Genomic DNA, 57,671 nt, shown 5'->3' on the forward strand with positions numbered 1-57,671 from the left:
ACTTGGATGTGAATTTTCTTCGTGTCATAATACAGTAAAATTAAGGTTATTTTTGAACTTAACTTACTGTCCTAATTTTTGGGGGATGATCAAATTGAAAAACCACAACCTAATAAAATGGCTGCGATTCCTCCTGCAGAGGTTCCCGTATACCATGTAAATTTATAATGTTTGGAAAGAACTTCTAATGCACCTACATAAGCTAACCCCTTTATCCCACCGCCTTTCATTATAAGAACAAGTTCATTATAATCTATAGTATCTGGTATGGATTCGCCGGAAATTTTTTGGCAATGCTTGATTTCAGATAATAAAAGATTATACAATCGATTTGTTAAATGTGGATCATTATATATTTCATCCTTTTCCTCCACCCATTTATGCCCAAAAAAGGTATAATCTTTACTGCTTTTCCATTGAACTTTTGTATTTTGATGGAATTCAATAACGAGAGATTGAAAAACTTGTATTCTATCTTTCTTAGTCAATGGAGCCTGATAATTTCTTCTGAATCAAACAATAATACGGAACTATATTCACGTCCTTTATATCTTTCTTCTCTCCCCAAAGTGTAGAGACTTCATCTGGAATTTCTTTATAATCTTCAAAATCGGAACCTATCTTAACTCCATCGAAATCTAGAATCCTATAAATAATCTTTAAAATTTCGTACTCTTCCATAATCATAAAGGAAGTATTAATATCCTCAAATGAAAATTGATATCTATCAGAATAAAAATAATCCATAGTTATTGCTCTCTGATTCGGATGTTTAAAGAACCAGTCTAAAATAGCCTCAAAAATTTGAGAATATTCTGGAAACTCTCTAGCTAAATTCTGCAATTTTCTTTCGTACATAATTATACTCCTCTGGACTAATTTTCGAAGTAATTATTATTTCATTAATATCATTTTTTCCAAAAATAACATTTACATCTCTACTTAATGCATCACCGGATCCTTCTTTTAAAAACTGAATTGCTAAACTATTAGCTTTCCCATTTGAATTAAGATATGCATCAACAGCCTCTTTTCTTGAAGAATTAGAGAGAAGATCTAACTCATCTTCTCCATTTGTATTTATTGTAGCTTGTCCACTATGAGAATCAAGTAGTTTTACTCCAAGCAATTTATAAATATTCCGATTAGAATTCCAATTAACTAAAATTTTATGGATAGTTTGAGATAAGTCTTTTTTAGTAAAGTCACGCTGAATAAAAACAGCAGGTGCTATTAAATGTTCAAGCTTTCTTCTTGTATCTAAGACACTTGCTGTTGAATCAGAAGAAGTTCTACTTAATTTTAATTCTAAAAATTTAGAATCCCATTGCGCCATTAAAATTAACCTAAAAGGTTTTTCCTTATAGACAAGATGTGTGAAACCTGTAGATTCCTCTACCCATTCATCCTCTCTAACCCGTCTAATTTTTTTATCATATAACTTAACCAACCAAGAGTCCTCTTGCCCCCTATTTGGTGTTCGAAAATCAACCCATTCAACTCCACTACTCGGCATATCCATTATTTTAGGGAATTTAGAACGGATATTTTGGGATATGAGCTTATTTGCTATTGCCTCTCCGTCGCTATAATCGGCCTCATCAATACCTGAAATTGTACGATATATGTAAATATACTGATCTCCGAATTCCTCTGAATCCTTAACTAAGGATTGTACTTCTGTAATATCAATAATTTTTTCCTCAACACATCCTAAAAGGCTTTCAACAAGTTCAGGTTTATTTCCACTAAGTTTGATTTTATCTTTGTGGTCTTCCTTATATTTTTTCAAAAGTTCATGAATATCCTTAGATAAAACTAATTTAGATTCGAGAATATCAGCATAACTATCCTTTTGTTGTTGGTTCATATATTCTAAAGTTAATAAGAATCCTTAAATTTTAAGCTATTATTATCTATCAAATATATAAATAAGTTAAACATCAAAGAAACAATACAATTTAAAGCAGATTTTCAGTTATAAAATTAATTAACTTTATTAGTCGTACCCAAATAGAAAGAAAAAAAGTCTTACATCTCTGGAACGCTTGATTTTATTGGTGTTCCCACCTATATAATACCCTCTGTCATGGTTTGTGTTTCCTTCTATACATTTCCACAACATCCAAATGCTTATGATGTAATATTAAGTGATTCTCAAGAGAACATTCAATATAGCCAGTTTCTGATTCATCAAAATGCTCCGGTAATGGTTTGTATTTTTCCATCAATTCATCATAGAAATTGTCAAGCTTTATAAAATAATCCAGTACATATTCATAGCCTGAGAAATCAATGGTAAGCTTAATATTATTGATCTTATAAATCACGCAAAGATCTTTACGCCATTCTCTAGGAAACTGAAAATTAATAGTTCCGTTATGATCTTTTCTATTTTCCAAAAACCAAATTAATTTTTCACGTTCTGAAGTTGTTTGGTGATAAGTAATGAGTGCATCTGCAGCATATTCTGTTTTAGATTTTAAATTATATATATTATTGATCTGATTAGTCAGACCGAATGCTTTACTGTATAATTTATAATCAAAACATTCAAATGGTCCTAATTGATCAATGACACTTCTTAAATAATTGAATTTATCATACCATTCAATAAGATCATCTAAAAATATTTTAATTTTAAAGTCTGATAAGTCTGATAGCATTGTATTTAAATGCTGCTCTATTAAAGTATATTCAGTACTTGCCTTAAAAGTTACTTTTTCATCCTTGCAAAAGCTAAATCCTAAATCAATTTTTTTGTCAAGATCTGCGAAATTGTTCAGTTTATTGCAAATACAAATATCAGATACGGTTTTATCATCTTTACTTTCAATGAACAAATCTATATAATATCCTGATTTAGAGAGAAATGTTACTCCTTCACAACCTATATTACAAGAACCACATATTCCAAAGAAAACATCATCAAAAAAATGACAACCATCTTTTCTTGCATTTTTAAACTTCTTTTTTAATTTTTTAAGAAAAAGTGATTTTGTAACATCCATATAGGAAATATCATCATCGAGAATTTCATCAAGTGTCTTGATATCAAAGTTTTTAATAGCTTGTGTAATTTGATATATTGAATTATTATTCATTCTCTATTCTTCTTCTCACGGTTCCTGTAAAGGAACAATTCCTTTAGCAAAAGCCAGCTAGTCCCTAAAATTTATACCCCTCCCAAATTTAATAATCCGATTACCGAAAGCTTTAAAATGCCCCTAATAAATAGTTCTGCCGACTATTCAATCAAAATAATTCTTTTTTGCCAATGATTTTCTTTCAAAAAATGGTATAAGAAGCCAGAATGATTTCACATCTTTTTAAAGGGAGATTAATTTATCTTTTCTTGATTTGATTTGGATAGGTTGGAAATATTGAATCATTCGTGTAATTCAGATTTCTTGATTATTATCAATTATTTTATTCAAAAATTTTTAATGCCCTTTCTGCATTTTTCTTCAACTTTCCGCTTTTAGTTTCATATTCATCTATTTCTTTTAAGCAGGAAATAACCAAATCTTGCGTTATTAGATTTTCTTTAGTTTCTTTTGACTTTATAGTAGCCACAATTTTATTCAAAAATGTCTTTCCTCCAATGTTTTTTTTGAAATCTTGAAAGGTGAAACCATAATTGGCTTCCTGCTCCTTTGCTATATCTATCTCGTTATCTTTTGGTTCGGTAAATAACTCTAAAGGAAGACTTGCTGACTCTGCTTTATTATTCTCTTTTGACTCAACTATTGTTTTTTCGTCATATTTATCTTTTTCAACTGAAAGCTTGATGTCCATTGTCTCTTCCTTTTCTATTTTATTACTGCTTTGATTTGGAATTAAATTATCATCTTTTATCGTTTCATCACATTCAGTATTAGTTTTTTCTGTTTTAGGCTCCCCAAACACTTGATGGTCCATGACTTTTGGATTCCATTCTAAGTCTAAATTCTTATGAGTTTTTAGTAAGGCACTTTTTGAAAAAGATTGAATTGATTTTGAAATGGTTTGTATTGAAAAAGTATACCCTAACATAAATAGAACTTTTGACGCTGCATCGGAATCGTTTTGTTTCAATTCAAGAATATCCTTCTTTGGAGCTGATATATCATAATTGTTTTTTTCAATTTCTTTCTTTAGATAGTAAAAAAAACTAAAAAGTAAGAAAGCATTATCATATTTTCCATTTTCGGATAGAGTTCTTGTAAGATCATCAAATTTTGATTTAGCATCTTCACTAAACTCAATTTTATCTTTTATAAAATTGATGGCCTCAAATAATGTTTTACTATTAATTGCAGTTTTCTCATTATTCACAAAGCTATAAAAAGTGCTTCTTGTAATCTGATCAACCTCCTTATTTAGCTTCTTCAAGCCCACACACGCAGATTTTATTATTGCTTCAATATTTCCTTCAGGAATAAAGCTCGGAGTAACATTGAAATCAATTAGATGTGCTAGCGTAGAATCATTTTCACTCACTTCAATATTGTTTAATTGAAATAATGTGGCTGTTTTGAAATCATTTATAAATTCTTCATTAGGAAAAGAAAGATCATAGATTGAGCAAAGTTTTCGACTAGCTCGAATTCGTAATAAGTGATTTCGATTATCTTGAAAGGACCTGAAAAGTTTTGAATCTAAAGGGCCTAAAATATTAAAATTAGTATTCAACTTTGATGATAGTAATCTTGCCCCCATTTCCGTTAAGGGAATAATTGATAAGATTCCGTTGAACTCAATTACTGGAGCATTATCATATGAAACTAACATAGGGTCATATTCCATTAAGATTACTTCGTGATCTTGCTCAAAAATGGGAAGCGATTTCTGCAAAAGTGATATCTTCTGTTCTTCTCCTAAATTTTTAAAATCGTTATAAGAGAAATTGATTATTCTTTCTGGAGATATCCTTGTAGAATCATAATTAATCAAATAATTTAATTCTGAACGTTGTAAGACGATAGTTATATTTTTCATCTATATATTATTTAAAAAACGACCTCGTCGTTATCATTTTTTGATTCATTTATTTGTCTAGCAGGAGTGCTTTTAAGAAAACGACTATATCCTGAGTACATTTTACCTGTGAATGTTATTAGCAAGTCTCTTTTAGCCCTAGACAAAGCTACCAGGATCAACGCATCTTCATTATCAGAACTTCCCAAATCAGCTTGAATATTGGGTAGTGCAACGGCATCAAAGTCCAACCCTTTGGAAGAATGGTAGGTCATTATTACAATTTTGTTCTGACTATCTGCTTGCTCAAGTGAACCAATTTTGCTACCAACATACATCAAAGGAATGCCTTGATTACTTAAATGACTGTTCATAGCTGCAAAATCTTTACTATCTACATCATATTCGGGGTAAACTCCGTTTGACCATTTTTTCTTTCCTTCAAGTTCTAAAATAGTATCCACATAATTTATAATATCTTTTTTCATAAAAAACAAAACTGCATTAACTTCACCAGGTCTATCCTTATTAATTTGTTTAAGTTCGTGCCAAGAAAACTCTATCTCCTCGCGATAGTTCTCAGCTTTGAATAATCTAATTTCGGAATCCTCTCGACCTATGTGTACCATATCTGCAAAGAGATTCTTATAAACATTTCTCAGTACGCCAATAATCGTTCTAGTCAAACGATATATAGTTGTAGTTGTTTTTTGCTCCGGATCTAATTGTGCTACAATTTCTTCTTTTGTTGCAGGCCTCTCATTAAAATTAGGTACAGAAGAATAAATTGATTGTGCTGCATCCCCAGCAATTATTAATTGATTGCTTCCAGCTTTCATTCTTTCTAAAAGGATCGTTGGGATATCTTGTATCTCGTCACAGAAAATAGCATCAAATTTTTCACCTCTAAAAAGACGTCCATTAACGTCATATATAGTTACTACAGGAATTGTAGTATTTCTTAAAGCTGGAATCTGCCTTAAACCAGATGACAGTAAATCAATCAAAGCGTGAGTAAACACTACAACTACAACTTTTGCCTGCGGATTGCGAATTATATAATCGGTCAATGCGTGTAAGAGTACTATTGATTTACCCGACCCTGCGTGACCCTGTATCCAAACAGGTTGGCCATTTATATCTTGTAAGTCATCAATTATTTCTCTCTGCTCAGGACCAAGCCTGGCTTCTTCGATCATCCACTTCATATTGTTTTTTCTTTTTAATTAAGGGTTTTAGTCTAATAATTGAGGAATCAGTGACTAGATCACACACAACTCTTGATTCTTGATTTATTTTCAGAATAATTTTTATTGCATTATAATATTCCTTCCAGTTAAAGTAGATGCTTTCATTTGTGATTTCAGAATAAAGTTCTGTTGAATTTAGGTCATCATCAACGTTTAGCTCGTATTCTAAACTAGGAAGTACTTCCCCCTTTCTAAAGACCGGTTTTTGCTTTCCATCCTCAACAATATGAATATTTCCATTCAGCACAGATTCAATAATCTGTTTGCCAAAAGCATTAGATACAAATGATTGTATTGCATTTCCAACACCCACCTGCTCCTGACTATTATTTGGCATAATTATCTTTGAAACATCAAAATAGGTAGCGCATAAGGATCTTAAATAAGGATTCTTAGCTCCACCACCAGATATTATAATATAATCAAGATCACTGTTTTTTAACTCAGCACTTAAAAGTGTTTTCTCAATATTGTCCCTAAATCCTTTAAACTTTTCGCTCCCATTAAAGTAATCTTCCATTATCTCATTAAACTCGGAATAAGCCAATTGAAGATAACCACCGTTTTCATAAGCTGAAATTTGGCAATTCTTGTATTGTTCAGAATAAGCTAGTTTAGGTAAAGTATAATCTACTTTAGCATCTGCCAAAAACGATCTACAAAATTGAAGTTTTATTTCTTCGCAATCTTTTAAAACAAAATCGTCATTTATTGTAATTTGATTATCTTTTTCATAAAGTCTATTGGCAATCAGTTTATTAATTAAATTACCTCCTATGTTTTTATTTCTATAGATAGATAGTGTTTCTGCCAGAACGTTATCAGAATCCTTTGTTAACCTGATAGCACAACAATCAACAGTACCGGCTCCAACATCAATAACCAGAATATTTAGATCTTTTTCTAGGTCTAAAGCTAAATTTTCTTGGTAAATAGTTCCAAGCAATGATGATACTGGCTCCTCTACAAAGGAAAATGTTCCTTGCTCAAATCCAGCATTGATAATGTAACTTTCCAGTAATTCCTTCTCTTTTAATCCATAATTTCCGGGAGTGCTAAAGGAAAATCGCTTCTCTAAAGGCAATCCTTTTTTGATTACAAGCCTGTCAATCTCGCTTTTCAATCTTTTAAAGAAAACAATAAGGGCATCTGCACCGTTATTAATTTGTAAAGATGGATGGTTAAATAATCTAGATTCGGGAAATATTTGATCATTTAGATTCAGTATATTCTCTTTAAACCCATACCATCCATCTTGTCCGAAAGTAAATTGATGCCTTCTCTCTTGAGCATATTTGCCCAGTAAAAACTGTTTTCCGACGATACCCATTATTGATGGAACTATTGTACTACTAGATTTTGATCCCAAATGATCTTTTTGATCAATTTCCAGCAGTTCCACTTTAAGAGAACCATCTTGAACGAAAGCAATAGAACATACAGAGCTAGAGGTTCCAAAATCTACTCCAATAAATGAGCGGTCGGTTAGATTTTGTGCTATTCCGTTTATTTTTCTTAATGGATGGTAGATGGCATTAATGCCAATGCGTTCGATTTTTTCTTCTTCTTTTTGTAAGCAGTTCTTGCTTAATAACGAAAAATCGTATTTCAGATTTTTACGAGGTATCAGACCATCAGTGTAGTTTAGTAAATTATCTCTAACAATTTGAGAAGGTCTATGATTAATAGAAGTCATAGCAGAAGGGCTTCTATTTTCTGATGTTGTTGCTTTTTTTAAGTTTCGAAAATGGCTTTCTAATAACTGTTCTAAATGAGCGATTTTTGATCTTACACTTGTGGTTAAGTCTACCATCAACAGCGAAGAAAAGTCCGGTAACATTCTAAAAATATCAAGAACATTTTCTTCTAAAACTGCATAATCTGTTCTAGCTATCTCATTAATGCAATTTTGGATTACAACGATATCCGATTTCTTAAAAAGGTAAGCATTTGAATGTATGGAATTTCTATCTACTAGATCAAATTGGTGACTATTCCATTTTACAGATATATCTTTATAACGATTCAGCTCCGGGAGTAAAAACCCAATTAAGGCTGAATGGCTATAATCCCAAGTTCTGGAGTTTAAGTCTAAAATTTCAATGGATATGTTTTTTATATTAGGACAGTATTCAAGAATATATTTTATAGTTCCGTAAGCTTCAGATCCTGGTCCTCCACCAATAAACAAAGCAGTAAAATCTGTCTTAGATTTCATTATTTGTAATTCCTGCTCTAATAATATTTTAAATATGAGCTGGTAATAATGTGGTAAATAAGTTATTAAGTATGCACTTTGAATATTCTGTAGCGCATAATTCACATAAACAGGTGGCGGTTTTCGATAAGAAGCTCGTAATTGCTTTACATCAGTTTTAAGTGATTGCAAATAAGCTTTTATTTCTAAAGGCTCATCATTTAAATCATTTATGGCTTCAACAATTTGATCGTAAACACTCATTCGCTTACGATGGTTCTAAATGTTAGATTGATCCGAGGGTCTAATATCCTTTTCTGTACAGGAATTTGATGTAACCAATTATGCTGTAATGCACCTTTCATAATGACTAATGATCCCGGAACCAATTCCAGCTGTAGTTTTTCTTTAGGATCAGTTTTATGTTTTAAATCAAAACGCCTTGTTGCTCCTAAACTTACAGATGCGATTAAGGGGTTCGTTCCTAATCCTTTTTCATCATCTGCGTGCCAGCTAACTTTGTCACTTCCATTTCGATAGAGATTTAATAGAACACTATTAAAATCTGAGTCAGGCAAAAAGCTTTCAATAACTCTTTTGATACCCAGTAATTCTTTCGTCCAAGGTTCTGGATTACAAAAAATCCCTGAATATTTATAATTAAACCCTTCATACCCATACCAAGCAGTTTTTCGAGGTACTGGAAAAGTTTTTCCGTACATCTTAATTTCCTCTTGTCTCCAGTTAATATTCTCAACAAAATTTTTAAAATAACTATTAGCCTTGTCTGGGGGAATAAAATTCTCCATATACCAAACCTCGCCATCCTTTAGGTTTATCTTCTGAAACTCCCTTTTTTTTGGAACTTGATTGAATAAATCCATAAAAACACAATTAAATTTTATTCAGTGGAAAATTTAGAATTACAAAGTAGAAATTTTCAACCACATACTCCTCCAGAATTTGTCATTTTAAGAAAACATATCCTGTTATTATTGGTGAAGGTATAAGAATACATATAGAGAAGCTGACAAAATCTTATTTTGGCTGATTGCTGATAAGATAAATATGAAGCAAGAAAAGTTGAGAAAGATGGACCAATGGGACCGCTGAAAAAAATGTTGTACCTATGTTGTACCCAGTAAAAAAACAAAGCCATTCAATTTCTTGAATGGCTTGTTTTTACTAAGCTCCCCCTCTTGGGCTCGAACCAAGGACCCTCTGATTAACAGTCAGATGCTCTAACCAACTGAGCTAAGGAGGAGTGTTTCGCTCTTTTGCGGTTGCAAATATAAACCAAATTTTAAATCACAACAAAACAAAAATTGAATTTTTTTTAGTTTTTTTCTTTCAAAAATTCCCTCAGATTCTATCACTCGAATAACCAACGATATACATCATTCCCATTGGCATAGAGCACCAATGCGATCAAGATGAAAAAACCAACCATTTGTGCAACTTCCATAAATTTATCGTTCGGTTTTCTTCCGGTTACCATTTCATATAACAGGAACATCACATGACCGCCATCTAAAGCCGGAATAGGCAAGATATTCATAAACGCAAGAATTATTGAAATCAACGCTGTGGTATGCCAGAACCCTTTCCAGTTCCAGGTATCGGGAAACATATCACCAATAGCACCAAACCCACCGAGTTGTGTAGCTCCCTTCTGAGTAAAGACGTATTTAAACTGGGCCACATAATCGTGTAATGTCCAGTAACCATAATCGAAACCAGCCTTTATACTTTCAATGAATCCATATTCTTGTTGCTTTATTTGAAAATTTCGTTTTACCGAAAAACCAAGAATTCCGTCCTCATTTGGTTTAACCATGATGCTTTTAATTTCATCGCCCCGTTTAAAGACCAATTCCAATTCCTTATCTTTGTTTTCTTGTATAATAGCCCTTGCTTCATGCCAATAACCAACCTCCTGCTCATTCAGTGCGATTATGCTATCTCCCTTTTTTAGTCCGGCAATTCCGGCCGCCATATCTGGAACTACACTATCCAATACCGCATTTTGGATAGGAATGAAAGGCAACATAACTCCTTTTTCCCACATTTGTTCCCCGATATTTCCAGGAACCTCGATAACTTCCTCTTCTCCGTTTTGATGCAGAACGGTAATACTATTTACATCTCGCATAAATAAGTAACGATTCACATCATCACTGTTTTTAAGCTCTTCTCCGTTAATTTCTAAAACACGGTCACCATCTTCAAAACCATATTGCTTAAATTCTTCAGCAATTGCAAAACCTGCGGGCATTTCATCCGGGCCCACGTAATTTTTTCCCCAAACGAACATAATCATCATATAAATAAGAAAACCAAGAACCAGGTTAACAGTCACCCCTCCAAGCATAATTATAAGTCGCTGCCAGGCCGGTTTACTCCTGAATTCCCAAGGCTCAGGTGGTTTTGCCATTTGCTCCTTATCCATACTCTCGTCAATCATCCCCGAAATTTTCACATAACCGCCCAGTGGCAACCACCCAATTCCATAAACAGTTCCGCCAATTTTCTTCTTAAATAGCGCGAATTTAACATCAAAAAATAGAAAGAATTTTTCTACTCTGGTTTTAAATAATTTTGCAGGAATAAAATGCCCAAGTTCATGTAAAACTATAAGTAAGGACAAGCTTAACAGTAATTGTATGGCTTTAACTATAAATGGATCCATTGGTAATGCTTCAAATTTTAAATCGCACAAAAGTAATCTTTTAAAATCTCCTATAAAAGTTTAAAGGACTCCTGTTTGAGCAAACTGAAATTTTAAGTTTTATACTGTGACTATTTGATAGCTACCCCTTAATTTTGCATTTAGCTTTCTGGAGTTTTTTTAAAAAATTACCGCGTTAAAAAAATTGAAAATTTCTTTAAAAGCGCGGGTAAATTTAATAGTATGCGTAATCTTTTTGCCTGGCTCAAGAAATTTGCCATTGTATTGTTTATTCTTTCAGTAATAATTGTCTATTGTATTTATAGTCTTTTAAAACCTGAAGAACGTCTACCGGTGTTTCAGCCGGATATGGTGAACGCTGAACTTGTTGATTCTACGGTGCGTTACGTTAGAAAGTACCATACGGTTAAGGATTTTGAGCTTTTCAATCAAAATGGTGATACGATTTCCCAAGAAGATTATAAGGATAAAATTTATGTAGCAGATTTTTTCTTCACCACATGTCTTACTATTTGCCCTGTAATGACGGATCACATGCTGAAAATTCAAGAAAAAATTAAGGATGATCCTGAAGTATTATTACTCTCGCATACCGTTTTTCCAAAAACCGATTCAGTTCCAGTTCTAAAAAATTATGCTGAAAAAAAAGGTGTAATCGATGAAAAATGGAACCTTGTTACCGGTAGTAAGAAGGAAATCTACAACTTGGCCAGAAAATCTTATCTCGCTACCAAAAGTAATGGAGATGGCGGGCCTTATGATATGATTCATACCGAAAATTTTGTTCTAGTTGATAAAGAAAAACGTATTCGCGGTTTTTATGACGGAACAGATCCTGAAGCTATAGAAGATCTGATGCACGACATAAAAGTGTTAAAAGCAGAATACGAGTAAAAATTTTTCATATCCCTGAATTGTGCAAAGTATTTATTGAACAAATCTACTTTTTCCATTGAAATTTTTTCCTGCTAAAATTTTACCTTACTTTTGTCTTGTTTAAAATCAATCTAAATAAAAGTGAAACTAACCCTGGCCGATTTAAAACGTGGTGAACGTGGAATTATCAAGGATTTTTCGGAAGAAAATATTCCCTTAAAATTACTTGAAATGGGTTGCTTGCCGGGTAATGAAGTTCAAATGCTTCAAATGGCTCCCTTTAAAGATCCCATGTATCTAAACATAAACGGGAGCCATCTGGCCATTCGAAAAGAAATCGCTTTACTTATAGAAATTGACCTCATAAGCTAAAATGGCTAAACAAATAAATGTCGCTTTAATAGGAAATCCCAACACAGGTAAGACTTCTGTTTTCAATCAACTCACAGGCCTTAATCAAAAAGTGGGAAATTACCCCGGGATTACGGTTGAAAAAAAAGAAGGAGTTTGCAAACTTCCTCGCGGCTTAAAAGCGCATATTTTAGATCTCCCCGGCACTTACAGCTTAAACGCTTCTTCTTTAGATGAAAATGTTGTGATCGAATTATTGCTGAATAAAAGCGATAAAGATTATCCTGATGTTGCCGTGGTTATTAGTGACGTAGAGAATCTTAAACGGAACCTGTTACTTTTTACTCAAATTAAAGATCTTGGTATTCCAACAATCCTGGTCATAAATATGGCCGATAGGATGGAGCGCAAGGGTATTTTTCTGGATGTAGATTTGTTAGAAGACCGTTTAAAAACAAAAGTTACTTTAGTAAGTGCCAGAAAAAACACTGGAATTGATGAATTAAAGGAAGCAATTATCAATTATCGCCATATTTCAAATGAACCTTGTTTAAATGCCTCGATAATCGCCCCTGAATATTTTGATAGGCTTAGCAAAGCTTTCCCAAACCAATCACTTTATAAACTTTGGTTAGTAATTACACAAGATGTAAATTTTGGTAACATTAACCGCAATGAAATCGACAATTCTGGTCGATTCGATACTAAATCTCATCCAGAACTAAAGAAACTACAGCATAAGGAAACCATTTTAAGATATCAATTTATTAATGGAGTTTTAAAAGAAACAATGAAGGTTGATACAAGTTCTGCAAAAGACCTTCGTTCTCGTTTAGATCGCGTTCTAACTCATAAAGTTTGGGGCTATGTTATATTCTTCGGCATACTTTTATTAATTTTTCAAGCAATTTATAGTTGGTCCAGTTATCCAATGGATCTTATAGATGAAACTTTCGCATTTCTAAGCGAATGGACCAAAACAACTTTTCCTGCAGGAGCTTTTACAAATCTTATCGCTGAAGGAATTGTTCCTGGTCTTGGTGGAATCGTAATTTTTATTCCCCAAATCGCTTTCCTTTTTTTCTTTATTTCGATTTTAGAAGAAACCGGATATATGAGTCGTGTAGTGTTTTTAATGGATCGAGTTATGCGAAAATTTGGTCTTAGCGGAAAAAGCGTTGTTCCCCTAGTGTCAGGAACCGCCTGCGCCATTCCCGCCGTTATGGCTACCAGGAATATTGAAAGTTGGAAAGAACGTCTAATCACTATTTTAGTTGTTCCATTCACAACATGTTCCGCACGCTTACCTGTTTACTTAATAATAATTGCGCTGGTAATCCCTGATCGGGCAGTTTGGGGTTTTAACCTTCAGGGGCTTACTTTGATGCTGCTTTATCTTTTAGGTTTTGGGGTTGCCATTGGTTCTGCTTGGATTTTAAACGCCATTCTAAAAATTAAAAATCGAACCCATTTTGTAATTGAAATGCCTAACTACAAAATGCCAATGGGGAAAAACATTGCTATAAATGTTATAGAAAAAACTAAATCATTTGTTTTCGGTGCCGGAAAAATAATTCTAGCTATTTCAATTATTTTATGGGTTCTGGCAAGTTATGGCCCTGGAGAAAACTTTAGTAAGGCCGAAGAAATTGTTACATCAGAAGTTTCGGGAAATGAAGAGATTTCAGAAGATGAATTGGATGAAAAGATCGCTTCCTTTAAATTAAGAAACTCTTATATTGGCATTATGGGAAGAGGTATTGAACCAATTGTGGCGCCATTAGGTTACGATTGGAAAATTGGAATTGCAATCATCAGCTCTTTTGCTGCCCGTGAAGTTTTTGTAGGCACTTTAGCTACAATTTATAGTGTAGGAAGCGATGAAGAGGAAACTATTAAAAACCGAATGGCTGCAGAAATAAATCCAATTTTGGGTGGGCCCCTATTTACTTTTGCCAGTGGAGTCAGCCTATTGTTGTTTTATGCGTTTGCCATGCAATGCATGAGTACTTTGGCCATTGTCAAGAAAGAAACAAATACCTGGAAGTGGCCGATCTTACAATTAGTGGTTATGACCTTATTTGCCTACTTAGTAGCTTTGCTGGCCTTCCAATTATTAAAATAATTGTAAGTTTAACATTAAAAAACGACTTAAAATAATATGGTACTACTACAAGAAATCCTCGTTTTTATAACTTTTTCCATTGCGTTAGGGTATTTAACTACAAAATTTATCTGGAAACCCGCATTTCTAAAAAAGAAAAAAGAAAAAACCAAAGCCTGCGGAGTTTCAGGTTGTGGATGTAATTAATTTTTGACCTTTTGCGTTATTTTAAATCGAAGTTGGTAATCTGAAGGTTTAATCTTTTTGGAAGCTTTTGGATAAGGTAATAGCCAAAGAATGGTCAACGAAAAATCACCCTGAAATAATTTAGATATAGAGAAGAATTTTTGCGATCGTGTGCTAATTATTTCTTCCTTTATAAGGCCTTCGTTTTTATATATCTCTACCAAAATTTTAGCTTCTCCAGTCCAAATGCAGGTTACATTAGTAGGACATCTGGAATCCACGATTACTTCCTTAAATCGAATTTCGTTTCCACCGAAATTAAACATCTCGCCTAAAGAGGTTTCTCCGTAATATACCAGTTCCTCATATTCATTCTGTGCAGAGGCATAAGTTATAAAAAGAAAAAAGCTAGCGATTAAAAAAACAAATTTTAATAAAATACTAATTTGCCCTTTCTTAAAATTTTCTGCAAATTCTTGCATTGTGTTTTACTTGTAAAGACTGTCCGGACATCCTAAGTGTTACAAAAACTTCTATCCAAGACCAACATCTAGCGTCATCATGACCATAAAACCTATGATGAACCCAATAGTAGCAATATCTGTAAAATTTCCTTTTTGTGACTCGGGCACAACTTCTTCAACTACTACAAAAATCATAGCTCCTGCAGCAAAAGAAAGAGCATAAGGTAGAATTGGCTCAAATGTCATTACCGCCCAGGCACCCAAAACGGCTGCAAATGGCTCTACAATAGCGGAAAGCTGGCCATAATTAAAACTTTTCCAACGACTCATTCCCTGTCCCCGAAGTGGCATAGCAACTGCAAAGCCTTCGGGAAAATTTTGTAACCCAATTCCTATAGCCAGAGCTACAGCGCCTCCAATACTGGCACCTTCCAACCCTGCTCCTGCGGCACCAAATAGTACACCTACCGCCAAACCTTCGGGAATATTATGTAAAGTAATGGCAAGTGTAAGTAAAACTGATTTGTGCCAAGGCGTTTTAATTCCTTCTTTCTCACTCATTTTAAAATTCACGTGTAAATGTGGAAGTATTTTATCCAGACCGAAAAGAAAAAGCGCTCCCAGGCCAAAACCAACAAGCGGTGGGACGGTTTTTTCAAAGCCCTCTCCAGGACTCATTTCTATACCGGGTGCCAGTAAGCTCCAGAAACTTGCTGCGACCATCACCCCCCCTGTAAAACCCAGCATCCCATCAAATAATTTCCTATTCATTTGTTTGAATAAAAAAACCAAAGATGCACCTGCCGCGGTAAGTAACCAGGTAAAAATTGTGGCTAAAAAAGCAGCCAACACTGGGTCTAACTGTTCAAAATAGGCTATTAAATCTTCCATTTTATTGAGTTTTTATGAAGAGATTATTAGATATTAATTGTGAAATTCTTAATTCCCGTTCATTAATTTGAATAAGCATAGATCCATCAAAAGTTTCTTTTTCAAGAACTTTAATCTCTTTTCCAAGGGAAATATTATTCTTATCTAAGAATTGTAGAAATTCTTTGGAACTATCTTTTACTCCTACACAGATACCCTCTTCCCCTTTCTCAAATTCCGAAAGTAGCATTTTATTTGCTACACTAAAATTTCCATCTGCATCCGGTATCGGGTCACCATGGGGATCTCGTTTTGGGAAACCTAAAAACTTATCTAGTTCCCAAGTGAGTTTTTCAGATTTTATATGTTCTAATTGCTCGGCTATATCATGTACTTCATCCCAATTAAAATTGAGCTTTTCTACCAAAAAATATTCCCACAATCGGTGTTTTCTTATTATCTGAATAGCGGTTTCTTTTCCGATCTCGCTAAGTTTTACTCCCTGGTATTTTTTATAAATCACCAATTTTTTTTCTGATAATTTTTTAATCATATCAGTAACCGAGGAAGCTTTGGTATCCATTTCTTCCGCAAGCGCATTGGTGCTTACACCTCCATGATAAATTCTTTCTAAATGGAAAATTGCCTTAAGGTAATTTTCTTCTGAAAAACTAAACATACATTCAATTTATATTTCCCAAAAATACATTTTTATATTTAAAATCCTATTTTTAGACTAATCTAAATTTTATTTATATTTTTGACAAAAATGAAAAAATGAGAACTTCACTAATTATAATCTTAATCTTCACAGCGTCGCCAAACTTTGCACAATTAGGAGAGCTTTCTGGGAAAATCACATCTGAGGGAAAACCGGTTGCATTCGCTAATATTTATATCGAAGAAGAAAATTTGGGTACTACGGCTGACAAAAATGGATATTTTCTATTGAACAATATTCCTATGGGCAATCATATCATAGAGATAAGCGCCATGGGATACAAAGAACAAAGTCGGATGATTTCAGTTACTGAAGAGAAAAACGATGTTCTAAATTTTAACCTTATAAAATCTCCGTCAGAACTTGATGAAATAGTTATCCTGGATACTCAAACCGGACTAACCCGGAGAACGCCATACAATGTTACCAGCATAAGTATGCAGGGAATTGAAAACAAGGGACATCCTAGCGGACTGATGGGTAAGCTGCGCGAAGTTCCGGGGGTTTATGGCGCCGAGTTTGGCCAAGGAATTGTAAAACCATTTATACGAGGTCTTGGTTTCTCCCGCGTCGTCACAATTTATCAAGGTAATAAATTAGAAAATCATCAGTGGGGTGCAGATCATGGTCTTGGGATTAATGACCTGGGCATTAAAAAGGTAATAGTTATTAAAGGACCCGCATCGGTTTTATACGGTTCTGGTGCCTTGGGTGGGGTTTTACTTACCCAAGATGACGAATTTTATAAATATTCAAATAAACTCTCAGGTAATATTGGAACTACTTTCAATAGTGTTTCAAATGGAATACGAACTTATACTTCAGTTGGAAGATCTTTCGATAATAATATCTATATCGCTATGGATCTAGCCTTTGAAAATCATGCCGATTATAAAAATGGAGATGGAAGGCTTATTGGTAATAGTCGGTTTAATACCAAAACTCTTAGATTACATACTGGAGTTGAAAAAAAGAACTTTCAAAATAAATTATCTTTTTCCTATAATGACCAAAATCTAGGAATTATCTTGGATGGAGAAATGCAGAATTACAAAAGCCTAGCCACAACTCGAAATGATAGAGAGATGCAATTACCCTTTCAAAAGGTAAATGATTATTTGCTTTCTTATAACCAGACTAATCAAATAAAGAATTTAGAAATTTCGCTACATATATCCCATCACTCAAATATCCGAAAAGAAGTTGAGACCAATTTTAATGAAATTGATCTAGGTTTGCAGCAAAACCATACTTTTTATAATAGCCGAATAAGTTTCCCTATCGGAAAAATAAAGAATAATTTAGGAATCCAGGGGAGTTTTATGAAAACTAAAAATATTAAAAATTCAAAGCAATTCTTAATTCCTGATGCCAATGTTTTTGAAAGTGGTTTATATTATCTGGCAAGTTTTGATTTCGATTCGTGGGCTATCCAGGGTGCTTTACGTTATGATTATCGAAAGGTTACAGCTGACGCAAGTTCGTCCGAATTAATTACAGATGGTTTTATTCTTCCCGGAAATCCTGAAAACCGTAAACTTAATCAAAGCTTTAATGGCTTTACCGGTTCTATTGGAGCAATTCAAAAAATCAACACAAGAAATCAGTTAAAAATCAATTTCTCGACCGGTTTTAGAGCACCCGATCTTGCCGAATTATTTTCAAATGGTCCTCATCCTGGTACAAGTAGGTTTGAAAAAGGAAACTACCATTTTGGGCGCGAACAAAGTTTACAGGTCGATGCAAGTTATACTTACCACCATGAAGGGTTTGACGGTGTTTTTTCCGCTTTTGGAAATCGTGTAAACAACTATATTTATTTTAGTGCGACTGGTGAGACATTACCAAACGAAAACCTGGAGGTTTGGTCTTATCTGCAAACCAATGCTCTTTTATATGGGTTTGAATTTGAATTAAGGCATACGTGGCTACATAGGCAAAGATTGCAAACAAAAATTACAGGGGCAATCGTACGAGGAGAAGACTTAAAAAATGAGCGTAATCTAAGTTTTATTCCACCGGACAATTTTAATTTAGAAATTGGTTATTTTGGCCTTAAAGACAGATCCCTTTATGCTTTTTCGAAAGTGAGATTAATTCGCGATCAAAAAAGAATTGGCATAAATGAAGAAGCTACTTCAGGTTATGCACTTCTTAATTTTGGAATCAGGAAAAAATTCAATTTAGAAAATAATCAACTGGAAACGGGAGTCAGAGTATATAACGCTTTGAATGAAACCTATGTAGACCACATGAGTATTTTGAGAACATTTAACGTGAGTAGTCCCGGCCGAAACTTTATGCTGAATTTAAAGTATAATTTTTAAAGTCCGCGTTCTTTTTGGATCTGATCATAAGCTTCTTGCACCTTATTAAATTTTTCCCTTGCTCCTTTTCGATAGGCTTCGTCCATATGGCCCAACTTATCAGGATGATATTTTTTTACCATATTTCTATAAGCCTTCTTCACCTCAGCATCAGTTGCAGATTTCTCGATTTCCAAGATTTTATAAGAATTATCGGCCGATTTAAAAAACATAGCTTTTAGGCTTTCAAAATCCATTCTTCCAATTCTAAGATAACCGGCAATCTCCTGAATTACGCCAGCCTCAGCTTCACTCACCCGGCCATCAGCTTGTGCAATTCCGAAGAGAAAATGAATGATTTGTAAACGTGCAGGGTATTTTGTTCTTGAGGCTAAATATTGAGAAATACGGGGAGCTGAAATTTGACGGTCTTTAATCAATTCATTAAAAGTTCTAAAAGTGGCATTAGCTCTCTCTTTACCGTAAGCCTGTACAAAATAAGAACGAACATAATCCATCTCTGATTGTGAAACCTGCCCATCGGCTTTAATAACAAGAGAACATAGCGATAGTAAATTCAATTCAAAATCACCTGGGGAAACTTTTTGGTCCTGTTGGCCAAACATTTCTTTAAATGCACCACCACGACCACGAGTCCAGTTATCTATCAATGCCCCTATAATAAATCCCAAAAGAGCTCCGGGAAATCTAAAATACATATAGCCAAGTACGGCAGCAATCCACTTAAACATGAAGAAAATTTTAAATAAGCGGCAAAGATACCATTTTACTCATTAAATGAGATTTAATTGTCAAAAGGCTTGTTCCGAAATTCCACAATTATTTTGATGTGCTGCATTGCGGCGAAACTCAGCCTACATTCCAAAAATTTATCTCTATTCATTGATTTAACCTATTCGCAGATAATTAATTAGAATATGGGCAGCTTAAGTTAATTTGGTATCTTTGTTACTTACTCAAGTTTAATAAAAAAAACATATATATGTATCCAGCAGATTTAGTTAGACCTATGCGCGAAGACCTTACCAGCATTGGTTTTGAAGAATTACACACTATAGAAGATGTAGAGAAAGCAATGAAAAAAGATGGAACTACCCTGGTAGTTGTAAATTCGGTTTGTGGATGTGCTGCAGCCAACGCGAGACCGGGGGCGAGAATTTCATTACAAAATGCAAAGAAACCTGACAATCTAGTAACAGTATTTGCGGGGGTAGACAAAGAAGCTACTGAAAAAGCTCGTAGTTTAATGGTTCCATTTCCGCCTTCATCCCCTTCAATGGCACTTTTTAAAGATGGTGAATTAGTGCATATGTTAGAACGTCACCACATTGAAGGCAGACCGGCGGAGATGATCGCCGAAAACCTTATTGGTGCTTATAATGAATTTTGTTAAGCAGCAACTTTTAAAATAATTTACTAAAGAGGGTCTGAAAAAACTAAACACACCGTCATTCTGAATCCAGTTTAATTTAAGACGGGAGACGTTGACAATAGCTGTTTTATGAAATAAATTTTTCAGACCCTTTTTAATCCAATTCGGAATTAGTATTTTTTAGGTTTACGGCTTAAATACTTAATTTAGCCGCATAATCTATGCGATGAAAAAAATACTTTCATACCCCTTATCGGTTCTCTTTTATTTTTTTTTCTTTTTAAATCTGTTGGTTTTCCATCCTATACAATGGTTATGTCTGAAACTTGGGGGTTACCAGGCACATAAAAAGAGTGTAGATATATTTAATTTTTTTTTAATAGGGTGCCTACATATCCTAGGGACACGATTTACGATTGAAAGTTCTTATGATATTCCCATAGAAAAACCATGTATTTTTGTTGCTAATCACCAGGGAATGTACGACATCCCACCAATAATCTGGTATTTACGTAAACATCATCCAAAATTTGTTAGCAAAAAAGAATTGGGAAAAGGTATACCTAGCATTTCTTTTAATTTACGACATGGAGGTTCCGTTTTAATAGACCGAAAAAACCCACGTGAATCGCTCAGTAAAATGGGTAAGTTTGCCAAATATCTCAATGAAACAAATCGTTCAGCCGTAATTTTCCCTGAAGGAACCCGGAGCAGAACAGGTGCTCCAAAAAAATTTGCCAAAAGTGGAATGCAAATGCTTTTTAAAAAGATGCCTGAAGCTTCAATAGTACCCATAACAATCAACAATTCCTGGAAACTTTTTAAAAATGGAAATTTCCCCATGGAAATTGGGGTTCATGTTAAATTGAAAATTCATGAATCAATTCCTGTAATTTCAGATAATCCCGAAAGCCTTGTTGCTAAAGTGGAAAGGATTATTATAGCTGATATTAAATGAAAATAATTACGAACGAAGTAAAGTAAGATCAATTTTTCCTTCCATAATTAGGAATGACTAATATTTTTTTCTGAAAAATCAATGTTTATTTTTCTTTATGAATAAAATCCAGATTTTAAAAAGTACAGAAGTATTTGTAAAAGAAAGCCTTAAAAATGCAGAAGGTGGCCACGACTGGTTTCACATAAAGCGAGTTTACAAAAATGCAAAGCTTATCTCCCAACATGAAAAAGCTGATAATTTTATAGTTGAAATCGGTGCGCTACTTCACGATATTGCAGATTCAAAATTTCACAATGGCAACGAAACCCTTGGACCAAAAGTAGCGTCAAACTTTCTTCATAAACTAAAGGTTTCACCCGAAGTCATTAATCAAGTGGTGAAAATCATAGAAAATGTATCTTTCAAAGGAGGAAATATAACCCAGAAATTCAATTCCATAGAATTACAAATTATTCAGGATGCTGACAGACTGGATGCTATGGGTGCAATAGGAATTGCTCGCACTTTTAATTACGGTGGCTATAAAGGTCGCTCTCTTTACAACCCAGACATTGCACCCAATCTGAATATGAGCAAAGAACAATATAAAACTTCCGATTCTCCAACCATTAACCATTTTTACGAAAAATTGCTTTTGCTCAAGAACCAGATGAATACAAAAACCGGACATGAAATCGCGAAAAAACGCCACGAATTTATGCTGCTTTACCTGGAGCAATTTTATGCTGAGTGGAATGGAAGAGTTTAATTAATCTTAATTTGGTAATTTGGGTATAATTTCAACAAAAGTATAGGTCACTAAAGGCCTGGAAGTATAGTTCTTCAGGAATATCTTGTTTTGTATCCAGATCCTAGCTTACTTAATAAGCATGGTACTTTATCCCATTAGTTTATTCATTTTTTCTTTATTCAAAATTTCTCAGAAAATCATCTTCAATTAATCATTCGCAACTGCTTCAAATTTCCTTTAGAATTAAATTCCGAAAAAATGACTACATCAATGGCCTGTTTTACCTGCTCTTTTTCTGCCTTTTGGACCCAATTTTTGTTGTATATTATTTTTGCAATTAGTAATCAGGAGAAAATAGGAAATATCATAAGGCTTATACTGAAAAATGGGACAAGTACATCAGACCTCTATAAAAAACCAGATTGTGAGCCTTTTAAACTCAATTTAACAAAAATTATTCGAAAGTCTTCTCCCTTTGGCAAGTAGGGCAATAATAGGTTGTTCTACCGGAAACTTTAATCTGGCTGGATATACTGGACTAAGCTGCCCCCCTAACAGTCTATATTTAGCGTGCTGTCGTTCTGGCGGATGCTGACCCCCTTATGAAAACGAAGAGAGCTAGAATTTTAAATTATTCTGGAGTATGTTGACCCCTCTGGATGATTTATTTGGGAGCATGTTAACCCCCCCTGGCTATTTTCTTTCAGGTTTTGGTTTATTTGGTGGTATCCACCAAAAGATGAGAAATGTCCGGAAAACCAAAACTAATGAGTCAAGTAAAACAAATACTTCGTCTACGCCAACAGGGAAAGGGAATAAAAACTATCGCAAAGAACCTTTCAATTAGTAAAAATACCGTCAAAGGCTATGTCCGTAAAGCTGATGCCAGCAGTCTTTCAATAGAAAGCTTGTTAGCTTTAGAGGATCCGGTTCTGGAGGGTAAACTATGGCCAGGAAATCCAGCCTATAAAGATGAGCGGTATGAGCAGCTCAAACCTCATTTAGCCTATTATTGTAAAGAGCTGGGCAAAGTAGGTGTAACCCGTTTGCTGCTCTGGGAGGAATATAAAACCGGGAATCCTTATCCCTATAGTTATGCGCAGTTTTGTTACCATATGCTGCAACACCTTCGTAGTGGGAAGCCCTCTATGGTATTGGATCATAAGCCAGGCGATAAACTTTACGTGGATTATGCGGGTAAACTTTTATCCTACATCGACCGGCAGACTGGAGAAGAAATTAAAGTCCAAGTCTTTGTGGCCTGTCTGCCTTACTCTGACTATTGCTTTGCCATGGCAGTACCTAGTCAAAAGCTGGAAGATTTTATTTATGCCCTGAGCTGTTGTTTAAAGGAACTGGGTGGAGTTCCGTTAACCCTGGTACCGGATAACCTCAAGGCTGCCGTGATCAAAGCCAATCCTTATGAACCCGATATTAATCGGGCATTGGAGGATTTTGCCAACCATTATGGTACTTCGGTTACCCCGGCTAGGCCCAGAAAGCCCCAGGACAAAAGTTTAGTAGAGAACCAGGTGAAGCTCGTCTATAGCCGGGTATACGCTAAACTTCGCAATCTTACTTTCTTTGATATTCCTTCTTTAAACCAGGCTATTGCTCAGAAAGTCAGGGAACATAACCAGACCCGTATGCAACAGAAAGATTATTGCAGAGAAGAAAAGTTCCTGGCCGATGAAAAGCATGCCCTGCAGCCTTTACCGGAAACAAGCTTCGAGATCAAATATTATCGGGAACATAAGGTGGCTAAAAACAATCATATTTACCTGGGTATGGATAAACACTATTATAGTGTACCCTTCACCTATATCGGAATGAAGGTCAAAGTGATCTACACCAGATCCCTGGTGAAAATATATTCCAAAGCAGACCCGATTGCCACGCACCCCAGGAATCATGGCAAAGGTGGGTATACCACCCGCAAGGAACACCTGTGTTCCCACCATCAGTACTACAAAGAGCGAAGCCCCACCTATTACCTGCAACGCGGATATAATCATTCCGAGACACTATACCGGTATATGGAAGCCTTGTTCAAACAGGATAAATATCCGGAGCAGCTTTATAAAACCTGTGATGGGATTATGAACCTGGCTCGAAAGACAAACCTAGAACCTTTTACCAAAGCCTGCGATATAGCGCTGGAGCATCAGAACTATTCCTACAAGTTCTTAAAACAGGTCTTGGAAAACCGAATGACCGAATACCCTGAGGAGGCTGTGATAAAATCGCTGCCCTCTCACGGAAATATCCGTGGAGCATCATCTTATAAATAAGTAATCCATAAAAATTAATATATGAATCCTATTGAAAATCAATTAACACAGCTACGACTTAATGGCATGCACAGCAGCTGGAAAGCCATGGTAGAGACCCGACAACATCACGAGTTATCCTTTGGGGAAGGCCTGGAAGTCTTATTGCAGGCGGAAGCAGAAGACCGAACCCACCGCCGTTTTGAACGCTTGAAAAAAAGTGCTCAGTTCAGGTACCAGGCAAGCGTGGAGGAACTCAGCCTGGATGCCTCCAGAGGGATCAATAAAACCCAAATCACAGAACTCACCAGTGGCACCTATCTTGAAAAAGGGGAATCCATCCTACTGACCGGAGCTACGGGTTGTGGGAAGAGCTTTCTTGCATCAGCCCTGGGACACCAGGCTTGTAGTCAGGGCCACAAAGTACTCTATTACAACACCCAAAAGTTAATGATGAAAACTAAAATGACCCGGATTGACGGGACCTTCTTAAAATTCTTTGATAAGCTGGCCAAAGCCAAACTACTGATCCTGGACGACTTTGGTCTGGCTCATTTGGACAGCAAACAGCAAATGGATCTGATGGAAATTATTGAAGATCGTCACGGAAGATCATCTACCATTATTGCCAGCCAGTTACCGGTAGGAAGCTGGTATGATATTATCGGGGAAGCAAGTATTGCAGATGCCATTTTAGACCGATTAGTACACACTTCCCATCGCATAGAATTAAAGGGAGAAAGTCTTAGAAAAAAACTGTAATATTGTCATTATCTTATCTTTTTGACCAAAAGCCTTGAGGGGTCAGTATGGCCAGTACGAGGGGTCAGCATCACCAGTATATCCAATCTGGCTTATTTTACCGTTACTTCTTGGGCAATCTTTACCCTTTTCCCGAACTGTGGTTAGAAAGTTTTTCGGAAGTTTCTTGCCTTCAACCCTTATCGTTTTAACAGCTTTCAGAACTTTTTCTATTTTCTTGTAAATTGTGTCTTTTTCTATTTCTGAAAGTTCATTAGCTTTAGTTGTAGGATGAACTTTAGCCTGAAAAAGCACCTCGTCAGCATACAAATTACCAATACCCGCAATGAGTCGTTGATTCATAAGTAGGCCTTTTATTGTTCCCCTCCTATTTTTTAGAATTTCATGAAACTTCTTATTTTTAACTGACAGGGCATCAATTCCTATATTGTGCTCGATTTTAAATTCATTTAGACTTTGGGCTAAATAAAGTTTCCCGAATTTACGCGGACAAACAAATGAAACCTTTGAATAATCATCAAAGGTAATAGTGAGTTGCGCATACATAGGGACTTCTTCGTGCAGGTAATACTCTAGTTTACCAGTCATTCCAAAATGTATTACTATAACTCCATTCTTCTCTAGGTTCAGAAATAAATATTTACCCAATCGCTCACTGCTTGTAAATTGATTGTGTTTAAGAGTCTTTTGAAATTGAAGTTTTGAAGAATGGTATAATTTATTATCGCCAGTTTCTACCTTGATGATTTTTTTATGTAAAATAGTAGCGTCGGCATATTTTTTCTGGTAAGCAACTTCTGGTAACTCTGGCATTTATATAATATTAATTATTCTTAAAAATATTAATGATTTCCGCTCCGGGTTTATTTCATATTAAAAATTAAAACAATTTCAATTGTCCATCTTTAAATTTTTGGTGCAAATCACAGTTTAAAACCGGTCTTTCCCTTCCATTTAAATACTTTGATTTGGCTATTTTAAATTGTTGTGCGATCTGGTTTGCAAATTCGCCTTCGCCTTTCATTCTTGTACCAAATCGGCTATCATTTAAATTGCCTCCATGGACACTCTCAATTTGATGTAAAACCTTATTGGCCCTATCTGGAAGTGCTTTCTTAATCCAATCTGTAAAAATAGCTCCAATGGCACCGTTTAGCCGTACAATCGTGTAACCCACACCCAAAGCGCCTCTTTCTGAAATTTCTTTCACTAAAGGCATAATTTCATGCGAATTTATAGAGGGAATTATTGGTGCCATCATGACACTAACCGGAATATCAGCCGAAGAAAGCTTTTCAATGGTTTCGAGGCGTTTTTTAATACTAGCGGTTCTTGGCTCTAATATTCTCCGGGTTTCCTCATCAAGTGAAGTGATTGATAAGTTCACATGCACCAAATTATCTGTCGCCAAATCCTTTAAAACGTCCATATCGCGCTGCACCAGTGCATTTTTAGTAATAATTCCAACAGGGTGTTTGTACCTTAAAAAGGTTTGAAGCAATTGCCTGGTAATCTTCAATTTTTTTTCAACAGGTTGATAACAATCGGTATTTCCAGAAAGTACAATCGGTTTTGCTTCCCAATTTTTACTGGCAATTTTCTTTTCTAGCAGGGAAACCGCATTTCTTTTTACCAGAATTTTTTGTTCAAAATCAAGCCCTGCATTATAACCCCAATATTCATGAGAATTGCGTGCATAGCAATAAACACAACCATGTTCACAACCCTGGTAAGGATTTAAAGAATATCCCATCCCAACATCTGGACTCTTTACTTTATTTACTATAGTTTTAGGATAAGTATCAATTAAAACTGTCTTGGAGTTTTGCACCTCATCCCCTTCCTTGGCACAATGATTTAAAAAATCGTCTCTAAGCTGGTGCTCATAGGCATCGAAACGATTAGAGACATTTAACTGCGCTCCTCTACCATACATAAAATTATCTTTATTGGACATATTACAAATATATGGAATATATCCATTTATTTAAAAGATGTAAATTTTTATTTTCCGGGAAAGTTAGCTTTACGTTTACTTAGAAAGGCCGAAGTTCCTTCTTTAAAATCTTCGGTACCGAAAGAACTACCAAATTCATTTATTTCTACTTGAAATCCATTTATACCATCTTCAAAATTTGCATTTATAGCTCGAATTGCCGCGCTGATTGCCACTAGGGAGTTCTTCATAATTTTACCAGCAATTTTTTCTGTAAATTCTATTAATTCTTCCGGTTCGCAAACGTGGTTAACCAAATTATACTGCAGTGCCTGATTGGCATCTATCATTCCAGCCGTCATAATCATTTCCATTGCGCGGCCTTTACCAACTAATTGTGGCAGTCGCTGCGTACCTCCATAACCCGGAATTAGGCCAAGAGAAGTTTCGGGCAATCCCATTTTTGCATTATCGCTAGCTACTCTAAAATGTGCTGCCATTGCCAATTCTAGTCCGCCTCCAAGCGCGAATCCATTTATCGCTGCAATCACAGGTTTAGGGAAATTCGCTACAAAGTCAAATAATTTCTTTTGGCCTTCAGCTGCAAGTTTTCGGCCTTCTTCTAATGAAAAATCGGCAAACTCGCTTATATCAGCCCCAGCAACAAAAGCTTTCTCCCCCATTCCTGTTAGGATAATTACTTTTACCTCATTACTTTCCTTTGCCTCGGTAAATGCCCTGTGCAATTCTTCAATAGTATTGCGGTTTAAAGCGTTTAATTTCTTCGGACGATTGATAATGATGCGAAAAATTCCATGGTTATTTTCGGTTAAAATACTTTCGAATTCCATATCTATATTTTTATAGTGTTTCTTTTATTTAGGAAACCTTAGCTTAAAGGTAGTGCCTTTTCCCTCCTTGGAGGTAAAGGATATACTTCCCTTATAGGTTTCCACGATATTCTTTACCATTGCAAGGCCCAAGCCCATTCCGCTCGATTTTGTAGTAAATTTAGGTTCGAAAACCTTTTCTATGTTTTCTTTAGAAATGCCAGCCCCGTTATCCGAAATAATTACGCAAACAAATTGATTTTCCTCATGAATACTCACTAATATACGTGGATTTACCTGTTCTTCCATAGCTTGGATAGCGTTCTTTACTAAATTAGTAATAACCCTAATAAGCTGAGTGCGATCAAATTTGGCTAAGATTTCATCTTTTTCACTGGTGAACTGAATGTAACTTTCGTTAAAAATATCCAGTGCAAGTTTCACAATTTTGGGCACATTCAACATTTCGTTCTGTTGTGCAGGCATTTTTGCAAAATTTGAAAAAGCAGCCGCAATAGAGCTCATCGTATCTATTTGGTTTATTAATGTAGAAGAATATTCAGCTACTTTTGCTTCAATATCGGGATCGTCCTTATCAAAATTACGTTCAAAACTTTGCACACTTAAACGCATGGGCGTTAAGGGATTTTTAATTTCGTGGGCAACCTGCTTTGCCATTTCACGCCATGCCTGTTCTCGTTCTCCAGCGGCAAGCTTTACAGCACTTTCCTCCAATTCGTCAATCATACTATTGTAAGCAGCCACCAGGGTATAAATCTCTTCCGAAGCGTTGCTGATATCTATTTTCTGGTTGCGTTTATCCAAACGGGTTGCAGTGATTTTATCTGAAATAATCTTTAAGGATTTAGTAATATATTTTGAAAGAAAATAGGACAAAAATATAGCCAGAACAAGCATAAATAAATACACCTCTCCCATTCTTACTAGAAAATTATTTAAATCACGATTTAAAACTGAATCATCCTGAAGATATGGAAGGTATAATATAGCAAGCGGTTTAAATTTCCCATCTACGATATAAGTATAGGAGGATTGATATTTCTGACCGTTAATTTCGGTTTTTTCAATATATCGCTTGTTTTCTGAAAACTCCAGCTTTCTTAAAATATCTCGGTCTAATTGAACATCTGTGGAATCTCTAAAAAAAGACTGGTCAGATTTAATTATAAGGTCTCCCTCGAGATCGTAAATAATAATTTGCATATCATGAACCTGAGCCATTTCATGAATTTTATTTCGGTCTCTAAAGATCATGTCAATATTCTCCGTATTAACTAGATATGTAGTACTGGCAAGAATAAATTTTATATTTTCCCTAATTGCCTGCTCCTTTCGTTCCAGTCGTTCGCGGTGATAATTTTCAGCTTCCAGTTTATATTGATAAACCGTAATTCCAACAATTAGAATTGAAGCTCCCAACACCAATAGGATCATTGAGATAAAAATACGAGTGCTTAAAGAAAGTTTTGAAAGCTTCATAAAGAATGATTAAACCATTTTTATCAATTATCACACCAATTAGGCATCAGGATATTTTGATCTAACTCTCTTATAAATTTTAATACCTAACATAAGGACTACGGCCAATATAAAAATCCCTAAAACTCCATAAATCCAGTTTATAGCATCCCGAACAATTACTAAAAATATTACTGAGAAAAGGATTAAGGTTGAACCCTCGTTCCATAACCTCATTTGGTTAGAAGTCCACTTTACCACGTTGTTTTGAAGCTCCTTGAAAATGAGGTGGCATTTGATATGATAAGCGTAAAGTAATACTACAAAACCAAGTTTTACCATCATCCATTCTTGGGTAAGCCACCCTGGTGCTAAATAAAGAAGAAGAAAAGCAAATATGCTGGCAAGTATGGCCGAAGGCCAGGTGATAATAAACCACAGCCTTCTAGTCATCAATTTAAATTGAGTGGTGAGAATACTTTGCTCTGGTTCAGGTTTATGCGTAGCCTCAATATGGTAAATAAATAAACGCGGAATATAAAAAAGTCCTGCAAACCAGGTAATCACAAAAATAAGATGCAAAGCTTTTATATACTGGTAATATTCTATCACAAACTACGGTTTTTTGCTATCTGGAGTGTATTTAAAACTGATTAAAAATGCACTCTTTATTAATTAAATAATAGAGAAAAATTTTTTGAGGTCAACTACCTCAACTTTTTTATTTTTTCTGAATATTAAAAGCACCTTAAAGTAATAACACAAATAATAAAAGGCCTCCTTTCAAAAAAGTTTTTTATTAATAGGTTTGAAATACACCCATTTTTTAGCCAATGTCGTTTTTAATTTAGTGGGATAACAAGGATAATTTGCACCAGCTCTATTTTATAAAACGCTTTATTCGTCATTTCCAGCTACCTAACAAAGATAGGAATTTATGATTCTTGCAAAAGGAATTATTACGAGGTTTCGGGTTTCAGTTTTAATCGTATTTCCCTCTTCAAAAAATAGGAGGTAACTAAGGTTGAGAGTAAATCGGCTATAGGAAAGGAAATCCATACGCCGGTCTCTCCAAAATATCGTGGTAGAATTAGAATTAAAGGAATAAAGAAAAAGCCCTGTCGGGATAAAGTAAGCAATAAGGCAGGTATTGCTTTTCCGACGGCCTGAAAATAGGCAGCTCCAATAAGCTGAATCGCCACAATTGGAGTTGCGGCGAAAACCCATCGCATCGCATTTGGTGTTTCGGCAATAATGGTCGGGTTTTGCGTAAAAACACGAACAATTTCTTCAGAAAAGATCATGATTCCTATAAAAACTATTAAGCCCAATCCGCAAGCATATAAAATTGCGGTTTTAATACTACTGTGAACCCGTTGGAATTTTTCTGCACCATAATTAAATCCCGCTATTGGCAAGAAACCCTGTGTTACTCCCAAAACAGGGAATAAAGCAAACATAAGCATTCTCCCAATAATAGCATAAATGGCGACCGCATCTTCACCTCCAAGATCAAATAAAATATTATTCATAAGCAAGTAAATAACACTTACTACGGCCTGCCGGGATAAAGTAACAAAGCCGAGTGACCCAATTTCTTTAAGGATAGTCTTATTAAGACCAAAATCCGACCATCTAATTTTAAGCTCAGAATTCTTTGAGATGAAGAACCACAAGATATAACCAAAACAAAAAAGATAAGAGATAGTGGTAGCCCAGGCAGCACCCATCATTCCCATATTCATCTGGTTTATGAAAATATAATCCAACAATAAATTTCCAACCGAAGGAATTATCATCGCGATCATTGCGAATTTGGGTTTCCCTTCGGCCCTTATAACAGTATTTCCCATCATACAGAGGGCCAGGAAAGGAACACCATAAAGCACAATGGTATAATAAATCTTTGCCGGCTCAAAAATATCACCTTTCCCTCCGAATGCAGGGATAAGTGAATTCACGAAAAGTAGTCCAATAATTACAAGTCCAATAGTAAGAATTAGAGTAAGGCTTATCTGGTTTCCAAAAGTTTTAAGAGCATTTTTCCGGTTTTCCGCACCTAAAGCTCGAGATATAATGGAAGATCCGCCTATCCCAATAGCCATTCCGAGAGCGGCAATAAAGAAAGAAACAGGAAGGACTACATTAATTGCCGCGATAGCGGTAGAGCCAATCCAGTTTCCCACAAAAACTGTATCAATTAAAATATTGAGCGACATTACCAGAATTCCTATGGAAGCTGGTGCCGCTTGTTGTATAAGTAATTTACTTATTGGTTTTTCTCCGAGATTTCGAGAATTTACCGAGGCCATTACGCTTCAATCGGCTTTTGGTAAGCCCATTCGTCTACCCAACGAGAAAGCACTTTTACCCATTCGTCTCGCTCATTTAGACATGGAACTACCGTAAATTCTTCCCCTCCAACTTCGTGAAATATTTCTTCTCCCTCCATTGCGATTTCTTCTAAAGTTTCCAGGCAATCCGAAACAAAGGCTGGAGTCACAATTGCCAGTTTTTTCATTCCCTGTTTTCCAAAACGCTCTATAGTCCTATCAGTATAAGGTTGCAACCAAGGATCGAAACCTAAACGGGATTGAAAGGAAACGCTATAAGAATTTTCTTTTAATTCCAGATACTCGGCTACCAGCCTCGTGGTTTCATAACATTGATGGCGATAACAAAACTGATGTGCTGCCGAAGACGTTTGGCAGCAGCTTCCATCAATTTTACAATGGGATTTAGTAACATCACTTTTCCTGATATGTCGTTCCGGAACCCCGTGATATGAAAACAATAAGTGCTGAAAATCCTTTCCTCTGAGTTTATCCGAAATACTTTCAGCTAAAACTCGAATGTAATCAGAGTGATTGTAAAAAGGTGGTACCGTGGTAAATTGCATTGTTGGAAAATACTCCTTACGAAGTTTTTCGGCTAAAACTAAAATGGTTTCTGTAGTTGCCATTGCAAACTGAGGATATAATGGAAAAAGCAAAACTTCGTCTACTCCTTTATCGTGTAATTCCTGAAGTCCCGATTTTAAACTTGGTTCACCATAGCGCATCGCCAAAGCGATTGGAACTGATGTATTTTCATCCATTCTATTTTGAAGGCGTTCTGATAAAACAATTAAAGGTGAGCCTTCGTCCCACCAGATTTTTTGATAAGCTTCAGCCGATTTCTTAGGCCTTGTATTCAACACAATCCCTCTTACTAACAGCACCCTTGCCCAATATGGAACATCAATCACACGTTCATCCATTAAAAATTCGTCCAGGTATTTTTTCACATCTTTTGGATCGGTGCTTTTTGGGGAACCCAAATTAACCAATAGTACGCCTTTACTCATAATTTTTCTTTTTCAGTTCAAAAATAAGACTATTTGTTTCGGGGGCTTCCAATTACTTATTACTGTTTTTTATGTCCCCATAGAGGATTTAGTTTTCTATACCTAAAGCAAATATTATGGATTGAAGAAGATGCCTCTCAAATAATGGTTCGCCATAAGATTCTATGGTATGCCCCAAACCGGTATAAATGGAAACCCCACCGTGGCCGGTTTCTTTATACCATGCAATTGGATGTTCATTACCATTTGTCCCTCCTTGGTATGAATCTTCATCAAGATAAAGGAGCACCCTTATATCGGGATTCAAATTTTTGTAATTGTACCATTCATCAGTCCTGGACCAAATTTTGGGTAAATGAGCCACTGCAGGGTGTTTTGGCATGTTCACTTCTAATTTAGCCTGTTGAATTTCGGGGTGACCATTAAAATAGCCTCCCACCAATTCTCCAAACCAGGGCCATTCGAATTCGGTATCGGCTGCAGCGTGAATACCAAAAAAGCTTCCCCCTTTTTTTATATAATTTTCAAAAGCTTCTTGTTCCTCCTGGTCTAGCACATTTCCTGTTGTATTTAAAAAAATGACTAAATCGAACTTACTTAGACTTTCATCATTAAAGTAATCGGAATCTTTGCTAGTTGTTACTTCGAAATTGTGATTTTCACCTAGCTCCGAAAGAAAAGCTCTACCCGTAGGAATGGATCTATGCCAGAAACCATCGGTTTTATAAAACACAAGAACTTCATTGTTATCTTCCAGTTTCTCTTTTTCCAAATAATTTTGCGAAAAAATAGGTAATCCTTTTAAAAGAAACATTATAAGTAAAATACTGGAGAGAAATTTCAGCATCATTTTATAGATTTGAGGTTAAGGACATGATATATTTTTTGGGGGTAGTACCGAATTTTTTTTTAAAAGCTGCAATAAAATGACTCGCCGTGCTGTAACCGACTTTGAGTCCAACCTCATTTACATTGTATTCCCCGGTATCTAAAAGTTTTCGGGCATATTCCATTTTATAATCGAAAAGGAAACTATAAACTGAATCTCCATAAATTTGCTTAAAACCCTCTTTAAGTTTTTTAAGACTCAACCCAATTTCTTCGGATAATTCTTGTAAGGAAGGTGGTTCAGCCATTCTTGAGATCACAATATCTTTGGCTTTTCTTATTTTAATAATATTCTCTTCATCACTGAGAAAAGGGCATTGTTCTACATTAGGATCTTCAGTGCGGTTAAAATACAAACTTAGTAGTTCATAAGCTTTACCTTTAAAATAAAGGTTTTTGATACTTTGAGTAAGGTTGAAATTCATAACCTGATTCAGAACAATTGCCATTGAAGGTGAAATAGGTCCATCTTTATAATATTTTTTATCCTTATTATCCGTGCTTAAAAATGTGATATACCCGGCTTCCTGTGAAAATAGAGAATGGAACTTTTTAATAGAAATCACAAGCGATATTAGCCAGGAATTTGGCTCAAGTATTAAATTCAATGGAAGATCCTGTTGCGGATTGTAAAGCAGCAACGAGCCCTCCTCATTAAGAGGGAGTTCATAATTATTATTATTAAATAGAAATTTACTACTCCCCTTTAAATTAAAATGAAACTGAATAAAACTACTGTCTATATCGCGAATAATTTTCTGAATATCAGGGGTTTCATTTTGGAATTTCAAAAGATAGAAACCGTCTTCAATTTTTAACTCTTCAGTAAATCCTACAGCGTTATTTTTATTTTCCAATATCATTATTTCACTATTTAGTTTATTTAGAACAGTTCTAAACTATTAGCTTCAAATCAGCTATCATTACCACAAAAGTATGGAAATACCACTTTTATAAGTAATAAAAAACCTAAAATATCTGAAAGCGACACAAAAAGTACTTTGAGCGTTACTTTTTGATTTAACATTAGCTTAATTTTGTCCTGAATACCCTAAATCGGTACATGGAAGATTATCACATCACAAGCGGAAAACATTTTTACACCATAGGTCTTAGTTATAAAAAGGCTGATGCAGAGATAAGAGGACACTTTAGTTTAGATGAGGAAGCCAAGAATGGCTTGCTTCAGCAGGCTAAGATTGAAGGTATTGAAGCTATTCTAGTGACTTCTACCTGCAACCGCACCGAAATATACGGATTCGCACAACATCCTTTTCAACTTATTAAATTACTTTGTGAGCACACCCATGGCACCGTGGAAGAATTTGAAAAAGTGGCATATGTTCATAAAAATAAACAGGCAATTTCTCATATGTTTAGGGTTGGAACTGGTTTAGACAGCCAAATTCTTGGCGACTTTGAAATTATAAGTCAACTAAAGCTTGCTTTTATCCGTTCTAAAAAATTCGGCCTGGGTAATTCATTTTTCGAGCGATTGGTCAATGCAGTGATACAGGCAAGTAAGCGTATTAAGAATGAAACCGAAATTTCTACAGGCGCTACTTCCGTCTCCTTTGCTTCAGTTCAATATATTTTGAATAATGTTTCAGATGTATCTAATAAAAATATTTTACTTTTTGGAACTGGTAAAATTGGAAGAAACACCTGCGAAAATCTAATAAAACACACACAAAATCAACATATAACCCTTATTAACCGCACCAAGAATAAAGCCGAAAAAATCGCAGGAAAATTTAATCTTATCGTTAAAGATTATGCCGATTTACAGGCTGAAATAAGAAATACTGATATACTTATTGTCGCAACAGGTGCACAAAACCCTACTATTTCAAAAGAATTAATTTATTCCAATAAAAATTTGTTGGTTTTAGATCTCTCAATACCCAAGAATGTTTCAGAAGATGTAGCCCATCTGCAGAATGTAGAATTAATTCACCTAGATCAGCTCTCAAAAATTACCGACGAAAATTTGGAACGCAGAAAGCAATATATTCCTGAAGCCGAAGCGATAATTAAAGAAGTTGAAACCGAATTTAATAAATGGCTGGAGACTCGCAAATTTGCGCCCACTATAAAAGCTTTAAAGAAAAAGCTTAGGAGCATGAAAGATGCAGAACTGGATTTCCAACGTAGAAAAATATCTGATTTCAACGATGAGCAGGCAGAAATTGTGAGCGATAGGATTATTCAGAAAATAATGAAACACTTTGCCAATCATTTAAAAGGAGATTCCACAACTACGGATGAAAGCCTGGAATTGATCCAGAAAGTATTTCAGCTTGAAGAACAGGCAAAATGAACAAAGAAATTCGTATTGGCACCAGAGATAGTGAACTCGCTCTCTGGCAGGCAAAAACAGTCCAGAACGCACTGGAAAAATCCGGGCATAAAACCGAATTAGTTCCCGTTAAATCTACCGGTGACCTTAATCTAGATCAACCACTTTACGAAATGGGCATTACTGGGATTTTTACTAAAACCCTGGATGTAGCAATGATTAAAGGCAAAATTGATATTGCGGTACATTCTATGAAAGACGTGCCCACGGCACTTCCAAAAGGAATTGTGGAAGCTGCTGTATTAAAACGTGCCAATACTAAAGATATTCTAATTCATAAAGATCTTGATTTCCTTGAAGGCAATGGAACTATTGCTACCGGGAGTTTGCGTCGCAAAGCGCAGTGGCTTAATAAATACCCTACCCATAAAGTGGTGGATTTACGCGGAAATGTAAACACCCGAATGAAAAAATTAAAAGATAACGACTGGAATGGAGCAATTTTCGCCGCTGCCGGATTGGAACGTATCGCATTGAAACCCGATAATTTTATAGATCTTAACTGGATGATACCCGCACCGGCCCAGGGCGCAATGCTGGTAGTAGCAATGCAGGAAGACGAATTTACTCGAAAGGCTTTAGCGCTATTAAATCATAAAGAATCTGAAATTTCCGTACATATTGAACGGGAATTTTTAAAGGTTTTAGAAGGCGGCTGTACCGCACCAATTGGAGCTTTGGCTACAGTGGATAAAGATCTCGTATACTTTAAAGGTGCACTTTTTAGTTTAGATGGGAAAGAAAAAATTGGCGTTGAAAAAACAGTTTCTATAAATGAAGTTGAGAATTTTGGAAGACGCTGTGCTGAAGAAATCCTCCAACAAGGCGGCGCAAAATTGATGCAGGAAATTAAGGCGGAAATCAATATATAAGGCTGATTTTCATCTAAAAACCTTATGAATGAAAAGTATACTTTCCACTAAAAAACTCAGTAATTCCCAGAAGCAATTGTTTCTGAATTCGGGGTTGAGTTTGGTGGAATATGATGCGATTACTACTGAAATCCTCGATTTTGAGCTTCCTTCAAAAAAGATAAAAAACGCCATCTTTACCAGTAAAAATTCAGTAAATGCGGTAGCAGGAAGAGTTCGGATTGAAAATATCTACTGTGTAGGTGAAAAAACCGCAAACTTAGCCAATGAAAGAAGATTTCATATTAAGGAAGTTGCAGATTACGGGAAAGATTTAGCCGAAATAATTGTGCAGAAATATTTTGAAGAAAGCTTTATTTTTTTCTGCGGAAATAAAAGAAGAGATGACATTCCCGAAATCTTACAAAAAAATGAAATTGATTTTAAAGAAATTGAAGTTTATAAAACCACATTAAATTCCAAGTCATTTTCCCAGGAGTTTGACGGAATTTTGTTTTTAAGTCCCAGTGCGGTACAAAGTTTTACTGCTAAAAATCGATTAAAAGATGCCAGGGTTTTTTGCATAGGCAAAACTACTGCTGCAGAAGCCAAAAAACATACAAACAATATAATAACCGCTACTAAACCTTCCATGGAAAATGTGATTGTACAGGTGGTAAAATATTTTAAAAAATGATAAAAAACGATCTATTTCTTAAAGCTTTAAAGGGTGAAACGGTAGAACGCCCACCGGTTTGGATGATGCGCCAGGCAGGCCGATACCTTCCTGATTTTATGAAGCTTAAGGAAAAATACGATTTTTTCACACGTTGCCGGACTCCAGAATTAGCTACAGAAATTACCGTGATGCCAATCCACCAGATAGGTACTGATGCGGCTATTCTTTTTAGCGATATTCTTGTAATTCCTCAAGCGATGAATATTGAAGTGGAGATGAAACCCGGTGTCGGACCCTGGTTGCCTAGTCCTATCCGCACAACAAAAGACGTGAACAACGTGATAGTTCCTGATATAAATGAAACTCTTGGGTATGTAATGGATGCCATTAAATTAACCAAACAGGAACTGAATAACGAAGTTCCATTAATTGGTTTTGCCGGCTCACCGTGGACAATTTTATGTTACGCAGTACAAGGTCAGGGCTCCAAAAATTTTGACAAGGCTAAGAAATTTTGTTTTACAAATCCAGTCGCGGCGCACCAATTATTGCAAAAAATAACTGATACCACCATTGCTTACCTAAAAGCTAAAGTGGTTGCCGGTGTAGATGCTGTACAAATTTTCGATTCATGGGGCGGAATGCTAAGTCCAGAAGATTATCAGGAATTTTCCTGGAAATATATTCAACAGATTATTGATGCTTTAAAAGATGAAATTCCGGTAATTGCCTTTGGAAAAGGATGTTGGTTTGCGCTTCACGAAATGGCAAATTCCGGCGCTTCGGCTTTGGGAGTAGACTGGACTTTGAGTGCCCGAAATGCACGATATTTAAGTGGTGGAAGAATTACCCTGCAAGGTAATTTTGATCCGGCAAGGTTATATTCGCCACCAGCCGAAATAAAGAAAATGGTAACCAAAATGATCAATGAATTTGGAAAAGATCAGTATATAGTAAATCTTGGGCACGGAATTCTACCTGATATTCCGGTAGAAAACGCCAAAGCTTTTGTGGATGCGGTAAAGGAATATAAAGCCAGATAATGGCCGTTATTGCATGGATTAAAAATATGAATTTTCAGGAGCTATTTTCAGTTTCCAAAGCTTTTATAAGAAAACCGCAATATATTCTCACAACCTACCGGGCAACGACCCAAACAATTAAAATTTGTGATGAGCTCTATGCAGAAAAACATCACAACAACGGAAAAGAAAATGCCTTTAGGCATGCGCTTTGGAATTATTTGATTTGCAAACAATGTTATTCTATTTCAGGTTCTTTACAAGTCGTTAGAGATTGGAGCGATCACATTACTAGTTTACACGAAAAGCTTTCGCCCAATCGAAAATTGGCAAAAGCAATGGATTTACATAACAACCGAATAGGGCAGCATATTTTCAGGATTGAAGAAAATTCAACCGAAGGAATTATAATTCTGCTTCAGCAAAAAATGGAGCAGGCAGTAAAAATTTCTGAAGAAAAATCCTTAGTTAACATTCAAAATGAACTCGTTTATATTGAAGATTAAAAATGAGAGAGCAATTTTATAAATACATTGAAAATTTACAGGATAAAATCTGTAAAAAACTCGAAGAGGTTGACGGAACTGCTAGATTTAAGCAAGATCTATGGGAACGTGAAGAAGGGGGTGGCGGCAGAACCCGGGTTATAGAAAATGGAACTGTTTTTGAAAAAGGTGGAGTAAACATTTCGAGGGTACACGGCCCTCTTGCCCCGGCAATGCAAAAATATTTTAAAGTCGGCGATGTAGATTTTTTCGCTTGTGGACTTAGTTTAGTTATACACCCTAAAAATCCTATGGTTCCCACGGTTCACGCCAACTGGCGCTATTTTGAAATGTATGATAAAAACGGAAAAATTTTAGACCAATGGTTTGGTGGAGGCCAGGATCTTACACCTTATTATTTATTTGAAGAAGATGCGGAGCATTTTCATAAAATTTCAAAAGCAGCCTGCGATAAACATTCCCCTGAATTTTATTCCGAATACAAACAAAAATGCGATGAATATTTTTGGAATTCCCACCGCAATGAAGCCAGAGGAATAGGTGGATTGTTTTTTGATTATTTAAAAGCTTCCGACCAAAAAAGCATAGAAGAATGGTATAATTTCGTAACCGAAGTTGGCAATAGTTTTCTTGAAGCTTATGTACCAATTGTAAATAAAAGAAAAAACCTGCATTATTCTGAATTAAATCGAAAATGGCAGGAAATACGCCGTGGCAGATATGTTGAATTCAATTTGGTACACGATAAGGGCACACTTTTCGGTTTAAAAACCAATGGAAGGATTGAAAGTATTTTAATGAGCCTACCCCCCCATGTGCAATGGGTTTACGACCACCATCCAGAATCTGGAAGCGAGGAAGAAAAATTATTAAGGGTTTTAGAAAAGCCACGAAATTGGGTTTAACTTAAAACTGATTTTACTAAGAACTGAAAACAGGTATTATGTATCCACTTAGAAGAAATAGAAGATTAAGAACCAGCGAAGCAATGCGTAGCCTGGTGAGGGAAACCACGATTACACCAAACGATTTTATAGCACCGCTTTTCGTGGTTGAAGGAAAAAATAAGAAAGAGGAAATTGTTTCTATGCCAAATTATTTTAGGTTTAGCCTGGATTTGCTGGAAAAAGAAGTTAAGGAACTTTGGAGCTTAGGCATAAAATCAGTTTTGTTATTTGTAAAAGTTCCTGATAACCTGAAGGATAATGCCGGCACCGAAGCTTTAAATAACAACGGACTAATGCAACGTGCAGTTAGAACCGTTAAAAATTCCGTTCCAGAAATGCTAGTGATGACGGATGTTGCCCTGGATCCTTACTCCGCATACGGGCACGATGGGATTGTTTCAGAAGGGAAGATAATCAACGATGATACTGCAGCAATTTTAGCTGAAATGGGGCTTTCTCACGCTAAAGCTGGTGCAGATATTCTTGCTCCCAGCGATATGATGGACGGACGTATTTTTGAGATGCGAAGCCTTCTGGAAGACGAAGGTTTTCATGAAACCGGAATTATGAGTTACAGTGCCAAATATGCTTCGGCTTTTTACGGCCCGTTTCGGGATGCCTTGGATTCCGCTCCTGTAGATGCAGAAAATATTCCAAAGGATAAAAGAACGTATCAGATGGATCCTGCCAACCGGGAAGAAGCGCTTAAAGAAACCTTGATGGATATTGAAGAAGGTGCAGATATCGTGATGGTGAAACCTGGATTATGCTATTTGGATATTGTACGCGATCTTAAAAATAAAATAAATATTCCAATTGCAGTTTATCAGGTAAGCGGGGAATATGCTATGATTAAAGCCGCCGCCGAAAAAGGCTGGTTAGATCATGATGCGGTGGTTTTAGAACAATTAACCGCTATAAAACGTGCCGGGGCTTCAATGATTGCCAGTTATTTTGTAAAAGACGCAGTAAAATTGATTTCTTAATTATATAATTTTTGAACCTGATTTTTTACTAATTTTATCTTTTAGCAAAAAAGAGGTTTCAAACTCTTTGAGCGAAATATCTATTTACAATTTACTGCTGCCCGGTGATTTTAATATTGGGTAGTTTTTTCATGAAAAACAGGAATTTCTATATTATAACTATATTGCTCGGGCTTATTTTAAACAGCACCGGTAATAAAATTTTTGCTTTTTCGGCACCGGTTATAGATCTCGATGCCCGAAACTATGATTACCTACAGGCTGAGCAAAATCAGAAGGCAGTTATACTTTCGCAAATAATTTCTTCAGAACATATCTCGTCAGAAGAAAATTTTAGCAGTTTTCCAGGTTATTTAGTTTCTGCATATTCTTTTCCAAAAGAATTTCTGCTATCGAGTGAAAAAACTTCAATTTTCGGCTTCTTAGATCATCGACAATTAATCCTTCAACACATTTATCCTTTCCATTTTTTCTGGTGACATAAGATATTTAATGAGGACCATTTGGTTTTCTTAGTTATTTAGCTTTAAGAGGCAAACAATAATTTTACCTAAATATTTAAAAAATGGATATAGCATCTACGCTAATAGGCCTTGGGCTATTGGCTGTGTTTGTATTGCCAATATTATTTCTAATATGGCAACAAAACATTAAAGAAAAAAAAAGACGTAAAAGCCTTAAGGAATTAAGCATAAAACATAATTTAAATACCGATACCGTAGAAGTTTCAGCTAATTTGCTTTTGGGGTTAGACAGCAAAACAAGAAAGTTGCTGGTTATAGAGCCTAACAACAATATGCAACACCAGGTACTGGACCTTAGTTTTATAAAAAATGCTAAAGTGAGTTCACATTCTTTTCCGGGTAGTCCTGAGCTTATAAAAAGAATTAGTCTGGACCTTTCTGAAAACATAAACAATAAAAAACTTACTGAAATAATTTTCTATGATGAAGATGACAACACTGGTAATGCATCAGAAAGGCTGATTGCAGCCCAAAAATGGAACCGGTTAATTAACGCAAAAATTCCTGCTTAAACCTTTTAAATTCTGTTATAATTACCCCATCGCTATTCGGTGGGGTAATTTTTTTAGGTTTTACCATTACTTTACGACGCATTGTTAGAATTATCTTTAAATTAGTAAATCAAACAACTAAAAACCAATATGGGATTACTCATTTTATATGCTACTCTTTCCATTTTCTTTTCTTTTATGTGTTCTATTTTGGAAGCAGCTTTATTGAGTGTAACTCCTTCCTACATCAAAATAAAAAACAAGGAAGGAAAGGAATACGCCAAGACACTTGCAAATTTTAAAAAGGATATTGATAAGCCGTTAATAGCAATTTTAACCATAAACACCATTGCACATACTGTTGGTGCTATTTTGGTAGGTGTACAGGCGGAAAAAATTTACGGCGATGGCGGTAATGCAGTGGGTATTGTTTCAGCGATTATGACCCTGGCTATTTTAGTTCTTTCTGAAATAATTCCAAAAACGATTGGGGCTACTTACTGGCAATCACTCGGGAATTTTACTGCAAAAAGTCTCAAGATAATGATTTTCCCTTTAAAATATACCGGTGCCCTTTGGCTTATGATGCTTACTACCAAATTAATAGGAAAATCGGCCCACGTTTCTTCCATGAACAGGGAAGAATTCGCAGCAATTACAGATGCTGCCGAAGAAGAAGGCGTTTTTGATGAAAGTGAAACTACCGTTATTAAAAACTTACTAGTATTTAGATCGGTAAAAGCAAAAGATGTTATGACTCCTTATTCGGTGGCAATAATTGAAGATGAAGATACTAGTATCGAAGAATTTCACCGAACCCATAAAAACCTCAAATTTTCCCGAATTCCCGTTTATAAGAATAAGACCAATAATGTTACCGGTTTTATTTTGAAAGATGATGTACTGGAGGAAATGATAGACGAAAAAGGCCCCGAACCACTCAGTAAGCTAAAAAGGGAAATCTTTATGAGCGCTGAAGACACTCCAATTCCAGAACTTTTTGAGAATTTTGTTAAGAAAAGAGGGCATATTTCCATGATTGTAGATGAATATGGGAATACCGTTGGGTTGGTGACTATGGAAGACATTATAGAAACCTTACTGGGCCTTGAAATTATGGATGAAAGCGACAGCATTGAGGATATGCAAATGCTAGCCCGCCAAAATTGGGAAAAACGAGCAAAACGCCTTGGGTTAATTCAAAGAAAAGATAATGAAGCAAACGAGGAGTCACCAAAATCAGATATTTCTGAAAACTCCACTCGGAACAGCCAAAATTAGCGGTAATGAATCTGGGATTTCAGCTATTCAAATTCTGGATGAAGAAATACCATCTTCAAAAGAAATCCCCGATTTTCTTCAATTGGCTGCAGAACAATTAGAAAGTTATTTTAAAGGGAATCTTGAAAAATTCGATTTAAAGCTAAAACCAGAGGGCACCGATTTTCAGCAGAAGGTATGGAAAGCAATAAGCGCAATTCCATTTGGAAAAACCTGCAGTTATCTTGAACTTTCAAGAAAACTAGGCGACGAAAAGGCAATACGTGCAGTAGCTTCGGCAAATGGAAAAAATCCGATTTGGGTGATAATTCCCTGTCATAGGGTAATTGGCAGTGATGGAACTTTAACCGGATATGCCGGTGGAATCCATCGCAAACAATGGCTTTTAAATCACGAGAATAATATTTCACAACTTTCATTATTTTAAAATTCGAGAGATATGATTAGGTTTTTAAAGATTCTTGGAACTATTATTCTGACACTTTCAGTCGCAATCTTTATTCTAATCATGCTCGATTTCGGTTACATTTTTCGCGGAATAAAAACTACCTATTTACAAGGACACGAAACGGCTTATATTGATGATTATAATCATTTCGCAAACCGACTCATAAAAGCCAAACCTGAAGCTGCTAAATGGCCTCTACATTCGAACTACAACTCGGTTGACCCAACAGATAAACTTGTTAATTTAAATAAAGAGCTAGAAACTGCTGCTTTTCTAATTATAAAAAACGATAGTATTTGGTTTGAAGAATATTACCAGAATTATGTACCCGATTCTAAAACCAATTCGTTTTCTATGGCAAAAAGTATCGTATCGGCGCTTTTGGGTAGGGCAATTAAGGATGGCCATATTAAAAGTTTAGAGCAGCCGGTTTCGGATTTTTTTCCGCAGTTTAAAGAAGATTTAAAAATAGGCGATTTGGCTTCTATGTCATCAGGTTTAAACTGGAACGAGAATTATTACAATCCCTTTGGAATGACTGCAAGAGCTTATTTTGACACGAATATACGGGATTTAGTTTTACAGCTCGAAGTAACAGAAAAACCGGGAAAAAGCTTTAAATACCTAAGCGGCAATACTATTCTTCTTGGAATGGTCATAGAAAAAGCATCAGGGGAAAATCTTTCCAATTATTTAAGCGAAAAATTTTGGATACCAATGGGAATGCAAAACGACGCGCTTTGGCAATTAGATAGCCAGGAAAGCGGCATGGAAAAGGCTTATTGTTGCATCGCTTCCAATGCTCGCGATTTTGCCCGGTTTGGGAAACTTTATAAAAACAAAGGAAAATGGAACGGTAAACAGCTACTTGATTCAGCGTTTGTAGTACGATCTACTGTACCACGTTTTAAGGAAAATCCAGAGTATGGTTATGGATTCTGGTTAAGCGATTATAAAGGAAAAGACATTTTTTATATGCGTGGGATTTTGGGGCAATATGTTATCGTTATTCCTGAAGACGACTTGATTATTGTAAGGTTAGGAGAAAAACTAATTAAAAAAAAGGATGATGAAACACATGCTCCAGATTTCTATAAGTATATTGATGAGACCTATAAAATGTTAAACGATGTCGCAAAGAGTTGAATTTAGGGATATACTTTATCTTGTTCTGGTTATCTATTTCAATGAACTCTCCGAAGACCAAAGACGATATGGAGGTGGTAATAATCAAAAGTATTTCTGAACCCAACCAAATCTGATTTCACTGTTAATCATTGAGATAAGAAAATTCTCAAATTAGTACAGATCATTGCAGTAGTACGTCCAAAAATCTTAGAGAAGTTAAATATTACCAAAATGAGCGCTATCATATTTTAAAGCATTTTAACCTAAGCTAAGGAATTAACCATTAAATATTTATTAACTTTAGATTATAACCAATAAAACCTATAATATATGTATTTGTATATTGAAATGTGGAACGTTACTCGAGAATGGTTAAAGCTTTCCGTTGAAAAACGTCGTAAGGTTTTCACAGATATGGAAGATAGAATTAAAGAAATGAAAGATCGTGGTGTGGAAAACCTAGGCTGGGCCCTAAATGATGAACATACCCCGTACCGAAGTGATTATAGATATATCACTGTTTGGAAAATGCCCTCTAAGGACGAAGTTAAAATGTTGGAAGAAAATTTAGAAAGTGTTGGCTGGTATAAATATTTTTCTCAGGCCAATTCACGTGGAGAAATGCTTGCCCGTGACAAAGCCATTGATTTTCTTGTAAATATTAAAGAAACCTCAACTTCCTTCTTGGATGCATAAATAAATAAAAGCTGTTTGAAATTGTAAAAGACTACGATTCAAACAGCTTTATTCTAATTCCATTTCAGGAATATCGGCCTCCACAAGCAACTTTCCTTCTGTAGCCATTTTAATTTCCTCAACGCTTACGCCAGGAGCTCTCTCCAGAAGTTTGAAACCCTCTTTAGTTACTTCAATAACTGCTAGATTGGTAACTATTTTAGTTACACAGGCAACTCCGGTCAAAGGTAAGGAGCATCTTTTTAGTAGCTTGGAATCCCCCGCTTTATTAGTATGCATCATTGCCACAATTATATTTTCAGCACTGGCAACAAGATCCATTGCGCCACCCATACCTTTTACCATTTTTCCAGGAATTTTCCAATTGGCGATATCACCATTTTCGGCAACTTCCATTGCTCCCAAAATAGTAAGATCAACATGTTGACCTCGAATCATTCCAAAACTCATCGCTGAATCAAAAAAACTAGCACCGGGAAGAGCAGTTATGGTTTGTTTTCCAGCATTAATAAGATCGGCATCTTCTTCACCTTCAATTGGGAATGGACCCATTCCTAGGATTCCATTTTCACTCTGAAATTCTACTTCTATATCGTCACGTACAAAATTGGCTACAAGGGTAGGAATTCCAATTCCCAGGTTCACATAAAACCCATCCTTTACTTCTTTTGCAATCCGTTTTGCTATTCCTTCTTTATCTAACATAATTCTAATTTGTCATTACCGTCATGGCGGAAATCTATATTATTTTAAAATCCAGCTTAAAAATGTAGTATACTCATTTGAACCATTGCACATCACGCTTTTCTTACTGTACGTTTTTCAATTCTTTTTTCGTAGTTTTTTCCTTGAAAAATACGTTGAACAAAAATACCAGGAATATGAATTTGGTTTGGATCAAGTTCTCCTGGTTCAACCAGTTCTTCGACTTCAACAACAGTAATTTCGGCTGCCCCACACATTAGAGGATTAAAATTACGTGCGGTTCCTTTAAAAATAAGGTTTCCAGCCTTATCACCTTTCCAGGCTTTTACAAATGAGAAATCGGCCTTAAATGCCTTTTCCAATACGTACATTTTACCATCAAATTCCCGGGTTTCTTTAAATTGTGAAACCTCAGTTCCATAACCTGCAGGTGTATATATTGCAGGAAAACCCTGTTGAGCAGCCTGACATCTTGCTGCCAAAGTGCCCTGAGGTATAAGTTCAACCTCTAGCTCTTCACTAAGCATTTGCCGCTCAAATTCGTCGTTTTCTCCGACATAGGAGGAAACCATTTTATCTATTTGTTTCTTTTGAAGTAAAAGTCCGAGACCAAAGTCGTCCACCCCGGCGTTATTGGATATACAGGTAAGGTTTTTTACATTAAGACGCACCAGTTCTGAAATGGCATTTTCGGGAATCCCACTAAGGCCAAAACCTCCCAACATAAAAGTCATACCATCTTTTACGCCTTGCAAAGCTTCCTCTACATTTGCTACAGTTTTTCTAATCATCGGTATTTAATTTTACCGAAAAATACGAAAATAATAATGCTGTTACAATGCCTTTAGCGCAGTAAATTACATTTTTCTAAAAAATTATGATGGATTTTTACTGAATCTTAAAAATCAATCTCTTCAGGCACATTGTTAGGTTGACTTTGGTTTTCCTTATTCTTTTCATTACAGTCTACTCGAATAGTTAAGTTTTCCGGTCTAGGAAAATCCCCTTTTGAAACATCCAGTTCTTCATCTGCATAAAGTGCCTTCATATACATTCCCCATATAGGTAGTGCCATTGTAGCCCCCTGCCCATAAGTTATACCGGGAAAATGTACTGCGCGGTCTTCTGCACCTACCCAAACTCCAGTAACTAAATTAGGTACCATTCCCATAAACCAACCATCACTCTGATTTTGCGTAGTTCCGGTTTTTCCAGCTATAGGATTCTTAAGATCATAAGGATAGCCTGTTACCCCCCGTTTGTAATGGTCAAAATCTTTAGCGTAGGTCCCTCGTAAACGTCTACCCGAACCATTTTGGGTAACACCTTCTAAAAGGTTCACCGTTACATAAGCAGCCTCTTTACTAAGAACATCGCGAGTCTCTGGAATATGTTGATATAAAACCGTTCCGTTCTTGTCTTCAATTCTATTTACCACCACAGGTTTAACATAAACACCTTCATTTACAAAGGTGCTATATGCGGAAACCAACTCAAAAAGGCTCATATCTGCAGTACCCAGCGCAATAGCCGGCCCGCGTGAAAAGTCTTCTGTATCTACCCCCAGTCTTCGTACTAAATCTATTACAGGTTCAGGCCCTGTTTTATCTATTAACCTTGCAGTTATAGTGTTAACAGATTGTGCGAGAGCATTCTTTAAACTTAGCATACCTTCATATTCTCCATTAGCATTTTCCGGTGACCAATCTTTCATATTTCCATATTTTCCCTTTTCGATTGTAAACCTGTTTTTAGGCATCATATCACATGGAGAAAGTTTTAACTGGTCTATAGCCGTGGCATACACAAAGGGTTTGAAAGTAGAACCTACCTGACGTTCCCCTTGTTTTACGTGATCATATTTAAAATGCTTAAAATTTGTTCCTCCAACCCAGGCCTTTACCTCTCCAGTTTGTGGCCTCATTGACATAAGGCCTGCCTGTAAAAATCCTTTATAATAAAAAATTGAATCCCTAGGAGTCATAATAGTATCTTTTACTCCATCCCAGGAAAAAACACTCATCTCTGTTTTCTTGTCAAATGATGCCAGAATCTCCTCTTCAGATTTACCCTCATTCTCCATTGCTTTCCATCGCACCGAACGACGCATAGCGCTTTCAATAATATTATTAATCTGGTCTTGCTCTAAATCTCGAAATGGAGCTGTTTTATTATTTTCATTTTGCCTGTCAAATTCCTTTTGAAGATGTGAAATATGCCTTTTTACAGCAGTTTCTGCATACTCTTGCATTTTAGAATCTATGCTAGTGTAAATCTTTAATCCATCTCGATAAAGGTTATACTCAGTGCCATCAGGCTTTGGATTTTTTTCAATCCAATCTCTCATAAATCCTTGAAGGTATACTCGGAAGTACGTTGCAATTCCTTCATCGTGTCCTTGCGGAGAATAATCAAGCTTTAAAGGTAACTGCTGAAGGGAATCTTTCTCCTGTTGAGAAATATATCCATTCTTATTCATTTGAACAAAAACCTGATTACGACGCTGTTTAACCATATCTGGTCGACGCAACGGATTATATAAAGAAGCATTTTTCAACATGGCCACCAAAACTGCTGATTCCTGTACATTCAGATCTTTGGTTTCTTTTCCAAAATAAATTTTTGAAGCTGAGCGAACACCAACAGCCTGATTCACAAAATCATATTTATTAAAATACATGGTAATTATTTCTTCCTTGGTGTATTGGCGTTCCAACCTGGTTGCAATAACCCATTCTTTCACTTTTTGCAAAATCCTGGCAAATGTATTGTTCGCAACCTGTTCGGTAAATAGCAATTTAGAAAGTTGTTGAGTAATTGTGCTAGCGCCACCCCGGGTTCCAAGATAGACTGCAGCCCTTACCGTACCTTTAGGATCAATACCAGCATGTTTATAAAAACGTTCGTCTTCAGTGGCTACAAGAGCTTCTACTAAATGTTCAGGAAGATCTTCATATTTTACCGGTGTACGGTTTTCGCTATAATATTTCCCTAAAGTTTCTCCATCAGAGGAAAAGATTTCAGTAGCCAGATTGGTTTCAGGGTTTTCAAGCTCTTCAAAACCTGGCATTTCACCAAAAGCGCCCCAGCTTGCCAGTAAGAAAATTAAAACTACAGATAGCAATCCAATACCAAAAACCGTCCAAAATCCAACAATATAGGGCCTCTTACTGCCTTTAGTCTTTTGTTGCTTATTATTTTTATTGGCCATTTATATAAAATATTATTGCAGGTCTTTTTCTATTCTAAAACCTACGTGGGTAATTCCTTCTAAACTCTCTATTCCTTCTACCGCGTCGTTTTTGCGCATTGCCTGTTGTATGGCAATTTGGTATTCACCGGGCTCGGTAAAACTTACATTTTCCTTATACCAAAGCTTACTTTCTTTTACATCACCAAAACCCGTACCAAGCCATGTTCCATCTGGAGCAGCCATTTCGTATTCCAGAGTATCAGTGACAACTTTTCCCTGTGGAAAGCGCATTTCGGTAATTAAAAAAAGGTTACTGTAGTTGTAATCCTTATTATTTCTAATATTTATAAATAGGTTATAATTTTGTACCGTATCCAGTCTTCCGAGCTTAAAGACTATAGTTGAATCTTTATTCCAACCTTCCGTTATAGGCTTGTATTCATCGTACACCCTCTTTTTATCACAGGACACGGAAAAGACAATAGCGCCAATAAAAATAAATAAGACAGCAGCTTTACGCATTATTAGAAGGTTTTCCTTTACGCTTTTTTCGCTTTTTAGACTTGTGTTTTTTATTCTGCCCTTTAGGTTTGTCAAAACGTGTTAAACTATCTTGTCCAACAACGTTATTGAAATCTGGCTTTTCCTCTAATTGAAGTTGAACTTCGAATTCTTCAAGGCTGCCCACATCTTCCTTTTTCCGATTTGAGGTTATAATCGAATTTGCCTGTTCTGCAGTCAATTTATGCCAGTTCATCCATTCTCCTTCGTAGGCATACCAAAGAATACCTTTAAAAATGTCTATTTTCTGGCAGACAGCGGTTCCTTTTTTGGTAAAGAGTTTAGTATCAGTACGAGGAAATGTTTTTAAAGCTTCTAGATAGGAATCGAGCTCGTAGTTAAGACAACATTTCAATTTTCCACATTGCCCTGCCAATTTTTGCGGATTTAAAGATAACTGCTGATATCTGGCTGCCGAGGTACTCACCGATCTAAAATCTGTAAGCCAGGTGGAACAACACAATTCTCGACCACAAGAACCAATTCCCCCAAGCCGAGCGGCTTCCTGACGCAAACCAATTTGGCGCATCTCAATTCGGGTATTGAACTCCCTTGCGAATTCCTTGATTAACTGTCGGAAATCTACACGATCGTCCGCAGTATAATAAAATGTAGCTTTAGAAGCATCTCCCTGAAATTCAATATCACTAATCTTCATACTAAGATTAAGACGAATTGCTATCTCACGGGCTCTTTTCTTGATCGCTTCTTCCCTGCCGCGAACTTCCTCCCAAACATCAATATCTTTTTGAGTGGCTTTCCTATATATTTTAAGTACTTCTTCGCTCTCGGGTTTAACTTTCTTTTTTTTCATCTGCACCCTTACCAATTCTCCGGTAAGACTAACCATACCTATATCATGACCAGGAGAAGCTTCTACAGCGACTGCATCCCCCATACTTAGGCTTAGGTTTTCTATATTCTTAAAAAAGTGTTTTCTTCCGTTTTTAAAACGAACTTCTACATAACTAAAAGGTTCTATTCCATTAGGCATGGACATATTTGAAAGCCAATCGAATACAGAAAGTTTATTGCATGAATCTGTACCACAGGTTCCGTTATTTTTGCATCCTTTTGGCTGACCGTCTTTGGTTGAGCAACTGCTACAAGCCATAAATATTTATATATTGTAAGCCATACAAATTACTTTGTAGACTTTTAGGTTTATATTGACATTCTAAAAGAGTAAATATACCAATATTAATTGGCACTCTTCTTTTAGAACGTTGTGTTAACTTTTATATTTTAAAACTTTTGACCGCCCTTTTTTGAAAATTTTATTGCTATTGCCCTTTCCCTTTCGCAAAGCTTTTTGCTCTTCGTATGGCAAAGCAGCAATTTCCATACAATTTTTAGAACAGCAATTATTCATCTTCTGGGCACATTCTTGACATTGAATAAAAAGCAAATGGCAGGCTTCATTAGCGCAATTTACATGCTTGTCACAGGGCTTTCCACATTGGTGACAATGTGCAATGACTTCTTCTGAAACCTGTTCTGAACGACGATGGTCAAAAACGAAGTTCTTTCCTATAAATTTATTTTCCAGTTTTTGTTTTTCAACCTGACGGGCATATTCAATAATCCCACCTTCCAACTGATAGACATTTTTAAAACCTTTGTGTTTGTAATATGCGCTAGCTTTTTCACAACGAATCCCTCCAGTGCAATACATTACCAGGTTTTTATCTTCCTTATAGGCCTTAAGGTTGTTTTCTATAATTGGTAAAGAATCTCTAAAAGTATCTACGTCTGGGGTGATGGCACCTTGAAAATGACCAATTTCGCTTTCATAATGATTGCGCATATCTACCAGAATGGTATTAGGATCGCTTATGAGTTGGTTAAATTTTAGGGCATCTACATGCACTCCTTTATTGGTAACATCAAAAGTATTATCATTAAGTCCGTCAGCAACAATTTTGTTACGCACTTTCACCTTCAATTTTAAAAAGGCTTTGGCATCATGCTCTATGGCGATATTGAGCCTAACGCCTTCAAGAAAATAGATGTTGTCTATAAAATTTTTAAATTCTTCAAATCGTTTAGCTGGTAATGAAAGCTGCGCATTAATTCCTTCATGGGCTACATAAATGCGACCTAACACATTCATTGCGTCCCAAGCGATATAAAGATGATTCCTAAATAATTGTGGATTGCCAATTTTGGCGTAAGCATAAAAAGAGAGCGTTAAACGGTCTTCACCCGCTTCATCTATGAGTGCTTCCCTTTCTTTAGCGCTTAATTTATTGTACAGTTGCATGCTATACTAACGTTAAGATTAAAGATATTTTTTGCAAAGATACGTTTAAATTTTAAGGAAGTAAAAATGCTCTTAAATGTGATATCTCAGGGCATTTTTGCTGTAACTAAGCAAAGAGCCTAGAGTAAATTAACACGATATTTTTAAAAAATTTAAAACACTTCAATGCAGCCAGAAAGCTGTTTTAAATCTCACTTGAAAAGTAAATATACAAAAGCCCGGCATATAAAATTGTGATGCAACAAAACTTATAGTAATTTAGCAACTCTCTAAATAGATTATTCAGATTATGAGCAACGATAAAGAAAAAGAAGCAAAATTAAAAGCTTTAAAGCTTACCCTTGATAAAATGGACAAAACCTACGGCAAGGGTACGGTTATGAAGATGAGCGACCAAGCTGTAGTTGACATAGATGCCATCTCCACTGGTTCTTTAGGACTGGATTTAGCGATGGGGGTAGGAGGATATCCAAGAGGAAGGGTTATTGAAATCTATGGTCCTGAATCTTCGGGTAAAACAACTTTAACTTTACATGCAATAGCAGAAGCTCAGCAAAAGGGAGGCATCGCTGCCTTCATTGATGCCGAACACGCTTTTGACCGTTTTTATGCTGAAAAACTGGGTGTAGATATAGAAAACCTTATTATTTCACAACCCGATAATGGTGAACAGGCCTTGGAGATTACCGACAATTTGATCCGTTCAGGAGCCATAGATATTATCGTAATCGATTCGGTTGCGGCACTTACACCAAAAAGTGAGATTGAAGGAGAAATGGGAGATTCTAAAATGGGATTACATGCCCGTTTAATGTCACAAGCCCTTAGAAAACTTACCTCCTCTATTAGTAAAACCAATTGCACGGTAATATTTATTAACCAGCTCAGAGAAAAGATTGGAGTTATGTTTGGTAATCCGGAAACTACAACCGGTGGTAATGCCCTAAAATTTTATGCTTCCGTACGTTTAGACATTAGACGTTCTACGCAAATAAAGGACAGCAACAGCAATGTTATGGGTAACAAAACCCGTGTAAAAGTGGTGAAAAATAAAGTAGCTCCACCTTTTAAAATGGCTGAATTTGACATTATGTACGGCGAGGGGATTTCTAAAATTGGGGAGATTATCGATATAGGTGTAGACTACGAAATCATAAAGAAAAGTGGTTCTTGGTTTAGCTATGAAGACACCAAATTAGGCCAGGGTCGTGATGCGGTAAAAATACTGCTAAAGGACAATCCGGATTTAATGGAAGAACTTGAGGAAAAAATTAAGAATGCAATTAAGCTAGCCAAAGAAGCTTAAGGGCTCAGGTTTAAATTATAATTAATAAAAACCTTAGCCTAAAAAGGTTCAAATCATAAAAATCCCTTAAAATGAGGGATTTTTATGATTCTGGACGCAACCATTTTATCAAAGCTGCATCTATCAAATAGATAACACCTAAATGATAAAATAGAAATGAAAAGAATTGCCCTTTTAATGGTCGTGGCATTAAGCCTTTACAGTTGTAGTACTGAGGATGATGGTCCAAATGTGAATTTTGCAGTGGCTGAAATCACCGATACCGATTTACCTGAATTTTTTGAGATAGGTGAAAGTTACGATTTAGAGGTGACTTACCAGCTCCCGAATGCATGTCACGATTTTTACACCTTTGATGTAAATCAGTATAAAGATGAAGAAAATGACTCTACTTTTGTGATCGAAATCGCTGCATTAACTTCTTATGACGCTAATCTTACCGAATGCCCTGAAGATGGTGAGATAAGTGATAGTCGTACTATTAGAAATTTGAGAATTATGAGTGAAGATTATAACACCTATCAATTTAAATTACTTACAGGGATTGATGAAAATGAAGAAGGAGAGTTTTTAATTATTGATGTACCGATAGGGGAGCCGGAACCAGCAACCCCAGAAGAGAATACTAACGAATAACAAACAAGTTAGTGAGTTTAGAAAAACTCATACAACAGTGTAAAAAACAGGATATTAGGGCACAGGAAAAGCTTTACCGATTGTACTCCGGTAAACTTTTTGGCCTGTGCCTTAAATATTCGAATAACTACCAGCAGGCTGAAGACAACCTGCAGGACGGTTTCATTACCATTTTTAACAAAATAGATCAATATGAGGATAAAGGTTCTTTTGAAGGCTGGATGAAACGTATTGTAATCAACACAACCCTACAAAAGCACCGTAAAGAAAAGTATTTTGAGATCATTAATGAAAATCTTTTGGAAGACCCAGAAATTGAAATTGATGATGATGAAATTGATGCAGATATTCTATTAAAAACCATTCAGGATTTACCGGAACGCTACCGGCAAATTTTTAATCTCTATGCCCTAGACGGATTTTCACATAAAGAAATCGCAGAAATGCTGAATATAAGTGTGGGGAGTTCAAAATCAAATTTGGCACGCGCCAGGCATATTTTGAAAGGCAAAATAGAAAATTACCTCAATGATAATAAGGTGCAATCGTTATGAAAGACAGAAAGAACATAGACCGGCTATACCAGGAAAAATTTAGAGATTTCACCCCCGAACCTAGACCTGAGTTATGGAATAATATTGCCGAAAAATTACAGGAGAAAGACCGTAAAAAACCTTTTATAGTTCCTTTTTGGTTTAGAGTTGGAGGTGTGGCCGCAGTCTTAGCTATAATACTGGGTGGTTACTTTTTCACCGAAAATAATTTCCCCAATACACAAGTAGTTTTTGAAATTAAGGAAAGCGCAAAGCCTCATATAACATTTCCCGAAATTAAAAATAACGAACAGTTTATAAAGGCTTCAAAAATATTGAGAAATTTTAATGAAGAAATATATTCATCTCCTCAAGATACTAAAGCTTCCTCAACTAATAACACTACAGCTATAGCTTTGGGAAATACAAATTCTAAAAGCGAAAAAAATGTAGCCGATTCAGCTAAAAAAGAAATTACCGGTCGCCAAAATAACATTAATTCAGGAGAACAATATTCATCTATAGACAAGGTAGATCATCAGAATTCTGAAAAGGAAAAAATTCAACATCAGGATTTCATCAATTCAAAAAACAAACAGAAATTTAAGGCGATTGCAAAAAACAAGACCGATAAATTTAAAGAAGAGAACCAGCTTTCAATCAAAGATAGCCTAGAAGTTGCCGAACAATTGGCACAAATTCGAGCAGAAAAAAACCGGGAAAAGGACGAAAATTTTATTACTGAAGCTTCAAAAAAGAATTTAAGTCTAAGCACTTTTGCCGCTCCTGTTTTTTACGATAATATGGGTAGTGGAAGTGCGATAGCCCCTCAATTCGCAGGTAATAGCACCAGCTCACAAGTTAGTATGGCCTATGGATTAAATTTAGCTTATGCTATTTCAGACAAAATTAAGATTAGAAGTGGAATTTCTAAGGTCGGCATGAGTTATAATGTAGAAGGTATTGTTTTTACTGCCTCGATTAATCCAGATAATATCAGTTCGATTAATTATGAGTCAGATAGAAATACTGTCCAACTTGACAATGCGGCACCGTCAGGGCTTCCTATGGATTCAGATCCGCTTAATAATTCAGCGTTCACCTCAAATACAACATCATTACCAGGAGCGATCAATCAGCAATTTGGGTTTATTGAAATTCCTTTAGAAATTGAATACAGTCTTATAGATAAAAAAATAGGACTTAATTTAATTGCTGGGGGAAGCAGCTTATTTTTAGATGAAAATAGCATTCAAGTAAATACAAATAATCAAAATACAAGGATTGGCGAAGCCAATAATATTAATAAAGTGAGCTTTAGTACTAATATTGGTGTGGGGCTAGATTATAAATTAACCGATAGTTTTCAACTGAATTTGGAACCTATTTTTAAATATCAACTTGATACATTCAGGGATGCTCCCGGTGTCAAACCATTTTATTTCGGCCTATATTCTGGGATAAGTTTTAATTTTTAATAAATAGTGAAACACTTCAGAAAATTTAAATTTGAGGATTTTTTCTTTCCAAGTCTTCAGATAGTTCTTTGAGAATTGTTTGCCGAGTCCGGTTTTTTAAATCTTTTCTATCTCCAGACTGCATTCTTTCTGTACTAATAAATTCGTGGATTTTCACACGAAGTTTTCCTGGACCACCTGAAACAAATTTATAGGAAAACCGTTTTTTATTATCATAAAAAGTAATAGGCACTATGGGAATATGGTGGGCAATTGCCAATCTAAAAGCACCGTCTTTAAAAGAGTCTAAAACTAAAGACCTGTCGGAAGGCACACCTCCTTCGGGAAAAATGCAAATACTTTCTCCCATATCCAATCTTCTGCGCGCTTCTGGGACCACATCTTGCTTGCTTTTTGCGCAATTTCTATCTACGGTAATATTTGTTTTCCGGTAGAAAAAACCAAATATTGGTATCCTGGCCAGTTCCTTTTTCCCAACAAATATAAAGGGTTGCTTAATAATCACAAGCATCATCATAATGTCTATCATGGAAGTGTGGTTGGCCACCAACATATAGTTCTTTTTTGGATCGAGTTGCTGCATCCTATTGATCTCAGGGTAAAAACCCATTCCGAATAAAATACATTTTGCCCAAATTCGCGCGCAAACATAATATTTAGGATAAAGTCTTTCGGCAGAGGAAAATACCACAAGTACTGGAAACATTACCAAAATCGGAATTATAAGCAGTATATAAAACCAAATTCTCCATAATATAGTAAATATTGACCGTAGGATGCGCATAGAAATCAAAAGTACTAAATTGAACTGAGGGAATTCCTTAAAAAAAGTACCTTTGCACAAAAACCGAAAAAGCTGATGTCCAGAATTCTTACAGGAGTACAAAGCACAGGAACTCCACACTTAGGAAATTTATTAGGAGCGATTTTACCGGCTATAGAAATGGCCAATACCCCGGAGAACGATTCTTTTATTTTTATTGCTGATATGCATTCATTAACCCAAATAAAAGATGCTCAAACCTTAAGAAACAATACTTATTCTGTGGCGGCAACCTGGCTGGCCTGTGGAATAGATATAGAAAAGACCGTTTTTTACCGCCAAAGTGATATTCCGCAAACTGCTGAGCTTTCGTGGTATTTGAGCTGCTTCTTTCCTTATCAGCGTCTTACCCTGGCGCATTCCTTTAAGGATAAATCAGATAGATTAGAGGATATAAATGCTGGACTTTTCACTTACCCGATGTTAATGGCGGCAGATATATTACTTTATGATGCCGAAATCGTACCAGTAGGGAAAGACCAACTTCAGCATTTGGAAATTACTCGCGATGTGGTTTCTCGTTTTCATTCGAAAATGGGTGAGACTTTTGTGATCCCGACGGCAAAAGTTCAAAAAAACACCATGTATGTTCCTGGAACCGATGGTGCTAAAATGAGTAAGTCTAAAGGCAATACCATAAACTTATTTGTTAACGATAAAAAACTTCGGAAACAAATTATGGCCATT

At 35.8% G+C, this 57,671-nt stretch carries 56 protein-coding genes and 1 tRNA gene (1 of these 57 running past the window's edge); 26 read left to right on the forward strand and 31 right to left on the reverse strand.

The features are described 5' to 3' along the window. Positions 1-89: 89 nt before the first annotated feature. The 10 genes from DET49_RS18575 to rseP form a co-directional block, all read right to left on the reverse strand. Positions 90-488, reverse strand: coding sequence for a patatin-like phospholipase family protein (locus DET49_RS18575; RefSeq protein ID WP_208109635.1), 399 nt, complete (start codon positions 486-488; stop codon positions 90-92). Further along, a complete protein-coding gene (locus DET49_RS09830; RefSeq protein WP_133547929.1) occupies positions 481-858 on the reverse strand; it encodes a hypothetical protein in 378 nt (125 codons plus the stop codon). Before DET49_RS09830 ends, DET49_RS18575 begins: the two co-directional genes overlap by 8 nt. Beyond that, positions 827-1,870, reverse strand: coding sequence for a hypothetical protein (locus DET49_RS09835; protein WP_133547930.1), 1,044 nt, complete (start codon positions 1,868-1,870; stop codon positions 827-829). The genes DET49_RS09830 and DET49_RS09835 overlap by 32 nt, the downstream gene beginning before the upstream one ends. A gap of 217 nt (positions 1,871-2,087) precedes the next feature. Beyond that, a complete protein-coding gene (locus tag DET49_RS09840) occupies positions 2,088-3,104 on the reverse strand; it encodes a hypothetical protein (RefSeq protein WP_133547931.1) in 1,017 nt (338 codons plus the stop codon). Between the two features lie 325 nt (positions 3,105-3,429). After that, positions 3,430-4,980 carry a hypothetical protein gene (locus DET49_RS09845; RefSeq protein WP_133547932.1) on the reverse strand — a complete coding sequence of 517 codons (1,551 nt, stop codon included), beginning with the start codon at positions 4,978-4,980 and terminating at the stop codon, positions 3,430-3,432. A gap of 11 nt (positions 4,981-4,991) precedes the next feature. Beyond that, positions 4,992-6,158 carry a 3'-5' exonuclease gene (locus DET49_RS09850; protein WP_166636567.1) on the reverse strand — a complete coding sequence of 389 codons (1,167 nt, stop codon included), beginning with the start codon at positions 6,156-6,158 and terminating at the stop codon, positions 4,992-4,994. After that, a complete protein-coding gene (locus DET49_RS09855; RefSeq protein WP_133547934.1) occupies positions 6,130-8,670 on the reverse strand; it encodes an Hsp70 family protein in 2,541 nt (846 codons plus the stop codon). Before DET49_RS09855 ends, DET49_RS09850 begins: the two co-directional genes overlap by 29 nt. Then, complete coding sequence (locus DET49_RS09860; protein ID WP_133547935.1) at positions 8,667-9,290, reverse strand: alpha-ketoglutarate-dependent dioxygenase AlkB family protein; 624 nt, start codon at positions 9,288-9,290, stop codon at positions 8,667-8,669. Before DET49_RS09860 ends, DET49_RS09855 begins: the two co-directional genes overlap by 4 nt. Before the next feature lie 306 nt (positions 9,291-9,596). Further along, positions 9,597-9,670: transfer RNA gene (locus DET49_RS09865), tRNA-Asn, on the reverse strand. Positions 9,671-9,778: 108 nt separating this feature from the next. Continuing rightward, the gene (rseP, locus tag DET49_RS09870; protein ID WP_133547936.1) at positions 9,779-11,095 is read right to left on the reverse strand and encodes an RIP metalloprotease RseP; all 1,317 of its coding nucleotides are present in this window, start codon (positions 11,093-11,095) and stop codon (positions 9,779-9,781) included. Between the two features lie 222 nt (positions 11,096-11,317). Here rseP and DET49_RS09875 point away from each other — a divergent pair, with 222 nt between their 5' ends. The 3 genes from DET49_RS09875 (at position 11,318) to feoB (ending at position 14,447) form a co-directional block, all read left to right on the forward strand. After that, entirely contained in the window at positions 11,318-11,989 is a 672-nt protein-coding gene (locus DET49_RS09875) for an SCO family protein (protein WP_133547937.1), read from the forward strand. A gap of 123 nt (positions 11,990-12,112) precedes the next feature. Beyond that, a complete protein-coding gene (locus tag DET49_RS09880; RefSeq protein WP_133547938.1) occupies positions 12,113-12,343 on the forward strand; it encodes a ferrous iron transport protein A in 231 nt (76 codons plus the stop codon). A 1-nt stretch (position 12,344) separates the two neighbouring features. Continuing rightward, on the forward strand, positions 12,345-14,447 hold the full coding sequence (feoB, locus tag DET49_RS09885; protein ID WP_133547939.1) for a ferrous iron transport protein B: 2,103 nt from the start codon (positions 12,345-12,347) through the stop codon (positions 14,445-14,447). Positions 14,448-14,629: 182 nt separating this feature from the next. Here feoB and DET49_RS09890 read toward each other — a convergent pair whose 3' ends face one another. Genes DET49_RS09890 through DET49_RS09900 form a run of 3 tightly spaced genes read right to left on the reverse strand, consistent with a single transcriptional unit; the run spans position 14,630 to position 16,625 of the window. Continuing rightward, positions 14,630-15,094, reverse strand: coding sequence for a hypothetical protein (locus DET49_RS09890; RefSeq protein ID WP_133547940.1), 465 nt, complete (start codon positions 15,092-15,094; stop codon positions 14,630-14,632). Between the two features lie 51 nt (positions 15,095-15,145). Next, positions 15,146-15,967 carry a ZIP family metal transporter gene (locus tag DET49_RS09895; RefSeq protein WP_133547941.1) on the reverse strand — a complete coding sequence of 274 codons (822 nt, stop codon included), beginning with the start codon at positions 15,965-15,967 and terminating at the stop codon, positions 15,146-15,148. 1 nt (position 15,968) lies between these two features. Next, positions 15,969-16,625 (reverse strand): metal-dependent transcriptional regulator, encoded by a 657-nt coding sequence (locus DET49_RS09900; RefSeq protein ID WP_133547942.1) that lies wholly within the window; start codon positions 16,623-16,625, stop codon positions 15,969-15,971. A 98-nt stretch (positions 16,626-16,723) separates the two neighbouring features. Here DET49_RS09900 and DET49_RS09905 point away from each other — a divergent pair, with 98 nt between their 5' ends. Further along, positions 16,724-18,994, forward strand: a complete 2,271-nt coding sequence (locus DET49_RS09905; protein ID WP_133547943.1) for a TonB-dependent receptor — start codon at positions 16,724-16,726, stop codon at positions 18,992-18,994. On the opposite strand, the gene DET49_RS09910 is transcribed toward DET49_RS09905, so the two are convergent. After that, positions 18,991-19,725: a TerB family tellurite resistance protein gene (locus DET49_RS09910; protein ID WP_133547944.1), complete on the reverse strand. Its 735-nt coding sequence runs from the start codon at positions 19,723-19,725 to the stop codon at positions 18,991-18,993. The genes DET49_RS09905 and DET49_RS09910 overlap by 4 nt on opposite strands. A gap of 251 nt (positions 19,726-19,976) precedes the next feature. Between DET49_RS09910 and DET49_RS09915 the strand changes: the two genes are divergently transcribed. The 3 genes from DET49_RS09915 to DET49_RS09925 all read left to right on the forward strand — a co-directional run bounded on the left by DET49_RS09915 (position 19,977) and on the right by DET49_RS09925 (position 22,075). Beyond that, positions 19,977-20,387, forward strand: a complete 411-nt coding sequence (locus DET49_RS09915; RefSeq protein WP_133547945.1) for a BrxA/BrxB family bacilliredoxin — start codon at positions 19,977-19,979, stop codon at positions 20,385-20,387. Positions 20,388-20,592: 205 nt separating this feature from the next. Next, a complete protein-coding gene (locus DET49_RS09920) occupies positions 20,593-21,324 on the forward strand; it encodes a lysophospholipid acyltransferase family protein (protein ID WP_133547946.1) in 732 nt (243 codons plus the stop codon). 97 nt (positions 21,325-21,421) lie between these two features. Then, complete coding sequence (locus DET49_RS09925; RefSeq protein ID WP_133547947.1) at positions 21,422-22,075, forward strand: HD domain-containing protein; 654 nt, start codon at positions 21,422-21,424, stop codon at positions 22,073-22,075. A gap of 436 nt (positions 22,076-22,511) precedes the next feature. Here the strand turns inward: DET49_RS09925 and DET49_RS18940 are convergent, their stop codons facing one another. Continuing rightward, positions 22,512-22,589 (reverse strand): zinc finger domain-containing protein, encoded by a 78-nt coding sequence (locus DET49_RS18940; protein WP_133548045.1) that lies wholly within the window; start codon positions 22,587-22,589, stop codon positions 22,512-22,514. A 235-nt stretch (positions 22,590-22,824) separates the two neighbouring features. On the opposite strand from DET49_RS18940, the gene istA reads away from it, so the two are divergent. Together istA and istB are read left to right on the forward strand one after the other, a co-directional pair. Then, a complete protein-coding gene (gene istA / locus DET49_RS09935) occupies positions 22,825-24,348 on the forward strand; it encodes an IS21 family transposase (RefSeq protein ID WP_208109636.1) in 1,524 nt (507 codons plus the stop codon). A gap of 21 nt (positions 24,349-24,369) precedes the next feature. Then, positions 24,370-25,089, forward strand: a complete 720-nt coding sequence (gene istB, locus DET49_RS09940) for an IS21-like element helper ATPase IstB (RefSeq protein ID WP_133547949.1) — start codon at positions 24,370-24,372, stop codon at positions 25,087-25,089. Positions 25,090-25,131: 42 nt separating this feature from the next. Here istB and DET49_RS09945 read toward each other — a convergent pair whose 3' ends face one another. The 9 genes from DET49_RS09945 to DET49_RS09985 form a co-directional block, all read right to left on the reverse strand. Next, positions 25,132-25,902, reverse strand: coding sequence for a DNA-formamidopyrimidine glycosylase family protein (locus tag DET49_RS09945; protein WP_133547950.1), 771 nt, complete (start codon positions 25,900-25,902; stop codon positions 25,132-25,134). A gap of 67 nt (positions 25,903-25,969) precedes the next feature. Next, positions 25,970-27,046, reverse strand: coding sequence for a PA0069 family radical SAM protein (locus DET49_RS09950; RefSeq protein ID WP_133547951.1), 1,077 nt, complete (start codon positions 27,044-27,046; stop codon positions 25,970-25,972). A gap of 47 nt (positions 27,047-27,093) precedes the next feature. Continuing rightward, complete coding sequence (locus tag DET49_RS09955; RefSeq protein WP_133547952.1) at positions 27,094-27,876, reverse strand: enoyl-CoA hydratase/isomerase family protein; 783 nt, start codon at positions 27,874-27,876, stop codon at positions 27,094-27,096. Between the two features lie 24 nt (positions 27,877-27,900). Further along, on the reverse strand, positions 27,901-29,355 hold the full coding sequence (locus DET49_RS09960) for a sensor histidine kinase (protein ID WP_133547953.1): 1,455 nt from the start codon (positions 29,353-29,355) through the stop codon (positions 27,901-27,903). A 39-nt stretch (positions 29,356-29,394) separates the two neighbouring features. Beyond that, entirely contained in the window at positions 29,395-29,943 is a 549-nt protein-coding gene (locus DET49_RS09965; protein ID WP_133548046.1) for a CopD family protein, read from the reverse strand. A gap of 350 nt (positions 29,944-30,293) precedes the next feature. Continuing rightward, a complete protein-coding gene (locus tag DET49_RS09970) occupies positions 30,294-31,646 on the reverse strand; it encodes an MATE family efflux transporter (protein WP_133547954.1) in 1,353 nt (450 codons plus the stop codon). After that, positions 31,646-32,680, reverse strand: coding sequence for a ferrochelatase (hemH, locus tag DET49_RS09975; RefSeq protein ID WP_133547955.1), 1,035 nt, complete (start codon positions 32,678-32,680; stop codon positions 31,646-31,648). Before hemH ends, DET49_RS09970 begins: the two co-directional genes overlap by 1 nt. 88 nt (positions 32,681-32,768) lie before the next feature. Continuing rightward, positions 32,769-33,530 carry a ThuA domain-containing protein gene (locus DET49_RS09980; RefSeq protein WP_133547956.1) on the reverse strand — a complete coding sequence of 254 codons (762 nt, stop codon included), beginning with the start codon at positions 33,528-33,530 and terminating at the stop codon, positions 32,769-32,771. Between the two features lies 1 nt (position 33,531). Continuing rightward, complete coding sequence (locus DET49_RS09985) at positions 33,532-34,431, reverse strand: helix-turn-helix domain-containing protein (RefSeq protein WP_133547957.1); 900 nt, start codon at positions 34,429-34,431, stop codon at positions 33,532-33,534. A 200-nt stretch (positions 34,432-34,631) separates the two neighbouring features. Here DET49_RS09985 and hemA point away from each other — a divergent pair, with 200 nt between their 5' ends. The 12 genes from hemA (at position 34,632) to DET49_RS10050 (ending at position 45,486) form a co-directional block, all read left to right on the forward strand. Then, complete coding sequence (gene hemA, locus DET49_RS09990) at positions 34,632-35,888, forward strand: glutamyl-tRNA reductase (protein ID WP_133547958.1); 1,257 nt, start codon at positions 34,632-34,634, stop codon at positions 35,886-35,888. Further along, positions 35,885-36,799, forward strand: a complete 915-nt coding sequence (gene hemC / locus DET49_RS09995; protein ID WP_133547959.1) for a hydroxymethylbilane synthase — start codon at positions 35,885-35,887, stop codon at positions 36,797-36,799. The genes hemA and hemC overlap by 4 nt, the downstream gene beginning before the upstream one ends. 28 nt (positions 36,800-36,827) lie before the next feature. Beyond that, positions 36,828-37,475 carry a uroporphyrinogen-III synthase gene (locus DET49_RS10000; RefSeq protein WP_133547960.1) on the forward strand — a complete coding sequence of 216 codons (648 nt, stop codon included), beginning with the start codon at positions 36,828-36,830 and terminating at the stop codon, positions 37,473-37,475. Further along, positions 37,472-38,500, forward strand: a complete 1,029-nt coding sequence (gene hemE, locus DET49_RS10005; protein WP_133547961.1) for a uroporphyrinogen decarboxylase — start codon at positions 37,472-37,474, stop codon at positions 38,498-38,500. The genes DET49_RS10000 and hemE overlap by 4 nt, the downstream gene beginning before the upstream one ends. Further along, positions 38,500-38,985, forward strand: coding sequence for a DUF6973 domain-containing protein (locus DET49_RS10010; protein WP_133547962.1), 486 nt, complete (start codon positions 38,500-38,502; stop codon positions 38,983-38,985). The genes hemE and DET49_RS10010 overlap by 1 nt, the downstream gene beginning before the upstream one ends. Positions 38,986-38,987: 2 nt before the next feature. Beyond that, complete coding sequence (gene hemF / locus DET49_RS10015) at positions 38,988-39,890, forward strand: oxygen-dependent coproporphyrinogen oxidase (RefSeq protein ID WP_133547963.1); 903 nt, start codon at positions 38,988-38,990, stop codon at positions 39,888-39,890. 38 nt (positions 39,891-39,928) lie between these two features. Beyond that, complete coding sequence (hemB, locus tag DET49_RS10020; protein WP_133547964.1) at positions 39,929-40,918, forward strand: porphobilinogen synthase; 990 nt, start codon at positions 39,929-39,931, stop codon at positions 40,916-40,918. Between the two features lie 565 nt (positions 40,919-41,483). Then, positions 41,484-41,954 (forward strand): hypothetical protein, encoded by a 471-nt coding sequence (locus DET49_RS10030; protein WP_133547966.1) that lies wholly within the window; start codon positions 41,484-41,486, stop codon positions 41,952-41,954. Positions 41,955-42,083: 129 nt separating this feature from the next. Further along, positions 42,084-43,214: a CNNM domain-containing protein gene (locus DET49_RS10035; protein WP_133547967.1), complete on the forward strand. Its 1,131-nt coding sequence runs from the start codon at positions 42,084-42,086 to the stop codon at positions 43,212-43,214. Beyond that, the gene (locus DET49_RS10040; protein WP_133547968.1) at positions 43,147-43,641 is read left to right on the forward strand and encodes a methylated-DNA--[protein]-cysteine S-methyltransferase; all 495 of its coding nucleotides are present in this window, start codon (positions 43,147-43,149) and stop codon (positions 43,639-43,641) included. The genes DET49_RS10035 and DET49_RS10040 overlap by 68 nt, the downstream gene beginning before the upstream one ends. 12 nt (positions 43,642-43,653) lie before the next feature. Beyond that, on the forward strand, positions 43,654-44,808 hold the full coding sequence (locus DET49_RS10045) for a serine hydrolase domain-containing protein (protein ID WP_133547969.1): 1,155 nt from the start codon (positions 43,654-43,656) through the stop codon (positions 44,806-44,808). Positions 44,809-45,120: 312 nt separating this feature from the next. Next, on the forward strand, positions 45,121-45,486 hold the full coding sequence (locus tag DET49_RS10050; protein WP_133547970.1) for a DUF6616 family protein: 366 nt from the start codon (positions 45,121-45,123) through the stop codon (positions 45,484-45,486). A gap of 48 nt (positions 45,487-45,534) precedes the next feature. On the opposite strand, the gene DET49_RS10055 is transcribed toward DET49_RS10050, so the two are convergent. The 6 genes from DET49_RS10055 to DET49_RS10080 all read right to left on the reverse strand — a co-directional run bounded on the left by DET49_RS10055 (position 45,535) and on the right by DET49_RS10080 (position 52,208). Next, positions 45,535-46,191, reverse strand: a complete 657-nt coding sequence (locus DET49_RS10055; protein ID WP_133547971.1) for a CoA transferase subunit B — start codon at positions 46,189-46,191, stop codon at positions 45,535-45,537. 92 nt (positions 46,192-46,283) lie between these two features. Further along, complete coding sequence (locus tag DET49_RS10060) at positions 46,284-46,982, reverse strand: CoA transferase subunit A (RefSeq protein ID WP_133547972.1); 699 nt, start codon at positions 46,980-46,982, stop codon at positions 46,284-46,286. Between the two features lie 107 nt (positions 46,983-47,089). Continuing rightward, on the reverse strand, positions 47,090-49,402 hold the full coding sequence (locus DET49_RS10065) for a penicillin-binding protein 1A (protein WP_133547973.1): 2,313 nt from the start codon (positions 49,400-49,402) through the stop codon (positions 47,090-47,092). A gap of 12 nt (positions 49,403-49,414) precedes the next feature. Further along, a complete protein-coding gene (locus DET49_RS10070; RefSeq protein WP_133547974.1) occupies positions 49,415-49,906 on the reverse strand; it encodes a gliding motility lipoprotein GldH in 492 nt (163 codons plus the stop codon). Continuing rightward, complete coding sequence (locus tag DET49_RS10075; protein WP_133547975.1) at positions 49,899-51,059, reverse strand: stage 0 sporulation family protein; 1,161 nt, start codon at positions 51,057-51,059, stop codon at positions 49,899-49,901. Before DET49_RS10075 ends, DET49_RS10070 begins: the two co-directional genes overlap by 8 nt. A 117-nt stretch (positions 51,060-51,176) precedes the next feature. Beyond that, on the reverse strand, positions 51,177-52,208 hold the full coding sequence (locus tag DET49_RS10080) for a rhodanese-related sulfurtransferase (protein WP_133547976.1): 1,032 nt from the start codon (positions 52,206-52,208) through the stop codon (positions 51,177-51,179). A gap of 289 nt (positions 52,209-52,497) precedes the next feature. On the opposite strand from DET49_RS10080, the gene recA reads away from it, so the two are divergent. The 4 genes from recA (at position 52,498) to DET49_RS10100 (ending at position 56,161) form a co-directional block, all read left to right on the forward strand. After that, the gene (recA, locus tag DET49_RS10085) at positions 52,498-53,514 is read left to right on the forward strand and encodes a recombinase RecA (protein WP_133547977.1); all 1,017 of its coding nucleotides are present in this window, start codon (positions 52,498-52,500) and stop codon (positions 53,512-53,514) included. A gap of 156 nt (positions 53,515-53,670) precedes the next feature. Then, on the forward strand, positions 53,671-54,150 hold the full coding sequence (locus DET49_RS10090) for a hypothetical protein (protein WP_133547978.1): 480 nt from the start codon (positions 53,671-53,673) through the stop codon (positions 54,148-54,150). Positions 54,151-54,161: 11 nt separating this feature from the next. Next, complete coding sequence (locus tag DET49_RS10095; RefSeq protein ID WP_133547979.1) at positions 54,162-54,704, forward strand: RNA polymerase sigma factor; 543 nt, start codon at positions 54,162-54,164, stop codon at positions 54,702-54,704. Continuing rightward, the gene (locus DET49_RS10100) at positions 54,701-56,161 is read left to right on the forward strand and encodes a hypothetical protein (RefSeq protein ID WP_133547980.1); all 1,461 of its coding nucleotides are present in this window, start codon (positions 54,701-54,703) and stop codon (positions 56,159-56,161) included. Before DET49_RS10095 ends, DET49_RS10100 begins: the two co-directional genes overlap by 4 nt. A gap of 25 nt (positions 56,162-56,186) precedes the next feature. Here DET49_RS10100 and DET49_RS10105 read toward each other — a convergent pair whose 3' ends face one another. After that, positions 56,187-56,867, reverse strand: coding sequence for a lysophospholipid acyltransferase family protein (locus tag DET49_RS10105; protein WP_317130313.1), 681 nt, complete (start codon positions 56,865-56,867; stop codon positions 56,187-56,189). Between the two features lie 153 nt (positions 56,868-57,020). Here DET49_RS10105 and trpS point away from each other — a divergent pair, with 153 nt between their 5' ends. Further along, positions 57,021-57,671 carry the 5' portion of a tryptophan--tRNA ligase gene (trpS, locus tag DET49_RS10110; RefSeq protein ID WP_133547982.1) on the forward strand. It continues 318 nt past the right edge of the window, so 651 of the gene's 969 nt are visible here — the first part of the coding sequence; its start codon is at positions 57,021-57,023; its stop codon lies off the right edge, out of view.

Source organism: Salegentibacter sp. 24 (assembly GCF_004362395.1).
Taxonomy (GTDB): Bacteria; Bacteroidota; Bacteroidia; order Flavobacteriales; family Flavobacteriaceae; genus Salegentibacter.

Bases quoted from the DNA above. Each gene is read 5' to 3' on its own strand.
- DET49_RS09830 (WP_133547929.1), bottom strand. From the start codon at position 858: ATGTACGAAAGAAAATTGCAGAATTTAGCTAGAGAGTTTCCAGAATAT.
- DET49_RS09835 (WP_133547930.1), bottom strand. From the start codon at position 1,870: ATGAACCAACAACAAAAGGATAGTTATGCTGATATTCTCGAATCTAAA.
- DET49_RS09840 (WP_133547931.1), bottom strand. From the start codon at position 3,104: ATGAATAATAATTCAATATATCAAATTACACAAGCTATTAAAAACTTT.
- DET49_RS09845 (WP_133547932.1), bottom strand. From the start codon at position 4,980: ATGAAAAATATAACTATCGTCTTACAACGTTCAGAATTAAATTATTTG.
- DET49_RS09850 (WP_166636567.1), bottom strand. From the start codon at position 6,158: ATGATCGAAGAAGCCAGGCTTGGTCCTGAGCAGAGAGAAATAATTGAT.
- DET49_RS09855 (WP_133547934.1), bottom strand. From the start codon at position 8,670: ATGAGTGTTTACGATCAAATTGTTGAAGCCATAAATGATTTAAATGAT.
- DET49_RS09860 (WP_133547935.1), bottom strand. From the start codon at position 9,290: ATGGATTTATTCAATCAAGTTCCAAAAAAAAGGGAGTTTCAGAAGATA.
- rseP (WP_133547936.1), bottom strand. From the start codon at position 11,095: ATGGATCCATTTATAGTTAAAGCCATACAATTACTGTTAAGCTTGTCC.
- DET49_RS09875 (WP_133547937.1), top strand. From the start codon at position 11,318: ATGCGTAATCTTTTTGCCTGGCTCAAGAAATTTGCCATTGTATTGTTT.
- feoB (WP_133547939.1), top strand. From the start codon at position 12,345: ATGGCTAAACAAATAAATGTCGCTTTAATAGGAAATCCCAACACAGGT.
- DET49_RS09890 (WP_133547940.1), bottom strand. From the start codon at position 15,094: ATGCAAGAATTTGCAGAAAATTTTAAGAAAGGGCAAATTAGTATTTTA.
- DET49_RS09895 (WP_133547941.1), bottom strand. From the start codon at position 15,967: ATGGAAGATTTAATAGCCTATTTTGAACAGTTAGACCCAGTGTTGGCT.
- DET49_RS09900 (WP_133547942.1), bottom strand. From the start codon at position 16,625: ATGTTTAGTTTTTCAGAAGAAAATTACCTTAAGGCAATTTTCCATTTA.
- DET49_RS09905 (WP_133547943.1), top strand. From the start codon at position 16,724: ATGAGAACTTCACTAATTATAATCTTAATCTTCACAGCGTCGCCAAAC.
- DET49_RS09910 (WP_133547944.1), bottom strand. From the start codon at position 19,725: ATGTTTAAGTGGATTGCTGCCGTACTTGGCTATATGTATTTTAGATTT.
- DET49_RS09915 (WP_133547945.1), top strand. From the start codon at position 19,977: ATGTATCCAGCAGATTTAGTTAGACCTATGCGCGAAGACCTTACCAGC.
- DET49_RS09920 (WP_133547946.1), top strand. From the start codon at position 20,593: ATGAAAAAAATACTTTCATACCCCTTATCGGTTCTCTTTTATTTTTTT.
- DET49_RS09925 (WP_133547947.1), top strand. From the start codon at position 21,422: ATGAATAAAATCCAGATTTTAAAAAGTACAGAAGTATTTGTAAAAGAA.
- istA (WP_208109636.1), top strand. From the start codon at position 22,825: ATGAGTCAAGTAAAACAAATACTTCGTCTACGCCAACAGGGAAAGGGA.
- istB (WP_133547949.1), top strand. From the start codon at position 24,370: ATGAATCCTATTGAAAATCAATTAACACAGCTACGACTTAATGGCATG.
- DET49_RS09945 (WP_133547950.1), bottom strand. From the start codon at position 25,902: ATGCCAGAGTTACCAGAAGTTGCTTACCAGAAAAAATATGCCGACGCT.
- DET49_RS09950 (WP_133547951.1), bottom strand. From the start codon at position 27,046: ATGTCCAATAAAGATAATTTTATGTATGGTAGAGGAGCGCAGTTAAAT.
- DET49_RS09955 (WP_133547952.1), bottom strand. From the start codon at position 27,876: ATGGAATTCGAAAGTATTTTAACCGAAAATAACCATGGAATTTTTCGC.
- DET49_RS09960 (WP_133547953.1), bottom strand. From the start codon at position 29,355: ATGAAGCTTTCAAAACTTTCTTTAAGCACTCGTATTTTTATCTCAATG.
- DET49_RS09970 (WP_133547954.1), bottom strand. From the start codon at position 31,646: ATGGCCTCGGTAAATTCTCGAAATCTCGGAGAAAAACCAATAAGTAAA.
- hemH (WP_133547955.1), bottom strand. From the start codon at position 32,680: ATGAGTAAAGGCGTACTATTGGTTAATTTGGGTTCCCCAAAAAGCACC.
- DET49_RS09980 (WP_133547956.1), bottom strand. From the start codon at position 33,530: ATGATGCTGAAATTTCTCTCCAGTATTTTACTTATAATGTTTCTTTTA.
- DET49_RS09985 (WP_133547957.1), bottom strand. From the start codon at position 34,431: ATGATATTGGAAAATAAAAATAACGCTGTAGGATTTACTGAAGAGTTA.
- hemA (WP_133547958.1), top strand. From the start codon at position 34,632: ATGGAAGATTATCACATCACAAGCGGAAAACATTTTTACACCATAGGT.
- hemC (WP_133547959.1), top strand. From the start codon at position 35,885: ATGAACAAAGAAATTCGTATTGGCACCAGAGATAGTGAACTCGCTCTC.
- DET49_RS10000 (WP_133547960.1), top strand. From the start codon at position 36,828: ATGAAAAGTATACTTTCCACTAAAAAACTCAGTAATTCCCAGAAGCAA.
- hemE (WP_133547961.1), top strand. From the start codon at position 37,472: ATGATAAAAAACGATCTATTTCTTAAAGCTTTAAAGGGTGAAACGGTA.
- DET49_RS10010 (WP_133547962.1), top strand. From the start codon at position 38,500: ATGGCCGTTATTGCATGGATTAAAAATATGAATTTTCAGGAGCTATTT.
- hemF (WP_133547963.1), top strand. From the start codon at position 38,988: ATGAGAGAGCAATTTTATAAATACATTGAAAATTTACAGGATAAAATC.
- hemB (WP_133547964.1), top strand. From the start codon at position 39,929: ATGTATCCACTTAGAAGAAATAGAAGATTAAGAACCAGCGAAGCAATG.
- DET49_RS10030 (WP_133547966.1), top strand. From the start codon at position 41,484: ATGGATATAGCATCTACGCTAATAGGCCTTGGGCTATTGGCTGTGTTT.
- DET49_RS10035 (WP_133547967.1), top strand. From the start codon at position 42,084: ATGGGATTACTCATTTTATATGCTACTCTTTCCATTTTCTTTTCTTTT.
- DET49_RS10040 (WP_133547968.1), top strand. From the start codon at position 43,147: ATGAAGCAAACGAGGAGTCACCAAAATCAGATATTTCTGAAAACTCCA.
- DET49_RS10045 (WP_133547969.1), top strand. From the start codon at position 43,654: ATGATTAGGTTTTTAAAGATTCTTGGAACTATTATTCTGACACTTTCA.
- DET49_RS10050 (WP_133547970.1), top strand. From the start codon at position 45,121: ATGTATTTGTATATTGAAATGTGGAACGTTACTCGAGAATGGTTAAAG.
- DET49_RS10055 (WP_133547971.1), bottom strand. From the start codon at position 46,191: ATGTTAGATAAAGAAGGAATAGCAAAACGGATTGCAAAAGAAGTAAAG.
- DET49_RS10060 (WP_133547972.1), bottom strand. From the start codon at position 46,982: ATGATTAGAAAAACTGTAGCAAATGTAGAGGAAGCTTTGCAAGGCGTA.
- DET49_RS10065 (WP_133547973.1), bottom strand. From the start codon at position 49,402: ATGGCCAATAAAAATAATAAGCAACAAAAGACTAAAGGCAGTAAGAGG.
- DET49_RS10070 (WP_133547974.1), bottom strand. From the start codon at position 49,906: ATGCGTAAAGCTGCTGTCTTATTTATTTTTATTGGCGCTATTGTCTTT.
- DET49_RS10075 (WP_133547975.1), bottom strand. From the start codon at position 51,059: ATGGCTTGTAGCAGTTGCTCAACCAAAGACGGTCAGCCAAAAGGATGC.
- DET49_RS10080 (WP_133547976.1), bottom strand. From the start codon at position 52,208: ATGCAACTGTACAATAAATTAAGCGCTAAAGAAAGGGAAGCACTCATA.
- recA (WP_133547977.1), top strand. From the start codon at position 52,498: ATGAGCAACGATAAAGAAAAAGAAGCAAAATTAAAAGCTTTAAAGCTT.
- DET49_RS10090 (WP_133547978.1), top strand. From the start codon at position 53,671: ATGAAAAGAATTGCCCTTTTAATGGTCGTGGCATTAAGCCTTTACAGT.
- DET49_RS10100 (WP_133547980.1), top strand. From the start codon at position 54,701: ATGAAAGACAGAAAGAACATAGACCGGCTATACCAGGAAAAATTTAGA.
- DET49_RS10105 (WP_317130313.1), bottom strand. From the start codon at position 56,867: ATGTTTCCAGTACTTGTGGTATTTTCCTCTGCCGAAAGACTTTATCCT.